Consider the following 57,671-nt stretch of genomic DNA (forward strand, 5'->3'; position numbering starts at 1 on the left):
AGCGCGGGGCGCAACAGCAGGGGACATTTGATCAGGCAGAAGACTTTTGTCCGCCGCCAGCCAAGCGTTCTGGCCGTGAGGAGAAGCCGCGGATCGATGCGCCGCCAGGCGGGTTGCAGTATCAGCAGCATCCACGGCAACACCCACAGCAGATGACTCCAGAGCACGGCGGCGTACTGCCCGTCGATACCCAGCCATAACGCCACCCTGTATTGCCCGGAAACCAGCGGCAGCGCAGGAAGGGCGAGAGGGAGCCAGACCCACAGTGCACCACGCCGCGGCCCCCATTCCAGCCAGAGCAGTATCATGATCAGGGCGATCAGGCTGGCGAGCAGGCCGAACGATAAGCTGGCACGCACGGCGCTAACATCATCCCACTGGGCCAGCATCAGCAGCACGCCGGCGCAAAGCATGCCGCATGCGGGGAGGATTCCGCTGAGCATACGGGCGGGCGGCGCGAGGGGGAACGTGCGTCGCACCCCTGTCAGCGCAGGCAACGTGCGACGCCACGCCTTCCAGATACCGAACCCCAGCGCCGAAAGCGCGGCCAGCAGCGCGAGCATCAGCAGGCAGAGCAGCATTCCTTTCGTTTGCTGCTGCACGTCGCCCTGGGTCAGCCACTGCCAGGCCAGTACCGCCAGGGTAGGCGGATTCCCCGGCCCCAGGATGATGGCGACATCCACAACAGAGAGGGACCAGGCGAGCACCGCCAGCATTGTGGCACCCAGCGCCGGCGCGATCTCCGGGATCACCAGCCAGCACAGTCGCTGGAACCGCCCGTATCCCAGGGTTTGCAACACGACATTCTGGCGGGCCAGTATGGTTTCAGGTAACACCGCGTATATCGCCCACAGCACGAAGGCGCTCTCCTTGACGGCGAGAGTTAGCCCCAGCCCAATCCCGTAGCGATCCAACATCGGGGAGCAGCGTGTACAGAGCTGATAAAACAGACCGCCTTCGGCAAAAGTCAGCAACACGCTGGTGGCGAAAGCAACGTGGGGAACGGCCAGCAGCCACGGCAAACGGGTGCACAGAAGACGCCAGCGCTCACCGGGCCAGAGCGTGGTGACGAAAATCAGGGCGATAAACAGGGCGCCGAGAGTGGCAATCAGCGTGGATACCAGGGTGGCAGCGAGCGCCTGCGGGATCTGCGGGTCGTCAAACAGGCGTTGCCAGTTTTCTGCCGACAGCGCCGGCGTCAACAGCATGGCGGCGGCGGGAACAAGCGGCAGATACACTGCCGCCATCGCCAGCCAGATGAGTGCGCTCAGCGGGTGCCGTAACGACGCAGCCATTCCTGCTCCAGCGCGTTAACCCAGGCTGCGTGTGGCTCCGCAAGCATCTGCGGAAGCCCTTGTGGCGTGTGGGCCTGAAGCTGTTTTGCTTCATCTGCGGGCAGCGTGTTCGCCTGCAGTACGCTCGGATCGCCCCAGATAGCCGGGTCGGCTTTGCGGATCTGCGCCTGAGGTGAGAGCAGGAAATTGGCAACCACCCTGGCCCCCGCACTGGCGCTGGCGTTCGCCGGGATGGCAACAAAATGAACGTTACCGATCATCCCGTTGTGAAAACCAAAGCTGTAGCTGTCGGCAGGCAGTTCACCGCTGGCCACTTTTTGCAGCGCATGTGCCGGGTTAAAGGTCAGCGACAGGCTCAGACTGCCGCGAGCGAGCAGGGTATCCATCCGCGCAGGTGAAGGCGGGAAATCTTTTCCTTCTCGCCACAGCAGCGGGTGGAGTTTGTCGAGGTAGTCCCAGAGCGGCGCGGTAACCTGTGCAAAGGTGTCATCGGGCGCGCGTTTCAGCGCATCGGGTCGGGAGGTGAGCGTGAGAAGCAACTGTTCCAGAAACGCGGTGCCGGTAAAATCAGGCGGACGAGGATAGCTGATTTTACCCGGATGCTGCTGGGCCCAGGCCAGTAATCCCTGCGGGTCTGACGGTGGAGTCGGCATGCTCGCTTTGCGGGCGATAAAGGTGAGCTGCGCGCCACCCCACGGAGATTCTGCACCCTCGGTTGGCAGGGCGAAATCTTCCGTGACCGGTTTGCCCGTGTCGACATAACGCCAGTTAGGCAGCGTCTGTGCCCATCCGGTTTGCAGCAGGTTAGCCTCTTTCAGCGTGCGGAAATTCTCACCGTTAACCCACAAAAGATCCACCGAGCCATGGGTCTTACGCCCGGCGGCAGCTTCTGTCTGGATCCGTTTTACCGCATCCGCCGCATCGGCCAGGTGGACAATGTTGAGGTTGATTGCGTAGTGCGTTTTCATCTCGCCGCTGACCCAGTCGAGGTAGCGGTTAACCGCCTGATCGCCTCCCCAGGCGTTAAACCAGACGGTCTGGCCTTTGGCCTGTTGTTGGATAACGTGCCAGCTGTCGGCGGCACACAGAGGAGTGGTCAGCAGCAGACCGGTCAGAAACGCGCAAAAACGCACACGGCGCATAATGCCTCACTTTTTAAACGAAGAGGGGAGTCGGGAAAACAGCCATCGGCTCATCAGCGGTAATAACCCCAGTAGTGTAAAGGCTAACAGCATGCCCGGCGACAGAATATCGCGCAGCGAGGTGATTTTTCCCAGCTCGCGGCCGGCGTTGAGGAAGATAACCGTTGCGGGCAGCATGGCGAGCTGGCTGACCCACCAGTACCGACGCACCCCAATGCGGGTCAGCCCCATCAGCAGATTGACCAGAAAAAACGGGAACAACGGCATCATGCGCAGGGCGAATAGATACCCTGCGCCGTCACGCGCCATCCCGGCGTTCACCGTTTTCATCTGTTGGGCAAACCGTCGCTGAACCCAGTCGCGCAGCAGATAACGGCTGGCGAGCATCGCGAGCGTGGCGCCGAGCGTGGAGGCAAACGACACCAGCAGCGTCCCCTTCCACAGCGTAAATAGCGCGCCGCCCAGCAGGGTCAGTATCGCGGCACCGGGGATAGACAGGGCGGAAACCACCACATAGAGGGCAAAAAAGATCAGCGCACTTTGCTGCGGGGCGTGTTCGACGCAGGCGAGCAAGGTCTGCTGATGCGTTTTGACGGTTTCAAGAGAGAGCGTGCCCGGAGTAAGAGTGAGCCACGTCAGCATAAAGGCGCCCAGCAGGGCGCACAGTACGACAATTTTTCGAATGTTCACACGGGGTTACAGCTTGAATTTCGCCCACACCGGCGCGTGGTCCGACGGTTTTTCCATGCTGCGGATATCGTAGTCGATCCCGGTTTCAATGCAGCGTTCCGCCAGCGGGGAGCTTGCCAGCAGCAGGTCTATGCGCAGCCCGCGGTTGTCATCAAAGCCTTTTGAGCGGTAATCGAACCATGAGAAGCGATCCTGGGTGTCCGGGTTAGCCGTGCGGAAGGTATCCACCAGACCCCAGCTCAGCAGACGATCCATCCACTCGCGCTCTTCCGGCAGGAATGAACATTTGCCGGTGCGCAACCAGCGTTTGCGGTTCTCTTCACCAATGCCGATATCCAGATCGGTCGGGCTAATATTCATGTCGCCCATGATCAGCACCGGATTCTCTTTTTTCAGTTCGGTGGTCAGATAATCCTGCAGATCCTGATAAAACTTCGCTTTCGCCGGGAATTTGGTCTCATGGTCACGGCTCTCCCCCTGCGGGAAATAGCCGTTGATCACGGTGATATTGCCGAGCGCTGAAGGAATTTCCGCCATGATGATACGGCGCTGCGCTTCTTCGCCATCACCCGGGAAGCCGCGGCGGACGGAAACCGGCGTCTCTTTGGTCAGCAGGGCAACGCCGTAATGCCCTTTCTGTCCGTGATAAAAGACGTTGTAACCCAGTTTCACCACCTCTTCGAGGGGGAACATATCGTCGTGAACTTTTGTCTCCTGCAGGCCGATCACATCAGGCTGATGTTGTTTAACAATCGCTTCAAGCTGGTGAGGGCGGGCACGCAGGCCGTTGATATTAAAAGAGACAAATTTCATAGTCGCTGCCAGTGCAAGGTGAATAGTGCATGGATGGTAGCAGAATTTGCGTCGTCTGTTACGGGGATTGACCAATAACTGCGACAGATAATGCCAACGGTGCAATATTTGCACCATTCTGACGCGCTTCGCCCTTAAAAGGGGCGTAAATGGCCAATAAATTTCGCGAGCGATCACAATTCCAGAATTATATTTGGCCTCTGCATACTCTTTCTGATTTTCATGCGGCAAAGCGCCGCTTGTCGTAAAAATATTCACTTTTTATGCACTAAAAGTGAATAACTCCATATTGTAACTTATTGATATTCTGTTACCCCCACCCGTTTATGCATTTTTATCGCTGGCTGGCACGAAGGCTGCAATCTACATTCACAGTGCAAACACTCAATTATTTAACATTCAAATAACCTTTTATTTACCGGATGAGGTCGCTATGTCTCTGTCAATTACGCGTGAAAATTTCGATGAATGGATGATGCCGGTTTACGCTCCGGCGGCTTTTATTCCGGTTCGTGGGGAAGGCTCGCGCCTGTGGGATCAGCAGGGTAAAGAGTATATTGACTTTGCGGGCGGGATTGCGGTTAACGCGCTGGGCCATGCACACCCGGCGCTACGCCAGGCGTTAAACGACCAGGCGGCGAAGTTCTGGCATACCGGGAACGGCTATACCAACGAACCGGCGCTGCGTCTGGCGAAAAAACTGATCGACGCGACGTTTGCGGAGAAAGTCTTTTTCTGCAACTCGGGCGCGGAGGCGAACGAAGCGGCGCTGAAGCTGGCACGCAAATATGCGCACGATAAATTCGGTGTGCACAAGAGCGGGATTGTGGCCTTTAAGAACGCGTTCCATGGCCGCACGCTCTTTACCGTCAGCGCAGGGGGGCAGCCGTCCTACTCGCAGGACTTTGCGCCGCTGCCGCCGGATATCCGCCACGGGGTGTATAACGATCTGCAGTCAGCCCGCGAGCTGATCGACGACACCACCTGCGCGGTGATCGTTGAGCCAATGCAGGGAGAAGGCGGTGTGCTGCCCGCACAGAAAGCGTTCCTGCAGGGGCTGCGCGAACTGTGCGATCGTCATAACGCGGTACTGATTTTCGACGAAGTGCAGACCGGCGTTGGCCGTACCGGTGAGCTGTATGCGTATATGCACTACGGCGTAACGCCGGACGTTCTCTCAACGGCGAAAGCGCTGGGCGGCGGCTTCCCGATTGGCGCGATGCTGACCACCGATAAATTCGCCAGCGTAATGGTCGTGGGCACGCATGGCACCACCTATGGCGGTAACCCGCTGGCAACGGCCGTGGCCGGACAGGTTCTGGATATCATCAATACCCCGGAAGTGTTGAAGGGGGTTAAACAGCGTCACGACTGGTTTGTGGAGCGTCTGAACGCCATTAACAGCAAGACCGGTCTGTTTAAAGAGATTCGCGGCCTGGGGCTGTTAATTGGCTGCGAACTGACGCCGGAGTTTGCCGGAAAAGCTAAACTTATTTCACAGGAAGCGGCGAAACAGGGCGTGATGGTGCTGATTGCCGGTGCCAACGTGGTGCGTTTTGCCCCTGCGCTGATTGTCAGCGAGGAAGAGGTGAGCACCGGTTTAGACCGTTTTGCGCTGGCCTGTGAACGTGTGAAATCCGGGGTGTCATCATGATGGTCATCCGTCCCGTTGAGCGCGGCGATCTCGCCGGGCTCATGCAGCTTGCCGGTAAGACGGGGGGCGGGCTAACCTCGCTTCCTGCCGATGAAAAAACGCTGTCGGCGCGCATTGAGCGCGCCCTGCTAACCTGGCAGGGGACGTTGCCAAAAAGCGAACAGGGCTATGTGTTCGTGCTGGAAGATACCGACACGGGGACCGTAGCCGGGATCTGCGCCATCGAAGTGGCCGTTGGTCTTAATGATCCGTGGTACAACTACCGCGTGGGCACCATGGTTCATGCCTCAAAAGAGCTGAACGTCTATAACGCGCTGCCGACGCTGTTTCTCTGTAATGACCACACCGGTGCCAGCGAGCTTTGTACGCTGTTCCTTGATCCGGCGTGGCGTAAAGAGGGCAACGGGTATCTGCTCTCCAAATCGCGCTTTATGTTTATGGCCGCTTTCCGCGATCGTTTTAACGAAAAGGTGGTGGCTGAAATGCGCGGTGTGATCGACGATAAAGGCTATTCGCCGTTCTGGGAGAGCCTGGGCGAGCGTTTCTTCTCGATGGAGTTCAGCCGGGCAGACTATCTGTGCGGCACCGGACAGAAAGCGTTTATCGCTGAGCTGATGCCGAAACACCCTATCTATACCCATTTCTTAACCCCGGAAGCACAGGCGGTGATTGGCGAAGTCCATCCGCAAACGGCGCCTGCCCGCGCGGTGCTGGAGAAAGAAGGCTTCCGCTACCGTAACTATGTCGACATCTTTGACGGCGGGCCGACGCTGGAGTGCGACATCGACCGCGTGCGCGCGATCCGTAAAAGCCGACTGGTTGACGTCTCTGAAGGTCAGCCTGCGCCGGGTGACTGGCCGGCGTGCCTGGTGGCGAACGAAAATTACACCAACTTCCGCGCCATGCTGGTGCGTACCAACCCGAAATGTGAACGTCTGGTGCTGACGGCTGCAGAACTGGATGCCCTGAAATGTAATGCCGGCGATACGGTTCGCCTGGTGCGACTCTGCCCTGAGGAGAAAACAGCATGACTTTATGGATCAACGGAGACTGGGTAACGGGCGAAGGCGAACAGCGAGTGAAGACCAATCCGGTCGGCAACGAGGTGCTCTGGAAAGGTAATGATGCCAGCGCCGGGCAGGTTGAACAGGCCTGCCACGCCGCGCGCCGCGCGTTTCCGGCGTGGGCGAAACAGCCGTTCACCGTGCGCCAGGGGATTGTCGAAAAGTTTGCCTCTCTGCTGGAAGCGAATAAAACCGAGCTGACCCGCACGATCGCCCTGGAGACCAGCAAGCCACGCTGGGAAGCGGCGACTGAAGTGACGGCGATGATCAACAAAATCGCTATCTCGGTAAAGGCGTACCATACCCGCACCGGCGAGCAGCATACCGAAATGGCTGACGGCGCGGCCACGCTGCGCCATCGCCCCCACGGCGTACTGGCGGTGTTTGGCCCCTACAACTTCCCGGGGCATCTGCCAAACGGGCATATTGTGCCTGCACTGCTGGCGGGAAATAACGTCATTTTCAAACCGAGTGAATTAACGCCGCTGACCGGTGAGGTGGTGGTGAAGCTCTGGGAGCAGGCGGGTTTGCCGCCGGGCGTGCTGAACCTGGTGCAGGGCGGGCGTGAAACCGGCCAGGCGCTGAGCGCGTTAAGTGATATTGATGGCCTGCTGTTTACCGGCAGCGCCGGGACGGGCTATCAGCTGCATCGCCAGCTGGCCGGGCAGCCGGAAAAAATTCTGGCGCTGGAGATGGGGGGGAACAACCCGCTCATTGTTGAAGATCCTGATGATATTGATGCGGCAGTCCACCTGACCATCCAGTCGGCCTTTATTACTGCCGGCCAGCGCTGCACCTGTGCGCGTCGTCTGCTGGTGAAGCGCGGGGCGCAGGGCGATGCGTTCCTCAGGCGTCTGGTTGAGGTGAGCGCGCGTCTGGTGCCTGCGACGTGGGATGCCGACCCGCAGCCGTTTATCGGCGGGCTCATCTCCGAACAGGCGGCGCTGAACGTTCTGAAAGCCTGGCAGGACCATGTCTCACGCGGCGCGAAAACCTTGCTGGAGCCGAAGCAGGTTCAGCCGGGCACGTCGCTGCTGACGCCGGGCATTGTTGAGATGAGCGGCGCGAGCAACGTGCCGGATGAAGAGGTCTTTGGGCCGCTGCTGTGCGTCTGGCGCTATGACGATTTTGACAGTGCCATTGCGATGGCCAACAACACCCGCTACGGCCTGTCGAGCGGTCTGATTTCACCGCAGCGCGAGAAGTTTGATCAGCTGCTGCTCGAAGCGCGCGCCGGGATTGTTAACTGGAACAAACCGCTGACCGGTGCCGCGAGTACCGCCCCGTTTGGCGGCGTAGGGGCTTCCGGGAACCATCGCGCCAGCGCGTGGTATGCCGCAGATTACTGCGCGTGGCCGATGGCGAGCCTGGAAACACCTGCGCTGACGCTGCCGGAAACGCTGAGTCCGGGTCTGGATTTTAGTCAGGGAGATCGCCATGAAAGCGCGTGAAGTCAATTTTGACGGCCTGGTGGGACTGACGCACCACTATGCCGGGCTCTCCTTTGGTAATGAAGCCTCGACGAAACACCGTTTTCAGGTCTCCAACCCGAAACTGGCGGCAAAGCAGGGGCTGCTGAAAATGAAGGCGCTATCGGACGCGGGTTTTCCGCAGGCGGTGATCCCGCCGCAGGAGCGTCCAAACGTGGCGGTGTTACGTCAGCTTGGTTTTAGCGGCACTGATGAACAGGTGGTGGAGAAAGCGGGAACGCAGACGCCACACCTGCTCTCGGCGGCGAGTTCCGCCTCCTCAATGTGGGTGGCCAATGCGGCGACCGTTGCGCCCTCTGCCGATACGCTGGATGGCAAGGTCCATTTGACGGTGGCGAACCTGAACAACAAATTCCACCGCGCCACCGAAGCGGAGACCACGGAGCGCGTGCTGCGCGCCATTTTCCATAATGACGCCCATTTTGCTGTCCATCCGGCTCTGCCGCAGGTGGCGATGTTTGGTGATGAAGGTGCTGCCAACCATAACCGTCTGGGCGGCGATTACGGCGAACCGGGGTTACAGCTGTTTATTTACGGGCGGGAAGAGGGCGGCCATTCTGCGCCAACCCGCTACCCGGCCCGACAGACGCTGGCGGCAAGCCAGGCCGTGGCGCGTCTGAATCAGGTCAATCCGTCGCAGGTGATTTTTGCCCAGCAGAACCCGCATGTGATCGACCAGGGCGTGTTCCATAACGACGTGATTGCCGTCTCTAACCGCCAGGTTCTGTTCTGCCACGAGCAGGCGTTCGCCCATCAGGAGAAACTCCTCGCCACGCTGCATGAACGCGTGCCCGGGTTTACGCCGATTCAGGTGCCGACGCAGGCGGTGAGCGTGCAGGATGCGGTTGAGACCTACCTCTTCAACAGCCAGCTGTTGAGCCGGGACGATGGCAGCATGATGCTGGTGCTGCCGCAGGAGTCCAGCGATCACCCGGGCGTGTGGCGTTATCTGACTGAACTGGTGAAAGCCGATAACCCGATTGCGGAACTGCGCGTCTTTGATCTGCGCGAGAGCATGGCAAACGGGGGCGGTCCGGCCTGTTTACGCCTGCGCGTGGTCCTGACGCCCAACGAAATGCAGGCCGTTAACCCGGCAGTGATGATGAATGAGACGCTGTTTAACATCCTGAACGACTGGGTGGACCGCTACTATCGTGACCGGTTAACGCAGGCCGATCTGGTTGACCCGCAGCTGCTGCGCGAAGGCCGCGAGGCGCTCGACGCGTTAACCTCAATCCTGCAGCTGGGTTCGGTTTACCCGTTCCAGCGCTAAAGGAGGCGCTATGGAAAATTTACTGGCGCTGACGCTGACTGACGAAACGCCCTCACAACGTGAGGGGGAGGGGCCCTCATTCCACTGGCGGTGGCTGGGGCGCGGTGTGCTTGAACTGACACCGAGCGCCAGGAGTGAACTGTCGCTTCTGCTCTCAACCGGCATTCACGGCAATGAAACGGCGCCCGTCGAGATTGTCGACCTGCTGCTGGGCGCGTTGTATAGCGGGGAGATCGCGCTGCACTGCCGTCTGCTGGTGGTTCTGGGAAACCCGCCTGCGCTGGCGCAAAACAAACGCTATCTGGTGAGCGACATCAACCGCATGTTCGGTGGCCGCTGGTCGCAATTCCCACAAAGTGATGAAACGGCACGGGCGCAGTGGCTGGAGCAGATCGTCACCTCCTTTTTCACCGACGCGGGGCCATTGCGCTGGCATCTCGATCTGCATACGGCGATCCGCGCCTCGTATCACGTACGTTTTGGCGTACTGCCGCAGCGTAATCAGCCCTGGGAGGAAGATTTTCTGAGTTGGCTGGGGGATGCGGGGCTGGAAGCGCTGGTCTTCCATCAGTCGCCGGGGGGGACCTTCACGCACTTTACCTGCGAACGCTTCGGCGCGCTGGCCTGCACGCTGGAGCTGGGAAAAGCGCTGCCGTTTGGGCAAAACGATCTTACGCGCTTTGCCCCGACGCATCTTGCGCTGCATGCGCTGCTGGGGGGGAAGGAGCCGGAGCACACCAGCCAGCCCGTCGAGTGTTATCGGGTTGTGCAGCAGATCACCCGCCGTAGCGAGGCTTTCCAGCTACATATGGCGGCCCACACGCTCAATTTTACGCCGTTTCGCAAGGGGGCATTACTGGCGGAGGACGGCGACGAGCGCTATGAGGTGCAGAAAACAACCGAATATGTGCTGTTCCCCAACCCGTCTGTGGCCTTTGGTCTGCGGGCCGGGCTGATGCTGGAAAAAGTGTCCTGATCGTGTCCCCTCCTGTCTGCGGGAGGGGAATATTAAAACTATATTCTTAGCGATTAAGGCGATCGCATTTTCTTTGCAGAATATTCCTGGATAATTGCTTTATTATTAAACGGCAGTTGGTTATACTTCTTCACAATCTCTTAATAATCAGCTTATTGCATATTTTAGTTGCAACTCTCCACGCTTTATCCTTATTTCCTCCATATTTGGCGAAAATTTGTTTTTTACACTTTCATTGTTTTACCGTTGCTCTGACTAATTGACGATAAACCCCGTAAAGTTAATCTCGTCAACACGGCATAGCGCCGAAGAATAACTGAAAGTAAGGAAATAAATTATGCGTAAGTTTACTGCACTGTTTGTTGCTTCTACCCTGGCTCTGGGCGCTACCAGCATGGCGTTCGCCGCAGATACCGCAACCACCACTGCCGCGCCTGCTGAAGGCAAAATGATGATGCATCACAAAGGCAAGCCGGGTATGCACGAGATGATGATGTTCAAAGATCTGAACCTGACGGATGCGCAGAAACAGCAGATCCGCGACATCATGAAAAGCCAGCGTGACCAGATGAAACGTCCTCCGTTGGAAGAGCGCCGCGCGATGCATGACATTATCGCCAGCGACAGCTTCGATAAGGCAAAAGCCGAAGCGCAGATCGACAAAATGGCTGAGCAGCATAAAGCCCGCATGCTGGCTCATATGGAAACCCAGAACAAGATCTACAACATTCTGACGCCGGAACAGAAAAAACAATTTAATGCCAATTTTGAGAAGCGTCTGACAGAACGTCCGGCAATGGAAGGTAAAATGCCAGCACCAACCGAATAAACGGTTCACTCTCTTAAGACCGCCGGGATCCTGTCTACAAAAGCGCAAATGCTGTGGACAGGACCGGCGGTTTTTTCTTTCTTACCCTCTTGTCTGCCGCAACAGGCGCGGTATTCTCCTGTCATCGCTTCAGAGAATTCATGACGTTAGATTTTTTATCAGCGTCCCGCTAAGGCTTGCCCGCTCTGCTGCCGATACTACGTCTGTAACTATTCAATCATAACAAACAAGACAGCAACGATAGCGATATCCTTGCCCTGGCGCTCGTTGCGCCATTCAGGAGTGGTGATGGAGTTCTTTGATATCCGTAAAATGCCGGTCAGTCTCTGGCGCAATGGTGCTGGTGAGACGCGCGAAATTTGTTGTTTTCCTCCCGCGACGCGCGATTTTTTCTGGCGTGCCAGCATTGCGACGATCGCCAGCAATGGCGAATTCTCCTCCTTTCCCGGTGTTGACCGGGTTATCACCCTGCTGGAAGGGGGGGAAGTGACGCTCGATGCCGGTCAGGCGTTTTGCCATACCCTGAAGCACCATCAGCCCTTTTGTTTTTCCGGCGACCAGCCGGTAAAAGCGCTGTTAAGCGACGGGCAGATGTCGATGGACTTCAACATCATGACCCGGCGGGATTGCTGCCAGGCGAAAGTGCGGGTGGCGGACCGCACCTTCACTACCTTTGGCTCACGCGGGGGTGTGGTCTTCGTCTTAAGCGGTGCGTGGCAGCTGGGGGATAAATTGCTGACAGCCGATCAGGGCGCGAGCTGGGAGGAGGGAACCCACACCCTGCGTTTGCTGGAATCGCACGGCAGGTTATTATTCAGCGAAATCAACTGGCTGCCTGGTCATTAAGCACAATAACGTCAAACTCGCCGGTCAGCACGGGCTTACAGAGAATTTTGTAGCCATCATGGTCGAAGCCGGCGGGTGTGCGTAACAGGGTGGCGGCCTCCTGCAGATTATCGACCGCCCCCAGCCAGAACCAGTTATGAACGATGTGGTACTGCGTCATCGTCTCTCCCACCTCTTTTAGCGCAACGGCCCCTTCCCACGGCCAGCACTTCACGCTGATGGCCGCCAGCCCGCCAAGAAGCCGGGCGTGATGATCCTCGACGCTCTCTTTGCCGCAGCAGGCACCCGCACAGCGTTTGAGCGCAGAGCGGAAACAGGCGCGTCCACGGGTGGTGGCCTCCAGCCCCAGCAGGCTATAGCAAAGCTGCTGCTCGTCCGCCAGCGTTTGCAGCGCCTGTAGCGCCGCACGTTTGTTGGCGAACAGGCCGTACAGATTCGGTGCGTGCGAAAAATCGACGTCGCGCGCATAGACAACCTGCGGTTTGCCCGCGGTTATCTGCAGCGAGCAGAGCTGACGATTGCGGCGCAGACGCTTATTAAACAACGGCTGTTGCTCTTTGATCAGCCGGGCTTCCAGTAAGAGCGCTCCCATTTCCCCTGCCGTCGGATACCAGCTGATGCGTCGCGACTGGCGGAGCATGGCGGCTTCGTCCGGCGTGCGCAGATGGGACAGCACCCGGCTGCGAATATTCACGCTTTTGCCGATATAGAGCGGCAGGGTGTCGCTTTCGCCATGAAAGATGTACACGCCCGGCTGTTTAGGTAATTCCTCAAGCCAGGGGCGGAGATGTTCGGGATATTCATAGATAGCCGCCGCTTCAAACTCCAGACGCGGGGCAGATTGACGCCTGCTCACATACGACTCCATATACTGTTCAGGTATACAGTGTAGCAGGTGTAGGGTGGTTAAAAAAGAGCCGGGTCGCCTTATGCTCTCACCCCAACCCTCTCCCACGGGAGAGGGCGCAAACATTAAAAACGGTAACCTGGGTTACCGTTTTGCTTTTATTTCTTCCAGAAATCGTCAAACACGGTAATGGGTGGGCGGCGTTTGTGCTCGGTTTTCAGATACCAGCCTTCGATAATCTTCGCGATACTCTCGTCCAGTTTCTTGCCTTCCAGATAATCATCGATGTTGTCATAGGTCACACCGAGCGCCGCTTCATCCGGCAGGGAAGGGCGATCGTCTTCCAGATCTGCCGTTGGCGCTTTCTTGTATAAATGCTCCGGGCAGCCCAGCGCAGCCAGTAGTTGTTTACCCTGACGCTTGTTCAAACGGAAGATAGGGTTAATGTCGGTGCCCCCGTCGCCATATTTGGTGAAGAAACCGGTGATGGCTTCTGCCGCGTGATCGGTCCCGACAACCACGCCTTTGGTCATGCCTGCGATGCTGTACTGCGCTTTCATACGTTCGCGCGCTTTTTCATTGCCGCGCACAAAATCGCTCAGCTCAATGCCCGCTTCACGCAGCGCCTGCTCACTCGCCAGCACCGATCCTTTGATATTGACCGTCAGTACGCGGTCTGGCTGGATAAAGGCGATGGCATCCTGACAATCCTGTTCGTCTGTCTGCACGCCATACGGAAGACGCACGGCGATAAACTGCAGCGCTTCATCTCCCGTCTCTTCGCGCAGCTCTGAAATGGCCATCTGGCAGAGTTTGCCGGTCAGCGTCGAGTCCTGTCCGCCGCTGATGCCCAGTACCAGCGTTTTCAGAAACGAGTTCGTTTTTAAATAGGATTTTAAAAAATCAACGCTTCGGCGGATCTCTTCATTTGCATCTACCGCAGGCTTCGCGCCCAGCGCCTGAATAATCTCGTGTTGCAGAGCCATCACGCCCTCCATATGCAGACCATAAACAGAATGTGTTAACTGTTAAAACTAACCCTTCAGGCGTAAAACGACAAGGATCACAGTTTCGAGTGCGCTATTTTGCGGCGTTTTAGCAGCTTATCGTTGTTTTATTAGAATTTTCCGAAATTCGTCTGGCGTAACTCGCAAAGTTGAACAATAGTACTTTTTATCCCATGCTTAGATAACACGCTGATAAACAAGAGGACGGAATATGAACAAGAACGTAGCAGGAATTCTTAGCGCAGCGGCGGTACTGACTATGCTGGCAGGGTGTACGGCTTACGATCGCACCAAAGATCAGTTTACACAGCCGGTAGTGAAAGATGTCAAAAAAGGCATGACCCGTTCGCAGGTGGCTGCGATTGCCGGTAAGCCTTCGTCAGAAGTGACCATGATCCACGCGCGTGGTACCTGCCAGACCTATATCCTGGGTCAACGTGATGGTAAGGCAGAAACCTACTTTGTTGCTCTGGATGACACCGGTCACGTCATCAATTCCGGTTACCAGACCTGTGCAGAATACGATACCGATCCGCAGGCACCTAAGGCGCAGTAACCCTGCTTGCCTGAGGATGTTAACAAGCCGGCCTTTGGGCCGGTTTTTTTATGCATACGTAAATCTTATTTCTTTGCGCGAATTATTTGCCTGAAATGTGAAGGTAGTCAACAAGCCAGGTCAATGAGAGACAATTTAGGCCTGTGCAGAATTATCCCCCCTCTGTACCATTACGTATACTCACTCCAACGATAAACAACAGTCAGCACATTACCTGTCAGCCAGGAGAGCGAGTCGAGTGATAGCGAGACGGCAGGTAGTCATAAAAGAGGGAAATCATGATGGAAAAGAAACATATCTACCTGTTCTGCTCTGCAGGCATGTCAACGTCACTGCTGGTGTCGAAGATGCGTGCACAGGCCGAAAAGTATGAAGTGCCGGTGGTGATCGAAGCGTTCCCGGAAACGCTGGCGGGTGAAAAAGGCCAGACCGCAGATGTTATTTTACTGGGGCCGCAGATCGCTTACATGTTGCCAGAAATTCAACGTCTGTTACCGAATAAACCGGTCGAGGTAATCGATTCAGGGCTGTACGGTAAGATTGATGGTTTAGGTGTACTGAAAGCTGCTGTGGCAGCAATTAAAAAAGCTGCTAATTAATTTTTATTTTTCCCGTCAAAGAGTTATTTCACACACAATACGCCGCGACATACGTTGCGGCATTTAAGGGTATTTTCCTATGAGTAAAGTCATCGCTTCACTTGAAAAGGTACTCCTTCCTTTTGCTGTTAAAATAGGAAAGCAGCCTCATGTTAACGCCATCAAAAACGGCTTTATTAAATTAATGCCGTTGACGCTGGCCGGGGCAATGTTCGTTTTAATTAACAACGTTTTTCTGAGCTTTGGTGAAGGTTCCTTTTTTTATTCATTAGGAATTCGGTTAGACGCTTCAACCATTGAAACCCTTAACGGTTTTAAAGCCATCGGCGGCAATGTATATAACGGTACGTTGGGTATTATGTCGCTGATGGCGCCTTTCTTTATTGGGATGGCATTAGCCGAAGAACGTAAGGTGGATCCACTGGCCGCGGGGTTATTGTCCGTTGCCGCCTTTATGACCGTCACCCCATACAGCGTGGGTGAAGCTTATGCTGTGGGTGCCAACTGGCTGGGTGGGGCAAACATTATTTCCGGTATCGTTATCGGTCTGGTGGTTGCCGAGATGTTCACCTTTATTATCCGCCGTAACTGGGTAATTCGCCTGCCAGATAGCGTACCGGGCTCCGTTTCCCGTTCATTTTCCGCGTTGATTCCAGGCTTCATTATTCTCTCCATCATGGGGATTATTGCCTGGGCGCTCTCTCACTGGGGCACAAACTTCCACCAGATCATCATGGACTCTATCTCTACGCCGCTGGCGTCGATGGGTGGCGTGGTCGGTTGGGCGTACGTGATTTTCACCTCCCTGCTGTGGTTCTTCGGCGTACATGGTTCACTGGCACTGGCCGCGCTGGACAGCGGTATCATGACCCCATGGGCACTGGAAAACGTTGCACTTTATCAGCAGTACGGCTCCGTTGATGCGGCGCTGGCAGCCGGTAAAACCTTCCATGTGTGGGCGAAGCCGATGCTGGACTCTTATATCTTCCTGGGGGGTACCGGGGCGACGCTGGGTCTGATCATCGCGGTCTTTATTGTCTCTCGTCGCGCTGACCATCGTCAGGTTGCGAAGCTGGCGCTGCCGTCAGGCATCTTCCAGATTAACGAGCCGATTCTGTTTGGTCTGCCTATCATCATGAACCCGGTGATGTTCATTCCATTCGTCCTGATTCAGCCGCTGCTGGCGGGGATCACCCTGACGGCCTATTACCTGGGCATTATCCCGCCTGTTACCAACATTGCGCCGTGGACCATGCCGGCGGGGCTGGGAGCGTTCTTCAACACCAACGGTAGCGTCGCGGCCTTCCTGCTGGCGATATTCAACCTCGGGATTGCAACACTGCTCTACATGCCATTCGTGGCGATAGCCAACAAAGCCGCGACCGTGATTGATGAAGAAGAGAGCGAAGAGGATATCGCCCTCGCACTGAAATTCTAAATATTGCCCGGCGCGGGGTAACCCGCGCCAGCGAAAAGGAGCTTAAAGATGTTAGATTTGGATAGTATCGTAGCCGAAGACGCCGTAGAGAACGATCTGGAAGAAGTGGTGATGGGGCTTATCATCAACTCCGGGCAAGCACGTAGCCTGGCGTATGCCGCCCTTAAGCAGGCCAAGCAGGGCGATTTTGCCGCCGCTAAGACCATGATGGATCAATCCCGTATCGCGCTGAATGAAGCGCACCTGGTGCAGACTAAGCTTATCGAAGGCGACCAGGGGGAAGGGAAGATGAAAGTCAGCCTGGTGCTGGTGCATGCACAGGATCACCTGATGACCTCAATGCTGGCACGCGAGCTGGTGGCAGAGTTAATTGAGCTTCACGAGAAGCTGCAGTAAGTCAGACTGAGTAGCAGGAGGTCAGCACGATGGAAATTAAAACCGCACTTGAACAGCAGCTGTTTAATGGCAAGAATTTTCACGTGGTTATTTACAACAAGACGGAGAGCGCCAGTGGTCTGCACCAGCATGACTACTACGAGTTCACGATTGTTCTGACCGGCCGCTACTATCAGGAGATTAACGGCAAGCGTGTCCTGCTGGAGCGCGGTGACTTTGTTTTCCTGCCGATGGGATCTTATCACCAGAGCTTTTACGAATTTGGCGCCACCCGTATTCTGAATGTTGGCGTCAGCAGACGTTTCTTTGAGAAACACTATCTGCCGCTGGTGCCGTTCTGCTTTGTGGCGTCACAGGTCTATCGCGTAAAAAACGAATTTATGACCTGGATCGAAACGGTGATCGCCTCGCTCAACTTCCGCGACAATGAGTTCGATGAATTTATTGAAACCGTGACGTTCTATGTGATGAACCGCCTTCGCCATCACCGTGAAGAGCAGCAGGTGAGCGACGACATTCCGCAATGGCTGCGCAGTACCGTCGAGTTGATGCACGACAAAGGGCAGTTCAGCGAGAATGCTCTGGAAAATATGGTGTCACTGTCCGGAAAATCCCAGGAATACCTGACCCGGGCGACACAGCGTTATTATCGTAAAACGCCCGTGCAAATTATTAATGAAATCCGCATTAATTTTGCCAAAAAACAGCTGGAAATTACCAACTACTCTGTCACCGATATTGCTTATGAGTCCGGTTACAGTAGCCCCAGCCTGTTTATTAAAACCTTTAAGAAATTTACCTCATTCACACCAAACAGTTACCGGAAGAATTTGACGGTAATTAATTAGTGCCTGGCGAGTTTATTCGCCACGAATATTGACTTGATTGCTTGCCCAAATAGCGGGAAGAGTCCGCTATACCTTGCAGGCGATTAACCTGATACGCTAAGGGAGATGTTATGCAAAAGAAATTAAAAGTCGTGACCATTGGCGGCGGCAGCAGCTATACCCCGGAATTACTGGAAGGTTTCCTGAAACGTTATCATGAATTACCGGTCAGTGAATTATGGCTGGTGGATGTTGAAGAAGGGCAGGAAAAGCTGAATATTATTTTTGACCTGTGCCAGCGGATGGTAGAAAAAGCCGGTGTGCCCTTAACCGTGCATAAAACCCTCGATCGTCGCCTGGCGTTGCAGGACGCTGACTTCGTCACCACTCAGCTGCGCGTGGGCCAGCTCAAAGCGCGTGAACTGGACGAACGCATTCCGCTGAGCCACGGCTATCTGGGACAGGAAACCAACGGCGCGGGCGGCCTGTTTAAAGGTTTGCGCACCATCCCGGTCATTTTCGACATCATCAAAGATGTGCAGGCGATCTGCCCGAACGCATGGGTGATTAACTTTACCAACCCGGCCGGGATGGTCACCGAGGCGGTCTATCGCCATACCAACTTCAAGCGTTTTATCGGCGTCTGCAATATTCCGATTGGCATGAAGATGTTCATCCGCGACGTGCTGGAGCTGACCGACAACGACGATCTCTCTATCGATCTGTTTGGCCTTAACCACATGGTGTTCATCAAAGATGTGATAGTCAACGGCCAGTCTCGCTTTGCTGAACTGCTGGACGGCGTGGCTTCCGGCCGCCTGACCGCAGCATCCGTAAAAAATATCTTCGACCTGCCGTTCAGCGAAGGGCTCATCCGTTCCCTGAATCTGCTGCCATGCTCGTATCTGCTTTACTACTTCAAGCAGAAAGAGATGCTGGCCATCGAAATGGGCGAGTACTATAAAGGCGGTGCCCGCGCTCAGGTTGTGCAGAAAGTTGAAAAGCAGCTGTTTGATTTGTATAAAGATCCAAACCTGAACGTGAAGCCGAAAGAGCTTGAACAGCGCGGTGGGGCGTACTATTCCGACGCGGCGTGCGAAGTGATCAACGCCATTTACAATGACAAGCAGGCTGAGCACTACGTCAATGTGCCGCACCACGGCCATATCGACAATATCCCGGCCGACTGGGCCGTAGAGATGACCTGTATCCTGGGCCGTGAGGGGGCAAAACCGCATCCGCGTATTACCCACTTTGATGACAAAGTGATGGGGCTCATCCATACCATCAAAGGGTTTGAAGTGGCGGCCAGCAACGCTGCGCTGAGCGGTGAGTTGAATGATGTGCTGCTGGCGTTGAACCTCAGCCCGCTGGTGCATTCCGACCGCGATGCGGAAGGGCTGGCCAGCGAGATGATACTGGCGCATGAAAAATGGCTGCCAAACTTTGCCGCCACGGTTGAGAAGCTCAAGCATCAACACCGTTAAGAGGACGTGCGATGGAAAACCTGCTGATCGTCAATGCTGATGATTTTGGCCTGTCTAAGGGGCAAAACTACGGCATTGTTGAAGCCTGCCGACGGGGTGTGGTGACCTCGACCACCGCGCTGGTGAATGGAGAGGCGATAGAGCACGCGGCGCAGCTGAGCCGTGAAGCGCCTGAGCTGGGCGTGGGCATGCACTTTGTGTTGACGCTGGGGAGGCCGCTTTCAGCGATGCCGGGCCTGACGCGTGACGGGCAACTCGGGAAATGGATTTGGGAACTGGCGGAGCAGGACGCGCTGCCGCTCGAAGAGATTGCCCGCGAGCTGGACTGTCAGTACAACCGTTTTGTTGACCTCTTTGGTCGCGAACCAACCCATATCGACAGCCATCATCATGTGCATATGATCCCGGCGATTTTTCCGCTCATTGCGGATTTTGCTCAGCGTAAAGGCGTGGCGATGCGTGTGGATCGTGACGTGCGCGGGTTGCCGGACTTTGCCGTGACCACATCGGAGGGGTTCAGCAGCGCATTTTACGGTGAGGAGATCGACGAAGCGCTGTTCCTGAAGGTGCTGGATGATTCCGCAGCCCGGGGGGAACGGTCGCTGGAGGTGATGGCGCATCCTGCGTTTGTCGATAACACCGTCCGTAAGAGCGCCTACTGCTGGCCGCGCCTGGCGGAGCTGGAGGTGCTGACGTCGCCGTCGCTGAAATACGCGATTGCCGAGCGCGGGTATCGGTTGGGGACTTTCGGGGATCTTTAAGACAAAGCCCGGTGGCGGCTTCGCCTTACCGGGCCTACAAAACCAGTCGAAATGTAGGCCGGGTAAGCGCAAGCGCCACCCGGCTTTTTTTACGCCGGTATCTGGTCAATCTTGCTGCTGCGCGACCAGACGCGGTGCGCGGCTAGCAGATCAAACAGCTTCGTCATAAACGCGTCGTCGACGTTATCGCCTTCCACAATCCCGTCTTCACCCTGATCGGCCACGTTCAGGCGTGCTTTAAACTGTCGCGCATCACCGGAAAGGGCGATCGGCTTCAGATGCTTATAGGCTTCAAGCAGATAATAGACCGCGTCACCGTTGCTCAGCAGGCTGGCAATATCGCCGCACGGCACAATCACCGCGTCCACTGTCAGGGATGGCGCACCGGCAAAGGTGGCGGCAACCGGCAGCACTGACCCGTCATCGGCAGTCACTTCACCCATTCGGGAGTAGAGCAATTTGGCGTGTACGCCTTTGGTTTTCAGCGCCTGCATGATCCCCAGCACGTCGCTGGCGCGGGTTTTGTCGTTAAGCAGGATCGCCACCACCCGGCCTTTAATCGAGCCTCCCGGCACCGCGTACAGGCTGAGCGACGGATCTTTTTTCACCCCGTTGACCTCTTTTGGCGGGGCAAGATTGCGTTGCTCATCCGTCAGCGTAATGCCGAGGTTATCGGCCACGCTCTGGGCGAGTTGAATATCAATGTGTGCCAGCTGATCGACAACGCGTTCGCGGATGTAGGTCCGCACAACCTTGCTCAGTTCGAAGCTGAAGCCGCCGATAATATGCTGCTGCTCAATCGGTGTCTGGCTGTTCCAGAACAGGCGAGGGTGGGCGTAATACTCTCCAAATGACGGGCTGCGCTCGCGGATTTTGTTGCCATCCACACGTTCCTGATACGACTCAAATCCACCCCGTTTCGGGCCAGGAGGCGTTTCACGCGGCCAGTTATCGTTGATGGAGTTCGGCTCATAGTTGGCCGGGTTGGTATCGATATCCTGACGATGCATCCCGTCGCGCTGGAAATTGTGGTACGGACAGGTGGGGCGGTTGATCGGAATTTCATGGAAGTTCGGCCCGCCGAGTCGGCTGATCTGCGTATCGGTGTAGGAGAACAGTCGCCCCTGCAGCAGCGGATCGTTGGTGAAATCCAGGCCCGGGACGATATGACCGGGGTGGAAAGCCGCCTGTTCGTTCTCGGCAAAGAAGTTATCCGGGTTGCGGTTAAGCACCATTTTGCCCACCAGCTGAACCGGTACCAGCTCCTCGGGGATCAGTTTGGTCGGATCCAGCAGGTCAAAATCGAATTTGAATTCGTCCTCTTCCGGGATCAGCTGTAACCCCAGCTCATATTCCGGGAAGTCGCCCGCTTCAATGGATTCCCACAGCTCGCGGCGATGGAAGTCCGGATCGCGCCCGGTCAGCTTCTGGGCTTCATCCCATACCAGTGAGGCCTTCCCGGCGACCGGTTTCCAGTGGAAACGGACAAACGTCGCTTTGCCCTCGGCGTTGATCATCCGGAAGGTATGAATGCCAAACCCTTCCATGGTGCGATAGCTGCGCGGGATCCCGCGGTCAGACATCGCCCACATCACGTTGTGTAACGTCTCGGGTTGCAGGGAGACATAGTCCCAGAAGGTGTCATGCGCACTTTGTCCCTGCGGTATGGCCCAGTGGGGCTCCGGTTTTACCGCATGGACAAAGTCAGGGAATTTATGCGCATCCTGAATGAAAAAGACCGGGGTGTTATTGCCGACCAGGTCGAAGATACCCTCTTCGGTATAAAACTTGGTGGCAAAGCCGCGAATATCTCGCACGGTATCAGCCGAACCTGCGCCACCCTGCACGGTGGAAAAGCGCACAAACACGGGGGTGATCTTATCCGGGTCTGAAAGGAAGTCAGCTTTGGTGATTTCCTTCAGGCTCTTGTAGGGCTGGAAATAGCCGTGAGCGGCGGAACCGCGCGCGTGCACGATACGCTCCGGGATACGCTCATGGTCAAAGTGGGTAATTTTTTCCCGCAGGATGAAGTCTTCCAGCAGAGTCGGTCCGCGGGATCCCGCGCGCAGGGAATTCTGATCGTCAGCGATGCGCACCCCCTGATTGGTGGTCAACGCATAGCCTTCTCCGCCTTTGCGGTGTGGCTCGAGTGATTTTAGCTTCTCATTGCCGGTGTCCGGCGATTTCATGCTACCGGGCGCGGTGGGCTGCTCGCCAGGGGCTGAGGGGCCCGGTGAAGGGCGATGAGAGCCATCTTCAGGTGCAAGGGAGTCCATACCCGGCTGTGATTCTTCAGTGCCATGAATGGGTGATTGATGTGTGTTATCTTTGTTCGACATTGCACGCTTCTCCTTTATTCATTCCTAAAAAACCCTGTTAACTATAGAACAATGTACGGAAAGGGCAGGCGAACTCAGCTTTTTCAGACACCGCCTTAGTAAAAGAGGCGGTCCACCACACGCAAGGCGCGACGCGTGGGGGCAGGATCGGCTATCATAGAAATTTCCTGCTTTCAGAATGTGCTTTAATGAACCAGTCGCTTATGAAACCTCTTCGTCAACAAAATCGCCAGGTTATTAGCTACGTGCCCCGTGTCGAACCCGCTCCTCCTGAACATGCGCTGAAGGTGGATGGCTATCGCGATGTCTGGCAGTTACGTGGCAAATATGTGGCCTTTGTGCTGATTGGCGAGCATTTCCGTCGTTCTCCGGTGTTTACTGTGCCGGAAGCGGCCCAGCGGTGGGCCATGCAGGTCCGTCAGGATGAAGAAATTCAGGAATAGTTTTTTATACAGAACATCCCGTTTGTAAAACGGGATATATTGCTCCGATGAATATATGGCTATTATTCATCGGAAAATAAATGTGCATTCCTGTCTGGAATGTATATTTGAAAAAAAATAACACTTCAGGGTTATCTGTTTTTTATGATCCTGGTCACTAATTTTTTTTGACACCTCCTAATGCTATGATTTAATGCTGAAAAAATAATGTAATATTTTAATTCATTAATTCTATCCTTTAAGTGTTGCGTCTGTTAAACACCTACGGGTCAGAAAAATGAATAAATCCTGTGCGTTGCAAAACGATGGTTTTCACTTTTCTCGTCTGGCTATCGCCATTCGAAATGCAATCCCTGTTTTAGTCCTGGCTTCAATGCCGGTTTATGCCGATACCGTAATTGGCAGTCAAACCACCCCCTATACCCTGGCCGGACCTGGTCCGTTTGTGATGCCTTCTCCAAATACTATTACGCTGACCGATCTGGGTGCCGCGATAAGCGGTGACAGCACTGCCGACTGGCAGGTTACCATTGCTGATGGTGCCTCAATACAGGCCATAACATTTGGTCTTGATTTAGGGTCATTGACCGGAGGGACGGTGCTTAATCTCGGTGGCGACGTGGTCACCTCTGGCACAGGTGCATCCGGGAATGTTGCAGGGGTGAAGTTTGACAATGGCGGAACGCTAAACCTTTTATCTACCGGTTCAATCAACAGCGCCAGCGATGGCATCTACATGACGTCAGGGGGAACCGTTAATAATAGCGGTTTTGTACGCGGCGCTGATGGCGGGACATCTGTCTATTTTGGTGGGCCTGGCGTCTATAATGGCGACAGCACTTCATCTGTTGGCGGAGGGTACGGATTCCTGGTCGATGGTGACGGTGTGACAATTAATAATGCTGGTACAATTTCCGAACTTCACAATGGCATACGTTTTCGTAATAACAGCTCAGGTTCGGTTAATAATGAAGCCAGTGGGGTTATTCAGTCTAGCGGCACGTCAGATTATGGCATATGGATTAATACCACGGGTGTAGTTGATGTTAACAATGCGGGTACAATTAGCGCCAATACCGGGATTAATATCGATAGAGATGGTCATACCTTATTAAATAGCGGCACTATTACTGGAACCGGAGGAACGGCTATTCTCGTCTCAGGGAATAATAATGCCATTACCCTGACGACTGGCAGCACTGTTAACGGCAATATCACCTCAACGGCAAGCAATAATAGTTTAACGTTCACAGGTGAAGGTACCTTGAATAGTGACTTTTCAGGTTTCAATAGTGTCGTGGGCGCGGCGGATGCAGACAAATCCTGGGTGCTAAGTGGAGCAACAATCGGGAGTACGGGTACAACGGCACAAGCATTGCTGGTACAAAGCGGTACATTGATACTGGAGAGCGATTTCGTCAACAGTGGGGTCGGCGGAGGGACGACAATCAACGGCGATGCGGTCCTCCAGCTCGGTAATAATTCCGCCAGCGGCAGCGTAACGGGGAATATTGTTGATAACGGCACGCTACGCTTCTCCCGCAGCGATGACATTAGCTTTGCCAATTTCATCAGCGGCAGCGGGCGCGTCAACCAGGCCGGAAGCGGCCAGACCACGCTGACCAGCGCCAATACCTACACCGGCGGCACCGTTGTAGATGCGGGAACCCTGAACGCGTCTGATGTCGACGCTCTCGGAACCGGAAATGTCACCATCAATAATGCAGGAACGCTGGACCTCTCTTTCACCGGTGATGTTTTCACCAACACCATCACCAATAACGGTGTGCTGGATGTGATTGCCGCGGATAACTCACTCGACGGAAACATCTCCGGGACGGGGGAGAACCGCGTCAGCGCACTCAATACGACCTTCAATGGCGATAACAGCGGCTTCTCCGGTCTCTGGAATATCCTCAGCAGTGGCTCGATGTTTGCCAAAACGACGCAAAATCTGGGTGATGGTGCGGTTCAACTGGCCGGGATATTGAACGTGGTCCCGGTGACAGGCGGTTTTCTTTTTAGCAATGCCCTCACCGGAGCCGGGATACTCAAAGTCGAATTGACGAGCGGCAACGCCTTTAATTTTGCCAGCAGTGTGGGAAACCTTTTTACAGGCACGCTGGAAATGGGCTCCGGCACCTTCAGCCTTGATGGCGATAACACCCTGGCGCTAACCAACGCCACGCTGCAGCTGGATTTGGGCGGGACCACCACCGTGGGGGCAGTCCAGCAAAATGTAGGTAACCTGACGCTAAACGGCGGCATTTTACGCTTCCCGAACCTGCCTGCGGGCACAATCAATACCGGACAGCTGAACATGCTTTCCGGCACCATCCGGGTTGATCCTGACGCCATTGTCGATACCAGTAATTTGTTGAAGGCAGACGATGGCGCGGGCGTGCAGCTGGTGACATCAACCAGCAACACCGGTGCGGCGTCAGCGCTGTCGCTTCAGGATTTAACCGGAAATACCTTAACCACCTCTCAGGCGAACGTCACGCAGGGGGGCAATACCGTGGCGGTGGCGACCTACGGTGATTTCGGCCTGACCGAGAGCGGTGGGCTGGCCGTCGGGTACACCTTAAGCCAGCTGGATATCCAGGCAGGGCAAACCTTAACCCTCTCTGGCGATGCGGCCACCCCTTCCGGAGCGGCAGATATGAAAGCGTTGCTGAGCGGCAGCGGTAATCTGGCGGTCAATGCGACAGACGCCATTACCCTGACAAACGCGGGCAATACCTATACCGGCACCACGACCGTGACCGGTGGCACCCTGCGCGCGGGTGCGTTAAATGTGATTGACGACAGCAGCCAGGTCACCTTAAACAGCGGAACTACGTTCGATCTGAACGGTTTCGATCAGAGCGTTAATAACCTCAGCGGTGCCGGGAACGTGACCCTGGGGGCAACTACTCTGACGGAGAATACTGCAGGCACCGTGACCTACGGCGGCGTAATCAGCGGCACCGGGGCAGTGACGGCCGCCGGAACAGGAACCTGGATCCTGACGGGGGATAATAACTGGACCGGCGGTACAACCATTGATTCTGGCGTGTTACAGCTGGGGGCTGGCGGTACCACGGGGGGGATTACCGGCGATATCACCAACAACGGTGCACTGGTGGTCAACCGTTCCAGCGCCCTGACGCTGGGCGGAGCCATTGACGGGACGGGGACGCTAACCCAAAGCGGAACGGGAGAGACCACGCTGAGCGGGGCAAACAGCTACAGCGGCGGGACAACGGTCAGCGCCGGCACCCTGAATGCCGCCAGCGCGACGGCGCTGGGCACAGGCGACGCGACGGTCAGCAGCGGTGCGACGCTGGATCTCTCCTTCACCGGTGGAACCCTGACGAACAACATCGCCAACGCAGGTCTGCTGGCGGTCACCGGCGCGAATGCGACGCTTAGCGGCAGCATCACCGGGGCGGGCGAGAACCGCATCAGCGCCCTGAACACCACGCTGAGCGGCGATAACACCCTCTTTACCGGCAACTGGAATATCACTAACGGCGCTTCGGCAAACGTGACCGGCGGGCAAAACCTGGGGGATGCCGCCGTTAATCTGGACGGCACGCTGAATATTGCTCCGGCTAGCGGGGGATATACCTTTACCAACGCCCTGACCGGCGGGGGCCTGATGACCGCCACCGTGACAGGCGGCAACGCCTTTGCATTTGATGGCACCGTCGGCAGCGCCTTTACCGGTACGCTGCAGCTCGGGCAAGGTACGTTTGCTCTCTCGGGCGTTAACACCACCACTCTGACCAACGCTACCCTTCAGCTTGATGGCGGCAACACCACAACGGTGGGGAGCGGCACGCAAACACCCGGCAACCTGACGCTGAACGGCGGAACCCTGCGCTTTGCGAATCTCGCCTCCGGGGTGATCGCTACTGACCAGCTGGGGCTGACGTCCGGGACGGTGCAAATCGATCCCACTCAGGTCGCCAGCAGCGGGGGCTCGCTGTTAACCGAGGATGATGGTTCCGGGCTGCAGTTGATTACCGCCACCAGCACCAGCGGTGCCGCATCGAACCTGACCCTGACAGATCTCTCCGGGGCCGCGCTGAGCAGTTCGCTGGTCAATATTGATCAGAACGGCGCGACGGTTGCCATTGGTACCTACGGCTACAGCCTGAACAATACCAATGGGCTGGGCGTCGGTTACACCCTTAACCAGCTCGATCTGCAGTCCGGCCAGACGCTTACGCTTTCTGGTGACACCGCCACCCCGGCCGGCGCGTCGGATATGAAGGCGTTAATCAGCGGCAGTGGCAATCTGGCGATCGACGCCACCAACGCGCTCACCCTCACCAATGCCGGTAACACCTATACCGGAACCACCACGGTAACGGGCGGTACGCTGCGCGCAGGCGCGCTTAATGTGATTGATGACAGCAGTCAGGTCACGCTGAACAACGGCACCACTTTCGATCTGAACGGCTTCAATCAGAGCGTGAATAATCTGACCGGCACGGGCAACGTCACGCTGGGTGCCAGCACCCTGACGGAGAACACCACCGGCAGCGTCACCTACGGGGGCGCGATCGGCGGCACCGGCTCGGTCACCACCGCAGGCACCGGGACGTGGATCCTCACCGGGAATAACGCCTGGACCGGCGGTACGACGCTGGGCGGTGGGGTATTACAGCTGGGCGCGGGCGGCACCAGCGGGTCGATTGTCGGCAACGTGGTGAACAATGCGGAACTGGTTATTAACCGTTCAGATGATGTCACCCTGGCGGGGGCAATAAGCGGTTCAGGGACACTGACCCAGAACAGCTCTGCGACCGGGACGACGACGTTAACCGGAACGAATAGCTACACCGGGGCGACCACCGTGCAGCAGGGCACCCTGCAGTTGGGCAACGGCGGGACCACCGGCTCGCTTGCCGGCACCAGCGCGATTACGCTCGACAGCGGGGCGGCGCTAGCCTTTAACCGCAGCAACGCCATGACGGTCGCCAACGCGATTACCGGCGATGGTCGGGTCTCGCAGGTCGGCAGCGGAACGACCGTGATGAGCGGCACCAGTGCCTACACCGGCGGGACCACGGTGGCGGCAGGAACGTTAAACGCCGCGAACAGCAGCGCTCTGGGTAGCGGGGCAGCAACCGTTGACAGCGGTGCCAGCCTGCTGCTCTCGTTCAGTAACGGTACGTTTGCGAATGCTGTTGCCAATGGCGGATTACTGAACGTTACAGGCGCGGGGAATACGCTCAACAGCACCTTCACTGGGGCGGGCGAGAACCGCATCAGTGCGCTCAATACTACGCTTGGCGGGGATAACACCCTCTTTACCGGCAACTGGAACATTATCAGCGGCGGTGAGGCGAACGTGTCGGGCGGACAAAATCTCGGGGACGCCGCCGTTAATCTGGACGGTACCCTGAACATTGCCCCGGCCAGCGGGAATTATACCTTCACCAATACCCTGACCGGCTCAGGGCTGATGACCGCCGCGCTTGCCAGCGGCAGTAGCTTTGCCTTTGATAATACCGTCGGCAGCGCCTATACCGGCACGCTCCGCCTGGGGCAGAGCCTTTTCAACCTGGCGGGTGACAATACCGCGGCGCTGACCAACGCGACCTTGCAGCTGGATAACAACAGCGAAACCACGGTGGGCGCGGGAACGCAAACCATCGGCAACCTGACGATGAACGGCGGGGCACTGGTCTTTAACGGCGAGGTTCCGCCCGGACAGCCGGATGGCACGGTGGCGGTGGGCGACCTGATGCTAAACAGCGGTGAAATTCGCACCGAAGCGCCGACCGCCGGTATTCCTAACCCGGCGCCAACGGGGCAGAACCTGATGGAAGAGGACGATCGGGCGATCCTGTCCCGGCTGGTCTCCGCTTCTGGCACCGTGACCGGTACGGCGAATAACCTGACCCTGACTGACCATGATGGCAACGCTATCAGCGATCCGCAGCAGTTTGCGATAACGGAAGGGGGGACGGCGGTGGCCAATGCCACCTACAACTATGCCCTCAGTACCGGCACCAGTAACGACGGCCTGTATATCCAGTACGGTTTAACCACACTCGATCTGCTGAGTGCGCAGACGTTACACCTGACGTCGGATGCCGGAGCAACTGGGGCCGCGGCAACGCTGTCGGCGCAGGTGACCGGCGTCGGTAATCTTGACGTTGATGCCAGTGCGGCTGGCGGCCAGACCGTTACCCTCAATAACAGCAGCAACAACTACACCGGGGCCACCAGCGTATCCGGCGGAACGCTGCGTCTGGGCAGCAATCAGGCGCTCGGTAACACCAGCCTGCTTACCATCAACACCGGCGCAAACGCCAATATTAACGGCATGACCCAGACCATTGGCGCGCTGGCGGGCGATGGCGGTCTGGCGATGAATGGCGGTAACCTGACCATCAGCAACGGAGGAACGTTTGGCGGGGTGACCAGCGGCGCGCTCGGTAATCTGACGCTTACCGGCGGCACGCTGACCCTGACGGGGGCAAATATCTTTACCGGCCTCACCACGATTAACAGCGGCGCGGTCATACAGGTTGGCGCGGGCGGGACAACCGGAAGCGTTGCCGGGCCGATCGCGGATAATGGCACCCTGAGCTTTAATCGCAGTGATAACGTGGCCCTGACGGGGGCGGTGTCCGGTAGCGGTGAACTGCACCAGGACGGTGCCGGTACGCTGTTTATCAACAGCAGCGTCGGAGTGACCGGGCCGGTGGTCATTAATAGCGGAACCGTAAGCATCGGCGATGGCACCACGGACGGCAGCGTGGCCGGAAATATCGTCAACAACAGCGCCCTGCAGTTCAACCGCAGCGACTGGCGCTACGGCGGCGTGATTAGCGGGGCGGGGGCGGTGGAACAGGTCAGCGGCAGTCAGACGACACTGACCGCAGCCAACACCTACAGCGGCGCCACTACCGTCAGCGCAGGAACGTTAAACGCGGCGAACGTTGCCGCCCTGGGAACCAGCGCCGCGACGGTTAACAGCGGCGCAACGCTGGCGCTCTCGTTCGCGAACGGCACCTTTGGCAACGCGGTGGACAATAACGGTGTGCTGAACATCAGCGGTGCCGGAAACACCCTCACCACCGACATCACCGGTACGGGAACCAACCGCATCAGCGCCCTGCAAACCACAATAGCAGGGGATAACAGCGGCTTTAACGGCAGCTGGGATATTACCGGCAGCGGTGGGGTGACCGTAACCGCTCAGGAAAACCTCGGCGGCTCACCGGTGCAGTTGAACGGCATTCTCAACGTCAGCCCGGCCAGCGGCGGCTTTACGTTTATCAACGCGCTGACCGGCAACGGCCTGCTGGCCGCGACATTGGGGAGTATCAGCGATGCCTTTAACTTTGCGGCCACGGCGGGGAACGCGTTTAACGGCATTGTGGCGCTGCGTCGCGGCACGATGGCGCTGGAAGGTGATAACACCAGCGCGTTAGCCAACGCAACGCTGTCGCTGGGGATCGGGGCAATCGCCACGCTCAACAGCGACCAGACTATCGGAAACCTGACGTTCAACGGTGGGCTGCTGGACGTGGCGATGAGCACGCCTTCCTCGGCAAATATCCTGACGGTGAATAACCTGAACGTCGATTCTGCCGTTACGCCGCCAGACGTGGGCGTCGTTAATCTGCAGACTACCTCCCTGCCACCGGGGACTAAACCAGACGGCAACTTCCTCGATCAGGATAACGAGGTGGATAACGGTATTCAGGTGGTGAAAGCGACAACCGTCAGTTCGGAAGGAACGCATCTGACCCTGCTGCTGGATGGCGCAGCCCCGGCTGACGAGACGGATCAGGTCTCTGACGGCTTTGGTCATGACGACGTGCTGGCCACCTACGGCTATACCGCCGTCATGACCGCGGGTGCGAACGCCCCTGGCGGCCCAGGGCTGTATGCGGGGTATATGCTTAAGGTGCTGAACAGCCAGTCAACGGCGGTGATCGATACCACCGGAGCCACCGACAGCACGCTGGGTGCACAGCTGACCGGCGTTGGGGATTTCGAATTCCGCGCCAACGACGGCACCCTCACGCTGGCGAATACCGCGAATGATTATCAGGGGAATACGCAGGTAACCAGCGGCACCTTGCTGCTCGTTGGGAATAACACCCTCGGCCAGACCCGCGCCCTGAACATAGCTGACGGTGCGACGACCAACCTCAACGGATTCAGCCAGAGCATTGGCGCGCTCAACGGCGCGGCGGGGAGTACGCTCGCGCTGAACGGCGGCGCGCTGACCGTAACCAATGGCGGGCAGAGCGACGGGGCATTAACCGGGGGCGGTAACCTCAACCTGACCGGCGGCGAGTTGATCGTTACAAACGCTAACGATGCGCTGACCGCGACCGTGGATATCGACAGCGGGGCAACGGCGCGCCTCAAAAACGCGGCCGGGCTGGGCAGCGGCGCGGTCACACTGGACGGCACGCTGGTGCTGGATACCGTAAAAGGATCCCTGGCTAATGCCGTCCAGGGGGCAGGGGCCATGAACCTGGTCAACAGCAGCGACGTGATCCTCACCGGCAATAACGCGGACTTTAGCGGCGACATCAACATTGGTACTGCGAATCGCCTGACGGCGCAGCAGCCTGCCAGCCTCGGTACGTCCACTCTCATCAATAACGGCGAACTGGTGCTGAACGCCAGCGACAACTGGGCGTTTGCCAACACGATGAGCGGCAGCGGCCTGTTGACCAAAGCGGGCGCCGGGAGGGTTACGCTCGCCAGTGACTATGCCCATACGGGGGGCACGCACGTTGAATCAGGTACGCTGGCGCTGGATAACCGCGCGGCGGCTCTCTCCGGCGGTGGGGCCGTCACGGTGGATGAGGGGGCCACGCTCGGCGGCTACGGTAAGATCGTCGGGAATGTCACCAGCAGAGGGACGGTTTCCGCCGGTGATGCCATTACCTCGCTGACCGGTGGTGCAGGGAATCTGACCATCCAGGGGGATCTCGATAACTACAATACCGTTAACCTGGCGGGGAATAGCGTGGGCAACACGCTCACCGTCACCGGGAACTATACCGCCCACAGTACGCTGGTGCTCAATACGGTGCTGGGCGGGGATAATTCGAAAACCGATAAGCTGGTGGTACAAGGCGATACCAGCGGTCATACCGACGTTTATGTCAATAACAAAGGCGGAACCGGCGCGCAGACCGTCAATGGTATTCGCGTCATTGAGGTGGATGGGGCGTCAAACGGGGACTTTACCCTTGCGAACCGCGTGGTCGCCGGTGCTTATGATTATCAGCTGTTAAAAGGCACGCCAACCAGCAATGACGGCGACTGGTATCTGCGGGTTCCCGTTGAGCAACCGGTCGTGCCGATTCGCCCGGAAGCGGGGGCCTATCTGGGTAACCAGAGCGCGGCGATGGACATGTTCACCCACAGCCTGCACGACCGTCTGGGGGAAAGCCTGTTTGTCACCGGCAACGGTCAGCAGCTGAACGCGCCGTCCGCCTGGATCCGCACCTTCGGCAGCCGTACCGACAGCCGAAGCGCGGGACAGATTGGGCAGGATACCTGGAGTAATGGCCTGCAGCTTGGTTTCGATCTTGCCAGTAACCTGCAGGTCCAGAACCGCTGGCAGATGGGTGTCATGGCGGGCTACGGCTCCGCGCGGACCCGTAACCAGAGCGACGGCCAGAGCACCGTCGCCCGCAGCAAAGTGGATGGCTACAGCGTCGGTCTGTATGGGACCTGGTTTGCGGATGGACGCCCGGAAGGGACGGGACCGTACATTGATACCTGGACGCAGTATGGCTGGTACAACAACAAGGTGAACGGGGACGATCTGCCAGAACAGAAATACGACAGCACGACCCAGGCCGTTTCGGTGGAGGGGGGCTGGGCCTTCAACGTCTATAACACCTCGCTGATGAGCTTCTTCGTGCAGCCTCAGGAGCAGGTTATCTACACGCATTACGATGCGGACGATGTGAAAGAGGACAACGGTACAAAAGTGAAGATGAACGACGGTGGTTTCAGCAACCGTCTGGGCGTAAGGGTCTACGGCTATTCTGCAGACAAGAAGGGACGTCAGTGGCAGCCGTTTATCGAGGCGAACTGGCTCTATAACGGCTATACCGACGCCGTGAAAATGGACAGCACGCGTCTGGAATCCGATACGCCGAAGCATCGCTATGAGGTAAAAGCTGGGGTAGAAGCGAAACTGAGTAACCAGTGGAGCCTGTGGGGCAACATCGGTACCCAGCAGGGCGCCAGCGAGTACCGTAACGTAGAGGGCGGTCTCGGGGTGAAATACACCTGGTAAAATTAGCGGACATAAAAAAGCCCATCACGTCGCGGATGGGCTTTTTTTATTCTCACAGGAACGTGATTAACGGTGCGCCAGCTCGGCGTCGTCTTCACTATCCAGGATGGCTTTGTCGGTCTGCTTCAGCCACTGGCTGGTCAGCGTACCGGCCGTCATTGAGCCGCTCACGTTCAGTGCGGTACGCCCCATGTCGATCAGCGGTTCAACGGAGATCAGCAGGGCCACCAGCGTTACCGGCAGGCCCAGCGCAGGCAGAACAATCAGTGCGGCGAAGGTAGCACCGCCGCCCACGCCCGCAACGCCTGCGGAGCTAATGGTGACAATACCGACCAGCGTAGCAATCCAGACCGGATCCAGCGGATTGATCCCAACCGTTGGCGCAACCATCACGGCCAGCATCGCCGGGTAGAGACCCGCACACCCGTTCTGACCAATCGTGGCACCAAAGGAGGCCGAGAAGCTGGCGATAGACTCAGGTACACCCAGGCGACGAGTCTGCGCTTCGACGTTCAGCGGAATAGATGCGGCGCTGGAACGGCTGGTGAAGGCAAAGGTCAGCACCGGCCAGACTTTACGGAAGTATTTCAGCGGGCTTACGCCGTTCACACCCAGCAGGATGCCGTGTACGACAAACATAATGCCCAGACCCAGATAAGAGGCGACAACGAAGCTGCCCAGCTTAATGATGTCCTGCAGGTTAGAGCCAGCAACCACTTTGGTCATCAGCGCCAGAACACCGTAAGGGGTCAGCTGCATCACCAGACGAACCAGCTTCATCACCCAGCTTTGCAGGGTATCGATAGCGGTCAGCACGCGCTCGCCTTTCGGCGCATCGTCTTTCAGCAGCTTCAGTGCCGCCACGCCCAGGAAGGCAGCAAAAATCACCACGCTGATGATGGAAGTTGGGCTGGCGCCTGTCAGGTCAGCAAACGGGTTCTTCGGAATGAAGGAGAGCACCATCTGCGGCACCGTCAGGTCAGCGACTTTACCCACGTAGTTGGTCTGAATTGCGGTCAGACGCGCGGTTTCAGCTGTACCCTGAACCAGACCCTCGGCGGTCAGGCCGAACAGGTTGGTCACCAGCACACCCACCAGCGCAGCAATCAGCGTGGTAAACAGCAGCGTACCAATGGTCAGGAAACTGATTTTACCCAACTGCGTAGCGTTATGCAGGCGAGCAACAGCGCTCAGAATAGAGGCAAATACCAGCGGCATGACGATCATCTGCAGCAACTGGACATAGCCGTTACCGACAATATTGAACCACTGAATGGAGTCTTTCAGTATCGGGCTATCGGAGCCGTAGACGGCATGTAAGGCCAGGCCAAACACGACACCCATGACCAGACCCACCAGCACTTTCTTCGCCAGGCTCCACTGTTTGTGGCGCGCCTGGGCGAGAATCAATAGCAATATAACGAACACGACAATGTTCGCGATGAGTGGAAAATTCATCCCCGTTCTCCTGATTTATTATGTGGCCGGTTTTTACCGGTCCTGTTGGCGCAAGGTTAGCAGAAGTGTGATGTCGCGCTTATATCCAAATGGAATGGGTTATGACAAATGCGATAATTTTGCTGGTTTACTGTTCAATCTGGTGATGAATAAAGCGATTGAACTGAAATTGCAGCGAATTGATCATCTGAGATGACCAGCGCACTGCACTGTTTTCGGGCAATGTCTGCGGCATCCAGACGGCATAGGCGAACAGAGCCATGCACAACACGCGCTCAAGCTGATTCCCTTTCTGAGGAACGAGAACAGGCAGGCGGAAACGCCAGCGGCAGGGCCACAGCAGCGGCACGCCAGCAGGCGTCAGCATATCGGCGAGAATATGACTCAAATAGCCCAGCACCATGCCCTGAATGGCATCGGCGGGCACTATCCAGCTTTCAGGTACTTTTAAATAGAACAGCGTCAGCAGGGCAAACACGGCCAGCAGGCTGTGCGTAAACCCGCGATGGCCAAACGCACGGGCGATAGGTTTTGAGATCCACTTCAGGCGTTGCCCAAGAAAAGATTTAGGATGGTCGATGTCGGGCAACAGGCAGGTCAGCACGGCAGAAGGAACAATATGCCACCAGTCCCCCTGTGCAAGCACGGGGGTAAGCTCAGCGTTTTTGGCAAATACTGCGCACGCAATGGAAAAAAGCAGGTGGCCTTCCGCCGTCATGATAAAACCCAGGAAACTGTCAATTCATACAGTATAGGGTTTTTATACAGTAGGCGAAAGAGGTGACGGTGTAACTCTTTGTCACAAAGCGGGTCAACGCGCCAGCCAGCCCCCGTCGACGGCCAGGGTATGGCCGTTCACGTAGTCTGAGGCGGCGGAGGCCAAAAACACCACCGGGCCCTGCAGATCTTCCGGTACGCCCCAACGCCCGGCAGGAATGCGGTCAAGGATTTCCTGGCTACGCTGCTCGTCATCACGCAGCTGCTGCGTATTATTGGTCGCCATGTAACCCGGTGCGATAGCGTTGACGTTAATGCCATGCGCCGCCCACTCGTTCGCCAGCAGACGGGTGATCCCCAGCACGCCACTTTTTGAGGCGGTATAAGAGGGCACGCGGATGCCGCCCTGGAAGGAGAGCATTGAGGCGATGTTGATGATTTTCCCACCCTGACCCTGGGCGATAAACTGCTTTGCCACGGCCTGTGAGAGGAAGAAGACGGATTTCAGATTGAGGTCGATCACCTCATCCCAGTCCTTTTCCGTGAACGCCAGCGCATCTTCCCGGCGAATCGTCCCGGCGTTATTCACCAGAATATCGACGCGCCCCATCTCAGCGACGGCATGCTCCACAACGCCCTGAAGACTCGCCTGCTGGCCGAGGTCGGCCCGAATGGCCGTAAACCGTCTGCCGAGCCCCGTCACGCTGGCCGCTGTTTGCTCAGGCGCTTTACGGTTGACGCCCACGATATCGCAGCCCGCCTGTGCCAGCGCGATGGCCATGCCTTGCCCCAGACCGGTATCGCATCCGGTGACGATGGCCACTTTTCCTGAAAGAGTAAAGGTATCCAGTATCATTCGCGCCTCAGAAGCAGGTGATTGTCGTTCTGAAACTTAGAATAGGAGTCGGGCGTGAGAAATGCAACCGAAATGGAACGGTGTTTTATTTTATTTTCAGGCAGCACGAGGCTGCCTGAAACAGAGCGTTTATTCGCCTCGCAGGTGTTGCACCGTCAGGTCAGCCAGGGAGTTTAGCTTCACGTCGGCAAGCGCAAAACGGGGATCGTGTCGGCCCTCTTCAGCAGGAACGACAATGGAACGCATCCGCGCAGCTTTTGAGGCCACCATGCCGTTAACAGAATCTTCCAGCGCCACGCAGGTTAGCGGATCAAGACCGAGCTTAGCGGCACAGTCCATATACACCTGGGGATGGGGCTTACTGTAGGGGAGCTTTTCCGCAGAGGCCAGCGCATCGAAACTGTCACGCAGCTCGAACATGGTGAGCACTTTTTCCAGCATGTGCAGCGGGGAGGCGGAGGCCAGTCCCACCTTCAGCCCCTGCGCCTTGCACAGGGCGACAGCTTCACGGACGCCCGGCAGCAGCGGCCTGGACTCTTCCACCAGCGCAATGGCGCGGCTGATAATGCGGGCGGTGACCTCATCGCGATCCGGGCCCACCCATGGCTGATGGGCATACCACAGGTCAACCACCATATCGATACGCAAGCCCAGCGTATCCGGAAGTTCATGGCGGCGGCTGATATCGACGCCGAGGCTGGCCATGACGTCCAGTTCAGCACGATCCCAGAGCGGTTCGGAATCGATCAGTAATCCATCCATGTCAAAAATAGCGGCAAGAATTTGGCGCGGTGTCGACATCACAACGTCTCCTTATTAAGGGTGTACGACAGACGATACGTGCTAAGTACAATCTGCAATTTAGCATATTGCCTTTAAAGATCGGGCGAAAATGACGGTCAGGAGGTAGACTTAGCCACAAATAACGCGTCTTTATGAAGAGGAACTGATGACGTATCAACAAGCTGGACGCATAGCTGTCTTAAAACGGGTTGCTGGCTGGGTGATTTTTATTCCTGCCGTTATTTCTACGCTGATTTCTGTGCTCAAGTTTATGTACGATCACAGCGAAAAACAGCCGGGTATCAATGCGGTCATGCTTGATTTTGCGCATGTCATGATTGAGATGATGCGTTTTAACACGCCATTTTTGAATATCTTCTGGTTCAACTCGCCCACGCCGGACTTTCACCAGCAGCTGAATATCGGGTTTTGGGTGATTTATGCGCTGATCTTTATCGCCATGGCGTTACAGGCGTCAGGGGCACGCATGAGCCGTCAGACCCGTTTTTTACGTGAAGGGGTGGAAGACCAGATGATTCTGGAACAGGCCAAAGGCCCGGAAGGGATGACGCGTGAACAGATCGAGTCCCGCATCGTGGTGCCACGTCACTCTATTTTCCTGCAAATCTTTCCGCTCTATGTCCTGCCGGTGATCATTATTGTGGCGGGCTACTTCTTTTTCTCACTGCTCGGCTTTTTATAATCACAGGGTGGCCTGAGGCCACCCGTCCTGCCTTCACGCGGCCAGCACGCGCTCAAGCGCCCGCTGTGCGTTCACCAGATGCTCACCCCCAAACAGGATTGCACGGTTCATCAGGGTATAAAGCTGATACACCGGCTGACGGTCGAGGAAGCCCTGCGGTAAGGGGGAGATTGACTGATAGCCGTCATAAATTTGTGGCGGCTGCTCGGGGTGGAGGGGCAACATGGCGAGGTCGCACTCTCTGTCGCCCCAGTAGCAGGCCGGATCGTATATATAAGGCCCATTGGGGCCCAGCGCGCAGTTATCGGACCACAAATCGCCATGCAGCAAAGAAGGCTGAGGCTGATGAGAGGCCAGGCGCTGCTGTATATGCTCGACGATAGCATCAATGTTGCCAAATTCGAGACCTTTCTCGGCGGCGAGCTCAAGCTGCCAGCCGATACGCTGCTCGGCAAAAAAGGTCGACCAGCGGCGTTGCCAGGCATTCGGTTGTGGTGTGGTGGAGAGATCGTTATCAAAGTCGAGACCAAACTGCGGCTGGTCGCTCCATTGATGCAGGCGCGCTATCTGCTGTCCCAGAATAAACGCATTGTGGGCATCCAGCGGACGGGCAGGGAGATATTCCATCACCAGAAAACTGTAGTCGCGGTCGCTGCCCACGGCCAGCACCTCCGGGACGGTGACCGTTTTGCTGCGCGACAACAGTTCCAGTTGATCGGCTTCGGCGGTGAAAATCGGGAGCAACTCTCGCTCGTCGCATTTTACGAAGAGATCGCGCCCTGAGTAGCGTATATGCCATGCGGCGTGGATCTCTCCGCCTGGCAGTTCGTTACGCAGTTCAATTTCACCTTCGCCCAGTTGTTCACGTAAAAGATGACTGATAGCCTGCCACATGATCTCTCTCCCATGTTGTCTGCCAGATCATAAAGTTAGCGCATAACTGCGGTAAAAAAATACGAACTAACGCACACCTGAGCGGTTTACCTTCATGCAGGGCACTTATTGTTCTTTTTTCTGCCAGGTTTCCCAGGTATCCACATCAATTTCGGCAGGTTTATCGGTCACGCTCTCAGCCAGGCTTTCAGCCAGCGCGCGAACCTCCTCTTCGCTGAGGGCGCTTATCAGGCCGAATGCCAGCGTGCCTAAATCATGAATATTGCCTTCTTCATCCGTCAGCGTGAGCAGGAAATTGGCCCGGGTAAAGGCGTTGTTAAGCTCATTCAGCTCGGTCAGCGACGCTTCATGAATGTTGACGGTAACGACGTAGCGGGTGATGTCACCACTGCTCATAATTCACCTCGTTGTTATCATGAAAGTTTTCTTAGCATAGTCGATAGTGTGTGTTTGGCGACTTTGCACTGCATTTCCCCTTCAGGGCGAAGGGGAAAGCGGGTTAATTTCGGGACAGGTAATCGACAATTTTTTGCGTATCGGCCAGCGAACACAGCCGCGTTCCCTGGTTGATGGTTGCCGCGCTACCTGCCGCCACGCCGTAGCGTGTCATCTCTAACAGCGTCGCGCCCTGCGCCAGTTTTAGCGTCATTGCTCCAACCATGCTGTCGCCTGCGCCTACGGTGCTCTGGCTTTTCATCGGCGGCGGGACAACCTGCACTGACCCCGTTTCATCCACGGCCAGCGCCCCCTGCGGGCCAAGAGAGACCACTACGCGCCGCGCTTTACCCGTGCGCACCAGCTCCTGGGCCGCGCTGCGCACATCATCCGGCTGAGTAAGATCGCGGTTAACCAGCGCGCTCAGCTCTTTCTGGTTTGGTTTGACCAGCTCAAGATTGCCCGGCTCTAACGCTGCCTGCAACGCCTCGCCACTGCTGTCTACAATACAGCGGATGCCGCGCTGCTGTGCAGCCCGAATGAGCGCCGTCAGCTTTTCCGTACTGACACCGGGTGGCAGACTGCCGCTGATGACCAGCAGTGAACCGCTTTCAATCGTCAGCACTTTCTCTTCAAGCTGACGGAACTCGTCGTCGCTCAGTCTGGCGCCTGGCATCACAAAGCGATATTGCTCTCCGCTGGACTCCACGTGCACGTGCAGATTTTGACGTGTCCAGTCTTTGGCCTCGACCGTCTCCACGGCGACCTGTTCATCAGCCAGCAGAGAGACAAGATGTTCGCCGGTGGCTCCGCCTGCGGGGAATATCGCCGTGGCTTTCCCACCGAGATGGGTGATGGCGCGTGCCACGTTGATCCCCCCGCCGCCGGGCTCAAACACCGGGGCACTGCAGCGAAGTTTACCTTCCGGGTAAATCTGCGGCGTGAGGGTGGCGGAATCGAGGGAAGGGGAGAGCGTCAGAGTGTAGATAGAAACCATCATTACCTCCTTTTAGCGTGGGTTCCTTTTAGTCTGGCACCATTTGGCAGGAAGGCAATGTAAATAACAGTATGATTTTCAATATGAATAATGACAAAGCGAAGGCTAAGCGATATATAAAATAAAACGCATTTTGGGATCGTTCTTATTCAAAAAATGAAATAAGAAAACATTGCTATGTTATTTGCGGCTTTTTATAATTTGTTACCTTTCTCTGGACGCCTTGTCATTGATCCTCAAGAAAGTTTCCGGGACCGTGTGGTCTCTTTTTTTGTTGTACGGACTCCTTAATAAAATGAAGCTTTTGAAGACAGTGCCCGCTGCACTGATGCTGGCGGGTGGCGTGTTTGCGGCTATGAGCGCAACCGCTGATGATTCCGTTTTTACTGTCATGGACGATCCCACCGCGGCGAAAAAACCTTTTGAAGGTAATTTGAACGCCGGGTACCTGGCGCAATCCGGTAACACGAAAAGCTCCTCTCTGACGGCGGATAGCACGTTGACCTGGTACGGTAACACCACCGCCTGGTCTCTGTGGGGAAACGCCAGCAACACCTCCGCTAACGATGAACGCTCCTCCGAGAAATACGCGGTAGGTGGACGTAGCCGTTACAACATGACTGACTATGACTACCTGTTTGGCCAGGCAAGCTGGCTGACTGACCGCTACAACGGCTATCGTCAACGCGATGTGTTCACCGCAGGTTATGGTCGTCAGTTCCTGAACGGTCCGGTTCATAGCTTCCGCTTCGAATTCGGTCCGGGTGTCCGTTATGACGAGTTCACCGACGGCGATACCAAAACGCAACCGCTCGGCTATGCGTCTGGTACCTACGCCTGGCAGATGACCGACAACACGAAGTTCACCCAGGGTGTTTCTGTGTTTGGCGCCGAGGACACAACGCTGAATTCTGAGACAGCGCTGAATGTGGACATCAACGAACACTTTGGCCTGAAAGTGGCCTATAACGTGACCTGGAACTCTTCGCCTCCAGAGACTGCGCCGGATCATACCGACCGCAGAACCACCGTTTCACTGGGCTATAAGATGTAATGCAGACGGGCCGATTATTTCGGCCCGTTTTTTATTTTCAGAAACTGTGCTGTTTTATATTAAACGCCGTTTTAAAATAATTGGTCCTCAAAAATCTTCTTAATTTCTTCATAATTCATCCTGGCCAGACCGCATTCTGTTTATTTGACACAAATTGATAATAACCAGGCGAGGCAAAAGGATGAACCAGCGTTATACTCATTACACAGGCATTTATTTGCCTTGAGAAGTATTGCATGTCTTCAGAAAGAGAATAATAGTATGAAAAAAATCAAAAATACTGCTGCAGCCATGGTGCTTTCTGCACTTTCGTTTGGTGTATTCGCTGCAGATGATGCCAGTCAGGTTGGAATGACTCACGCTTCTGACGTTGAAGCCGGGTCAAACATCGCGCCGGGCGCGCCGTCTACCGGTCAATCAATGAATGACGCGTTTGATGTACATAAACTGGTAGCAGGTGAATGGTCCTGACAGGTAATTGTGTACGCCATTATTCCACCTGTATTTCGCCTTGACGAAAAACAGGTGGAATATCGATAACGTGTTTTATTCTGTACGCCGTTGCGTCAAATTCCCGCTTAGCCCCAAATCATCGCCGCCCAACGCAATAGCAGCATTGCACCGCAGATGGCAATTAAGACCAGCACCATTTTCCAGTGTTTGACGGCAAATCGTTTTGTTGGCATAACCTAATCCTTGTCTGTTGATACCTTCAGTCTATCAAAATACGCGCTGTCGGGGGACAGAAGGTTATGCCACATCACCGGTTGGGCTAGAACCAATGAAATCTCTCGGCAAGGATCAACGCTAAACCGGCAGCAGAAAGTATATTCAATATCACTACGGTTCTACTGGATACATTCATGTGATGCCTCATGGCTGTGTCAGGACCTGTTCAAGAATAGCTCAACAATCGGGTATTGCGAGCTCTGGCAGGCGATCGTGCCCTCATACGTTCAAACTGGTCGCAGAGGGTGCATACGCCCTGTCATTAGTGTTACCATTAGAAAGCCTGCCGTAAACCGGCATTATTCTGATTTTGGCAGGTGCAGGATGACGAGCCAATTTGACGATTGTTGGTCAGATGGTGTCGTAATCTCTTGTTAAACTATGATTATTTTCTTTGTATATGCTCTTATGTGTGGGGCATCACTGCAAATAAGGATATAAAATGCCTGTAATTACTCTTCCTGATGGCAGCCAACGCCATTTCGACCACGCCGTTAGCCCAATGGATGTTGCCCTGGACATCGGTCCTGGACTCGCGAAAGCGACCATCGCGGGCCGTGTGAACGGTGAGCTGGTTGATGCATCCGATCTGATCGAAAACGACGCGCAACTCTCTATCATCACCGCAAAAGATGAAGAAGGTCTGGAGATCATTCGTCACTCCTGTGCGCACCTGTTAGGTCATGCCATCAAACAGCTGTGGCCAAACACCAAAATGGCGATCGGCCCGGTTATCGACAACGGCTTCTACTACGACGTTGACCTTGACCACACACTGACCCAGGAAGATATCGACGCGCTCGAGAAACGTATGCACGAGCTCGCCGAAACCAACTATGACGTCATTAAGAAGAAAGTCAGCTGGCACGAAGCGCGTGAAACCTTCGTGAAGCGTGGCGAGAGCTATAAAGTCTCTATTCTTGATGAGAACATTGCTCATGATGACAAGCCTGGCTTGTATCATCACCAGGAATACATCGACATGTGCCGCGGGCCGCACGTGCCGAACATGCGCTTCTGCCATCACTTCAAACTGATGAAAATTGCTGGCGCCTACTGGCGTGGCGATAGCAACAACAAGATGTTGCAGCGTATTTATGGTACCGCGTGGGCAGATAAAAAAGCCCTGAACGCCTACCTGCAGCGCCTGGAAGAGGCGGCGAAGCGTGACCACCGTAAAATCGGTAAACAGCTTGACCTGTACCACATGCAGGAAGAAGCACCGGGTATGGTCTTCTGGCATAACGACGGCTGGACTATTTTCCGTGAACTGGAAACCTTCGTGCGTTCCAAGCTGAAAGAGTACCAGTATCAGGAAGTGAAAGGTCCGTTCATGATGGACCGTGTGCTGTGGGAAAAAACCGGCCACTGGGACAACTACAAAGATGCGATGTTCACCACCTCTTCTGAGAACCGTGAATACTGCATCAAGCCAATGAACTGCCCGGGCCACGTTCAGATCTTTAACCAGGGTCTGAAATCTTACCGCGATCTGCCGCTGCGTATGGCAGAGTTCGGTAGCTGCCACCGTAACGAGCCATCAGGTGCGCTGCACGGTCTGATGCGTGTTCGTGGCTTTACGCAGGATGATGCGCATATCTTCTGTACTGAAGATCAGGTACGTGATGAAGTTAACGCCTGTATTCGTATGGTCTACGATATGTACAGTACCTTTGGCTTCGAGAAGATCGTGGTCAAACTCTCAACGCGTCCGGAAAAACGTATCGGTAGCGATGAGACTTGGGATCGTGCAGAAGCGGATCTCGCCGTGGCGCTGGAAGAGAACGGAATTCCGTTTGAATACCAGCTGGGTGAGGGCGCCTTCTACGGTCCGAAAATTGAATTTACCCTGTATGACTGTCTCGACAGAGCTTGGCAGTGCGGCACAGTACAGCTGGACTTCTCCCTGCCTCAGCGTTTAAGCGCCTCTTACGTTGGCGAAGACAACGAGCGTCAGGTCCCTGTAATGATTCACCGTGCTATTCTTGGTTCTCTGGAGCGCTTCATTGGCATCCTGACCGAAGAGTTCGCGGGCTTCTTCCCAACCTGGCTTGCGCCGGTGCAGGTAGTGGTCATGAACATTACCGATTCTCAGGCGGATTACGTTAAAGAATTGACGCAGAAACTACAAAATGCGGGCATTCGCGTAAAAGCAGACTTGAGAAATGAGAAGATTGGCTTTAAAATCCGCGAGCACACTTTACGTCGTGTCCCGTATATGTTGGTCTGTGGTGATAAAGAGGTGGAAGCAGGCAAAGTTGCCGTTCGCACCCGCCGTGGTAAAGACCTGGGCAGCCTGGACGTAAGTGAAGTGATTGAGAAGCTGCAACAAGAGATTCGCAGCCGCAGTCTTCAACAACTGGAGGAATAAGGTATTAAAGGCGGAAAACGAGTTCAAACGGCACGTCCGAATCGTATCAATGGCGAGATTCGCGCCCAGGAAGTTCGCTTAACAGGTCTGGAAGGCGAGCAGCTGGGGATTGTGAGTCTGAGAGAAGCAATCGAAAAAGCTGAAGAAGCTGGAGTAGATTTAGTTGAAATCAGCCCTAACGCCGAACCGCCAGTTTGTCGTATCATGGACTACGGCAAGTTCCTTTATGAAAAAAGTAAGTCTTCTAAGGAACAGAAGAAGAAGCAAAAAGTTATCCAGGTTAAGGAAATTAAATTCCGTCCTGGTACCGACGATGGCGATTATCAGGTAAAACTCCGCAGCCTGATTCGCTTTCTGGAAGATGGCGATAAGGCCAAGATCACACTGCGTTTCCGCGGTCGTGAAATGGCCCACCAACAGATTGGTATGGAAGTGCTTAACCGCGTCCGTGACGATCTGAGTGAACTGGCAGTAGTCGAATCCTTCCCTACGAAGATCGAAGGCCGCCAGATGATCATGGTGCTCGCTCCTAAGAAGAAACAGTAAGGCCTTCAAGCAGCAAAATCTGTGGAGCCTTCGGGCCTCATAGGTTTTGCTCGCCTATGTTTCGTTTATTTAACAATGCGAAGTGGAAGTTATTAAAATGCCAAAAATTAAGACCGTACGCGGTGCTGCTAAGCGCTTCAAAAAAACCGGTAAAGGTGGTTTTAAGCACAAGCACGCTAACCTGCGTCACATTCTGACTAAGAAAGCTACCAAGCGTAAACGTCACCTGCGTCCAAAAGCCATGGTTTCTAAAGGCGATCTGGGCCTGGTTATCGCGTGCCTGCCGTACGCATAAGTCGTTAACGTTTAACTTTTTTAACTTAGAATAGATACAGGAGAGCACACATGGCTCGCGTAAAACGTGGTGTAATTGCACGTGCACGTCACAAGAAAATTTTGAAACAAGCTAAAGGCTACTACGGTGCGCGTTCACGCGTATACCGCGTTGCCTTCCAGGCTGTTATCAAAGCAGGTCAGTACGCTTACCGTGACCGTCGTCAGCGTAAGCGTCAGTTCCGTCAACTGTGGATTGCGCGTATCAACGCAGCAGCACGTCAGAACGGTATTTCTTACAGCAAATTCATCAACGGCCTGAAAAAAGCCTCTGTTGAAATCGACCGTAAGATCCTGGCTGACATCGCAGTATTCGATAAAGTCGCGTTCACCGCGCTGGTCGAAAAAGCGAAAGCAGCACTGGCATAAGCCAGTTGAGAGAGGGGGCCTGGCTCCCTCTTTTCATATACCCGCCATACTTCAAGCTGTACCTGCGTTGGCTGCGTTCGTTCCGAATTATTTAGGGTATAACCTTATCAGAAGATTGACTTTTATCCGTGCAGGCTTTTCAATAAGGTCTTAACGGTTTTTACCACACAAGGTAACGCAAGCATGAATGCTGCTATTTTCCGCTTCTTCTTTTACTTTAGCACCTGACTTCAGGAGGCTAGCGCGTAAAAGATGAAACGAAAAACAGCGCCAGATAAGCCTCCCGATGGAGGCTTTTTTTGTGCCTGAATTTGAGAGAATACGTCCACCAAATCGGTGTCTGTACCGACATAATGAGGAAAATCATGTCACATCTCGCAGAGCTGGTTGCCAGTGCAACAGCCGCCATTAATCAGGCCTCAGATGTTGCCGCGTTAGACAATGTCCGCGTCGAATATCTGGGTAAGAAAGGGCATCTGACCCTTCAAATGACTACCCTGCGTGAGTTGCCGCCGGAAGAGCGCCCGGCAGCCGGTGCGGTGATAAACGAAGCCAAAGAGCAGGTTCAACAGGCTCTGAACGCGCGTAAAGCGGCGCTGGAAAGTGCCGTGCTGAATGCGCGTCTGGCGGCAGAGACGATCGATGTTTCTCTGCCTGGGCGCCGTATCGAAAACGGTGGCCTGCATCCGGTGACTCGTACCATCGATCGTATTGAAAGTTTCTTCGGTGAGCTCGGCTTTACCGTGGCGACTGGCCCGGAAATCGAAGATGATTACCATAACTTCGACGCTCTGAACATTCCAGGCCATCATCCGGCACGTGCTGACCACGACACTTTCTGGTTCGACGCCACCCGTCTGCTGCGTACTCAGACCTCCGGCGTACAGATCCGTACCATGAAGGAGCAGGAACCCCCGATCCGTATCATTGCACCGGGCCGCGTGTACCGTAACGATTACGATCAGACCCACACCCCAATGTTCCACCAGATGGAAGGGCTGATCGTTGATAAAAACATCAGCTTCACCAACCTGAAAGGCACGCTGCACGACTTCCTGAACAATTTCTTTGAGGAAGATCTGCAGGTTCGTTTCCGTCCGTCCTATTTCCCGTTCACCGAACCGTCTGCGGAAGTGGACGTGATGGGCAAAAACGGCAAATGGCTGGAAGTGCTGGGCTGCGGCATGGTGCATCCGAACGTACTGCGCAACGTGGGTATCGACCCGGAAGTTTACTCCGGCTTTGCGTTCGGGATGGGCATGGAGCGTCTGACCATGCTGCGTTATGGCGTGACCGATTTGCGTGCATTCTTCGAAAACGATCTGCGTTTCCTCAAACAGTTTAAATAAGGGCAGGACAGAACAATGAAATTCAGTGAACTGTGGTTACGCGAATGGGTGAACACCACGCTGGACAGCGAAGCGCTTTCCAACCAGATCACCATGGCGGGTCTGGAAGTTGACGGTGTAGAGCCGGTTTCTGGCGCCTTCACCGGCGTGGTCGTGGGCGAAGTGGTTGAATGTGGTCAGCATCCTAACGCTGACAAATTGCGCGTCACCAAAGTTAATGTGGGTGGCGATCGTCTGCTGGATATCGTCTGCGGCGCGCCAAACTGCCGTCAGGGCCTGAAAGTGGCCGTGGCGACTGTCGGCGCTGTGCTGCCGGGCGATTTCAAAATTAAAGCGGCCAAACTGCGCGGCGAGCCGTCTGAAGGCATGCTGTGCTCGTTCTCCGAGCTGGGTATTTCCGACGATCACAACGGCATTATTGAACTGCCGCTGGATGCGCCAATCGGCACCGATATCCGCGAATACCTGAAGCTCGATGACAACACCATCGAAATTAGCGTGACGCCAAACCGAGCGGACTGCTTAGGGATTATCGGCGTGGCTCGCGATGTTGCGGTGCTGAACCAGACCGAACTGAACGCGCCGGAGATTGTCCCGGTTGCTGCTACCATCAGCGACGTCCTGCCTATTCAGGTAGACGCGCCTGAAGCCTGCCCACGCTACCTCGGTCGTGTGGTGAAAGGTATCAACGTCAAAGCGCCAACCCCGCTGTGGATGAAAGAAAAACTGCGTCGCTGCGGTATCCGTTCTATCGATGCGGTTGTTGACGTGACCAACTATGTTCTGCTGGAACTGGGCCAGCCAATGCACGCGTTCGATAAAGATCGTATCGACGGCGGGATTATCGTGCGTATGGCAAAAGAGGGTGAAACCCTGGTTCTGCTGGACGGCAGCGAAGCAAAACTGAATGCCGACACGCTGGTGATTGCCGATCACGGTAAGGCGCTGGCGATGGGCGGCATCTTCGGTGGCGAACACTCTGGCGTTAACGATGAAACGCAAAACGTTCTGCTGGAATGTGCCTTCTTCAGCCCGCTCTCTATTACCGGTCGTGCGCGTCGTCATGGTCTGCACACCGATGCCTCTCACCGCTACGAGCGCGGCGTTGACCCGGCGCTGCAGTACAAAGCGATGGAACGTGCGACCCGTCTGCTGATCGACATCTGCGGCGGCGAAGCGGGCCCGGTTATTGATGTAACCAACGAAGACACGCTGCCGAAGCGCGCGACCATTACCCTGCGTCGCAGCAAGCTGGATCGCCTGATTGGCCACCACGTTGCCGATGCACAGGTCACCGATATTCTGAAGCGTCTGGGTTGCGACGTGACGAAAGGGCAGGACGAGTGGAAAGCCGTTGCGCCATCATGGCGTTTCGACATGGAGATTGAAGAAGATCTGGTGGAAGAAGTTGCCCGCGTCTACGGCTACAACAACATCCCTGACGAGCCGGTACAGGCCGGTCTGGTGATGGGCTCCCACCGTGAAGCCGATCTCTCCCTGAAGCGTGTGAAAACCATGCTGAACGACAAAGGTTATCAGGAAGTGATCACCTACAGCTTTGTCGATCCTAAGCTGCAGCAGCTGATCCATCCAGGCCAGGAAGCGCTGATCCTGCCAAGCCCGATTTCCAGCGAGATGTCGGCAATGCGCCTGTCTCTGTGGACCGGCCTGCTGGGCACGATTGTCTACAACCAGAATCGTCAGCAAAACCGTGTGCGAATTTTCGAAAGCGGTTTGCGCTTTGTGCCGGATAATCAGGCAAATTTAGGCATCCGTCAGGATCTCATGCTGGCTGGCGCCATCAGCGGTAATCGCTATGAAGAGCACTGGGACCTGGCAAAAGGCACGGTTGATTTCTACGATATGAAGGGCGATCTGGAAGCGATTTTCGATCTGACCGGTAAATTATCTGAAATTGAATTCCGTGCAGAAGCCATTCCGGCACTCCATCCGGGCCAAAGTGCGGCTATCTATTTAGCGGGCAAACGCATTGGTTTTATTGGCGTTGTTCATCCTGAGCTGGAACGTAAACTGGACCTGAACGGCCGTACCATCGTGTTTGAGCTGGAATGGAGTCCGGTTGCAGACCGCGTGATTCCACAGGCGCAGGACGTCTCTCGCTTCCCGGCAAACCGCCGTGATATCGCGGTTGTGGTCGCTGAAAACGTGCCTGCAGCAGATATTTTGGCCGAGTGTAAGAAAGTTGGCGTAAATCAGGTAGTTGGCGTAAACTTATTTGACGTGTACCGCGGCAAGGGAGTAGCAGAAGGTTTCAAGAGCCTCGCTATCAGCCTAATCCTTCAGGATACCAGCCGTACACTCGAAGAAGAGGAGATTGCCGCTACCGTCGCCAAATGTGTAGAGGCATTAAAAGAGCGATTCCAGGCATCATTGAGGGATTGAACCTATGGCGCTTACAAAAGCTGAAATGTCAGAATATCTGTTTGATAAGCTTGGGCTTAGCAAACGGGATGCCAAAGAGCTGGTAGAGCTGTTTTTCGAAGAGATCCGTCGTGCTCTGGAAAATGGTGAGCAGGTAAAACTCTCCGGCTTTGGCAATTTTGATTTGCGAGACAAAAACCAACGTCCGGGCCGTAACCCGAAGACGGGGGAAGATATTCCCATTACAGCCCGCCGCGTGGTGACCTTCAGACCCGGACAGAAGTTAAAAAGCCGTGTCGAAAACGCAACGCCCAAAACAGAGTAATATGAACTAACTAAAAAGGCCGCTCTCGCGGCCTTTTTTCTTTGCTCTCGCTGGCAAACCCGCCGTAAAATCAATTACATCTCACGCTAATAAAACCGTACACATGCTTGATTTTGCCCATCGCCAACAGCGTTCCGATCGACGCCGCCTGCTTTTGCTGGTGCTGCTGCTTTTTGTTGCCGCCGGTTTCAGCCTGTGTGCCGGCGACCAGTGGCTAAGCCCGGCACGCTGGTTTGGTCCTGAAGGGCAGCTTTTCGTCTGGCAAATTCGTCTGCCGCGCACGCTGGCGGTGATCCTGGTCGGTGCCGCGCTGGCGCTCTCAGGCACCATTATGCAGGCGTTGTTTGAAAACCCTCTGGCAGAGCCGGGGCTGCTCGGTGTCTCAAATGGCGCCGGTGTAGGGCTGATTGCCGCGGTGATGCTCGGCGGTGAGGCGCTTTCCCCCTGGGGTGTTAGCCTCAGCGCCATTCTCGGGGCATTGCTGATCACCCTCATTCTCCTGCGTTTCGCACGACGTCATTTATCAACCAGTCGGCTGCTGCTTGCCGGGGTTGCGTTGGGGATTATCTGCAGCGCGTTGATGACCTGGGCGGTCTACTTCTCCACCTCGTTCGATCTGCGTCAGCTGATGTACTGGATGATGGGCGGGTTTGGCGGCGTAGACTGGCGGCAGGGCTGGCTGATGGTGCTGCTGGTCCCGGTCATACTGTGGGCGGGCGTGCAGTCGCAGCCGCTGAATATTCTCGCTCTTGGTGAAACCTCAGCCCGCCAGCTTGGGATGCCGATTGGCGTCTGGCGCAATGCGCTGGTGATTGCAATCGGCTGGCTGGTGGGAGTGAGCGTGGCGCTGGCGGGGGCGATTGGCTTTATCGGGCTGGTTATCCCGCACATGCTGCGTCTGTGTGGCATCACCGACCATCGAATCTTACTTCCCGCCTCGGCAGTGGCCGGTGCGGCAACGCTGCTGGTGGCGGATATCATCGCCAGGCTCGCCCTGAACGCCGCTGAGTTGCCCATCGGTGTGGTCACCGCCACGCTGGGCGCGCCGGTGTTTATCTGGCTACTATTAAAAGCTGGACGTTAAATCGATAACCTGAGGAAATGCTATGCAGTCTGATATTCTGAATACCGAAGTGACCACCATCGACGGGGACAAAACCACCCTGGAACGCTACAAAGGCAACGTGTTGCTCATTGTGAACGTAGCCTCCAAATGTGGTCTGACGCCGCAGTATGAGCAGTTGGAAAACATTCAGAAAGCCTGGGAGAAAGACGGCTTTACCGTACTGGGCTTCCCGTGCAATCAGTTCCTGGGTCAGGAGCCGGGCAGCGAAGAGGAGATCAAAACGTTTTGCAGCACCACCTATGGCGTGACGTTCCCGATGTTCAGCAAAATTGATGTGAATGGCGAAAATCGTCACCCGCTGTATGCCAAACTGGTGGCTGCCGCGCCGACCGCCGTGGCACCGGAAGGCAGTGGCTTTTACGAGCGTATGGCCAGCAAAGGGCGAGCACCGCTCTATCCGGACGACATCCTGTGGAATTTCGAAAAATTCCTGATTGGTCGTGACGGCCAGGTCGTTCAGCGTTTTTCTCCGGATATGACGCCTGAAGATCCTATCGTCATGGAGTCAATCAAGCTGGCGCTGGCGAAATAATGACGCAGCTGATGCAGCTCACGGACGTTGCCGAGACGGGGCGTCTGGAGCCGGTGACGGCGGCCATCCGTGCAGGTGAAATCCTGCATCTGGTGGGGCCGAACGGGGCAGGGAAGAGTACGCTGCTGGCGCGCATGGCGGGACTGACAGTCGGGCCAGGCTCGATCACCTTGCTCGATAGCCCCCTTGGTGACTGGTCGGCGGTCGCGCTGGCGCACCGGCGGAGCTACCTTGTTCAGCAGCAGGTCCCGCCGTTTGCGATGCCGGTCTGGCACTATCTGATGCTGCATCTGCACGATAAACAGCAGACCGCGCTGCTCACCGAAGTGGCGGCGGCGTTGGGGTTAGAGGACAAACTTTCCCGGCATGCCAGCCAGCTTTCCGGTGGCGAGTGGCAGCGCGTCCGTCTGGCGGCGGTGATCCTTCAGATCCATCCGGCGGGCAACCCTCACGGGCGACTGTTGTTGCTGGACGAGCCGATGAGCGGTCTGGACGTGGCGCAACAGGCGGCGCTGGACACGCTCCTCAGTGCACTGTGTCGACAAGGCATTGCCGTGGTGATGAGCAGCCATGACCTTAACCATACGCTGCGCCATGCGCACAGCGTCTGGCTTCTGGCGCGCGGGAAGATGATCGCCAGCGGCACGCGCGATAGCGTCCTTACGCCGCCAAATCTCGCTCGTGCTTACCATATGCCGTTCCGCAGGCTGGATATCGAAGGGCATAAGATGCTGATTTCTACCGCACACGAGTAACCGTTTCTTGCCTGTTAGCGCCATTGCACGCTAAATTACGAAAAGAATAAAAAAAGCAGAGGATTCGTCTGGACATGCGATTCTGGTTTCTCATGGTGGCAGCGTTATTTCTTGCGGGATGCAGTAGCCATCGCGCACCGCCGCCTAACCCACGACTTTCAGATTCAATCACCGTGATTGCCAGCCTGAACGATCAGCTGAGCAACTGGCGCGGGACACCGTATCGCTACGGTGGCATGAGTCGTGGTGGGGTGGATTGCTCCGGCTTTGTGCTGATGACGTTCCGGGATAAGTTTGATTTGCAGCTTCCGCGCGAAACGCGCAAACAGGCTGAAATCGGTACCGAAATTGATAAAGATGAGTTGTTACCCGGCGACCTGGTTTTTTTCAAAACCGGCTCGGGTGAAAGTGGTCTGCATGTTGGCATTTATGATACGGATAACCAGTTTATTCATGCCTCGACCAGTCGTGGGGTGATGCGTTCTTCGCTCGATAATGTTTACTGGCGTAAAAATTTCTGGCAGGCACGACGTATTTAGTCCGCCACCGACCACGCATTTCTGACGGCATGGCACAATTAAACCATGCCGTTTTTTTGCAAATAAGATGATTAAAGTTAAATTTACAACAAATTACTTATGTCCTTATGTGTCTGTTTTATCTAAAACTGGCTATTACGCAGCAACCAGGATAAGATTATTTTAGATTCAGGGATAAATCTGAAAATTAATACGGATCTAATGAAATTAAACTTATTAAAATCAAGACAGTGGAATTGTGTCAGCAATTGCTCCAGGATGTCCTCTCTCATCTTTAATGCGGGGCGAGTGCAATGATTATTACGTTAGATAATGCCTACCAGTCTGAGCTGTTGCTCCAGCCTGCCCGCAATAATGCCGGTGAGCTTAAAGGATTAGAGGTGACGGTTAACTTTACTGGCGTCGGCAGCGATGTACGGATTCCCACTGAACTCGTTATCCCGCGTCTGACTCCGGCAGAAGAGTTAGCGTTGTTTCAAGAAAAACTGCAATTGCTTGATACCTGCAAACTGTTTTTTATTCAGCATCAGTTAATTGCATGGATCAATATTACACCTGTAATAGTTGAGTTTTTATTAAGTAATGGGAACGCTGTTTCAATACTTGAGCGTTATCCGTTTCTTGAGTTTACTGTTAATGAGAATTATCCAGGTTTAAATAACGGAAAGGACGATCCCGAACTGGCGAGAATGGCGATTCATTTTCCGCTGGTGCTGGCAAACTTTGGTGCCGGTGAAGCCTCGCTTAAAGCCGTTTATGATGGTTTGTTTAAACGTGTCATTCTGGACAAAGGGTTTATCCAGCAGCACGCGGCAGCGCTTTCTTTTGAGCCCTTTATGCGCGCTATTCTGTGGCAAATAACGTCACATTGTCAGTCTGTGCTCGTCGCCGGTATTGACGATCATGCCCTGTTGCAGCGCGTTTTATCCTTCAACTTTGGTGCCATGCAGGGGGCGCTGTGGCCTGCCGTAACTGCAGAGCGCGTCACCACGCTGGTTCAGTGATAACCCTTTCTTTCGCCCGTGTTTAAGTCCGGGTAAACCCTCTACACTAAAAGCAGGAGGACTTATGACCCTGTCTTTTACTGCGCACTGGCATGACGAGTTGCCGGGTTTTTATACCGCACTCAAACCAACACCATTACATCATTCCCGTCTTGTCTGGCATAACGATTCGCTGGCGAACGACCTGGCTATCCCACCGGAAATGTTCCAGCCTTCAGACGGCGCGGGCGTCTGGGGAGGGGAAACGCTGCTCGATGGCATGCAGCCCCTCGCTCAGGTCTATAGCGGACACCAGTTTGGCGTCTGGGCGGGACAGCTGGGGGACGGCCGTGGGATCCTGCTCGGCGAACAACAGCTCCCCGGCGGAGAGACGGTCGACTGGCACCTGAAAGGGGCGGGTCTCACACCCTATTCACGCATGGGCGACGGGCGCGCGGTACTGCGCTCAACCATTCGTGAAAGTCTGGCGTCGGAAGCGATGCATGCGCTGGGTATTCCCACCACGCGCGCGCTGACGATAGTGACCAGTGACACCCCGGTGGTCCGCGAAACGGTAGAAAAAGGCGCGATGCTGATGCGCATTGCGCAAAGCCATCTGCGTTTCGGCCATTTTGAACACTTTTATTATCGCCGCGAGCCGGAAAAAGTACGCCAGCTTGCCGATTACGCCATCCGACGGCACTGGCCGCAATTACAGGACGAGGCCGACAAATACCACCTCTGGTTCCGGGATGTGGTTGCCCGCACGGCAATCATGATTGCCCGCTGGCAGTCCGTAGGCTTTGCTCATGGCGTGATGAACACCGACAACATGTCAATTCTGGGGCTGACCTTTGATTACGGTCCGTTTGGTTTTCTCGATGACTATCAGCCGGGGTATATCTGCAACCACTCGGACTATCAGGGGCGCTACAGCTTTGACAATCAGCCGGCGGTGGGGCTGTGGAATCTGCAGCGTCTGGCGCAATCCCTGTCGCCGTTTATCGACGTTGATGCCCTGAATGATGCGCTCGACGACTATCAGGAGATATTGCTGCGCGAATACGGCACGCTGATGCGCAACAAGCTGGGGCTGATGACGCAGGAGAAGGGCGATAACACTATTCTGAATGGCTTGTTTGCGCTCATGGCGCGTGAGGGCAGCGACTATACCCGTACCTTCCGTATGCTCGGCCAGACAGAGCAGCATAGCGCCGCCTCACCGCTGCGCGATGAGTTTATCGACCGACAGGCGTTTGACGACTGGTTTGCCACTTACCGGGCGCGCCTGCAACAAGAGCAGGTGGATGACGCGACCCGGCAGGCGCAGATGAACGCGGCGAACCCGGCGATGGTCTTGCGCAACTGGCTGGCGCAGCGGGCGATTGAGCAGGCGGAGCAAGGTGAGTATGCGGAATTACACCGGCTGCACATAGCGTTGCGCACGCCGTTTGCCGACCGGGACGACGATTATGTCAGCCGCCCGCCTGACTGGGGCAAGCGGCTGGAGGTCAGCTGCTCAAGCTAATGTTATGGCCGGGAAGCACAGGTTTGCCCGGCCGATACGTCACTGGGCGACCCACCCGCCGTCCATATTCCACGCAGCGCCCCGCACGTGCACGGCGCTGTCACTACATAAAAACAGCGCCAGTTCACCCAGCTGTTCTGGCGTAACAAACTCTCCTGATGGCTGTTTCTCCGCAAGCAACTGCTCGCGCGCCCGATCCGCAGGCACCCCTTCTGCGATACGTTTGTCGATCTGCTGCTGAACCAGCGGCGTAAGCACCCATCCCGGGCAGATGGCGTTAGCGGTAATACCGGTGCGGGCAGTCTCCAGCGCCAGGGATTTTGTAAAACCGACCACCCCGTGCTTGGCGGCGACATAGGCTGACTTCTCTTTTGACGCCACCAGCCCATGCACGGAGGCGATATTAATGATGCGTCCCCAGTTTTTCTCGCGCATTGCAGGCAGCGCCAGTCGGCTGGTGTGAAACACCGACGACAGGTTAATGGCAATAATGTCGTTCCATTTCTCCACCGGGAACGCCTCAACCGGGGCGACATGCTGTATCCCGGCATTATTGATAAGAATATCCACCCCGCCGAACTGCGTGTCGGCGTAGCGCATCATCGCATCGATTTGCAGGGCGTCACGCAGATCTGCATCGTGATAGCCCGGTTTTTTCCCCAGCCGGGCGATCTCTTCTCTTGCTGCGTCACTGTCGCCAAAACCGTTGAGGATCAGCTGCGCTCCGGCCTTTGCCAGTACGCGGGCGATGCCCAGACCAATACCGCTGGTCGAGCCGGTCACCAGCGCCGTTTTACCGTTCAGATTCATTTTATTCTCCTTACACAATGCCGGTGAGATAGAACACGGCAATGACAAAAAGCACCGCCAGACTTTTGATGATCGTGATGGCGAAGATACCGCCATAGGCCTGACGATGGCTAAGACCGGTGATGGCCAGCAGCGTAATCACCGCGCCGTTATGGGGGAGTGTATCCATGCCACCGCTGGCCATAGAGGCCACCCGGTGCAGGACCTCCAGCGGAATATTCGCGGCATGGGCGGCGGCGACAAAGCTGTCTGCCATGGCCGCCAGCGCAATGCTCATCCCACCTGAAGCCGAACCGGTGATCCCGGCGAGAACGGTCACGCTGATCGCTTCATTCAGTAACGGGTTCGGAATAGCCGCCAGCGCGTGGGATAAGACCAGAAAGCCGGGCAGGGCGGCGATAACTGCACCGAAACCATATTCCGAGGCGGTATTCATCGCCGCCAGGATCGCGCCGCTCACTGCCGTCCGGCTGCCTTCCGCCAGACGTCCCCGGATGTTGCGAAAGCCAAAGATCAGCACCAGCACGATACCGGAAATCAGCGCGGCTTCCACGGCCCAGATGGCGGTGATCTTGCTGACCTCGGTCACAATCGGCTTTGCCAGTCCGGGCAGGGTCAGCTCGTGGCTGGTGCCATACCAGCCGGGGATCCAGCGGGTAAACAGCAGGTTGAGGATCCCCACCACCAGCAGGGGGGAAATCGCAATCAGCGGATGGGGAAGGTTAATGTTGTCCGGCGTTTCCGGTTCGTTTTTCAGATCCGTGCCGTAACCTTCATTGTTATTTAGCGCTTTCCGCCGCTGGCGCTCCAGCCAGAGCAAGCCAAAGCAGATAATAAACAGCGAGCCAATCAGCCCCAGCCAGGGGGCAGCCCAGGCATTAGTGCCGAAGAAGCTGGTGGGGATAATATTCTGGATCTGCGGCGTGCCGGGCAGGGCGTCCATGGTGAACGAGAACGCCCCCAGCGCCACGGTCGCCGGGATCAGCCGTTTGGGGATCCCGCTCTGACGAAACAGTTCGGCGGCGAAAGGATAAACGGCAAACGCCACCACAAAGAGCGACACGCCGCCGTAGGTTAACAGCGCACAGACCAGCACAATCACCGGAATGGCGTGACGGCGTCCAAGGATTTGAATCGCTGCGGCAACAATGGAGCGTGAGAAGCCGGAGAGTTCAATCAGCTTGCCAAACACGGCGCCCAGCAGGAACACCGGGAAGTAGAGCTTGACGAAGCCCACCATCTTTTCCATAAACAGGCCGGTAAACGTCGGGCCGACAGCGCCCGGGTCGGTTAACAGCACGGCACCCAGCGCCGCAATGGGCGCAAAAAGAATAACGCTATATCCGCGATAGGCCGCCAGCATCAGCAGCGCCAGCGCCGCCAGGGCAATTAACACACTCATTGCGACTCCTTACTGTTGTTATATTCGGGTACTCACGAGAGGTTTAACGCTCGACGGTCAGCGCAATGCCTTGCCCGCCGCCTATGCACAGAGTGACCAGCCCTTTTTTGGCGTCACGGCGCTGCATTTCATGCAGCAGCGTCACAAGGATCCGACAGCCGGATGCACCAATCGGATGGCCCAGCGCGATAGCGCCACCGTTAACGTTCACCTTGCGCGCATCCCAGCCAAGCAGGTTACCAACCGCCAGCGCCTGCGCGGCAAAAGCTTCGTTGGCTTCGATGAGATCCACCTCATCCAGCGTCCAGCCTGCCCGCGCCAGCGCGGTCTGGCAGGCGCTGACGGGGCCGATGCCCATTACGGACGGGTCGACCCCGGTAACGGCGTAGCTCACGATCCGGCCCAGCACCGGTAGTCCGCTCGCCTGTGCTTTTTCTTCGCTCATCAGCAACACCGCGGCGGCGCCATCGTTCAGGGTGGAGGCATTCCCCGCCGTGACCGTGCCGTCCTCCTGGCGAAACGCGGGGCGCAGTTGCGCAAGCTGCTCTGCGGTGGTTCCTGGCCGGGGTTGTTCGTCATGACGAATCACCAATGGCGGCTTCTTGCCCTGTTTCACCGTTACAGGGGTAATCTCGGCC

The 57,671-nt window shown here is 55.9% G+C and carries 52 protein-coding genes and 1 other annotated feature (2 of these 53 only partly in view); of the genes, 33 read left to right on the plus strand and 19 right to left on the minus strand.

The window, feature by feature from the left end; all coding sequences use genetic code 11:
- The 4 genes in view from ACMWKA_RS12760 to xthA are tightly spaced (at most 15 nt apart) and all read right to left on the minus strand, a layout consistent with a single transcriptional unit that may run on beyond the window.
- On the minus strand, positions 1-1,295 hold the 5' portion of the coding sequence (locus ACMWKA_RS12760; RefSeq protein WP_222168290.1) for a thiamine ABC transporter permease. It extends 235 nt beyond the left edge of the window; 1,295 of the gene's 1,530 nt are visible here — the first part of the coding sequence; it begins with the start codon at positions 1,293-1,295; its stop codon lies beyond the left edge, outside the window.
- Positions 1,268-2,428: an ABC transporter substrate-binding protein gene (locus tag ACMWKA_RS12765; RefSeq protein ID WP_369706136.1), complete on the minus strand. Its 1,161-nt coding sequence runs from the start codon at positions 2,426-2,428 to the stop codon at positions 1,268-1,270. Before ACMWKA_RS12765 ends, ACMWKA_RS12760 begins: the two co-directional genes overlap by 28 nt.
- A 15-nt stretch (positions 2,429-2,443) precedes the next feature.
- A complete protein-coding gene (locus tag ACMWKA_RS12770; protein ID WP_058651482.1) occupies positions 2,444-3,127 on the minus strand; it encodes a TVP38/TMEM64 family protein in 684 nt (227 codons plus the stop codon).
- A gap of 6 nt (positions 3,128-3,133) precedes the next feature.
- The gene (gene xthA, locus ACMWKA_RS12775) at positions 3,134-3,940 is read right to left on the minus strand and encodes an exodeoxyribonuclease III (protein WP_222168291.1); all 807 of its coding nucleotides are present in this window, start codon (positions 3,938-3,940) and stop codon (positions 3,134-3,136) included.
- Positions 3,941-4,373: 433 nt separating this feature from the next.
- Here xthA and ACMWKA_RS12780 point away from each other — a divergent pair, with 433 nt between their 5' ends.
- The 7 genes from ACMWKA_RS12780 to ves all read left to right on the plus strand — a co-directional run bounded on the left by ACMWKA_RS12780 (position 4,374) and on the right by ves (position 12,072).
- Positions 4,374-5,594 carry an aspartate aminotransferase family protein gene (locus ACMWKA_RS12780; protein WP_029882003.1) on the plus strand — a complete coding sequence of 407 codons (1,221 nt, stop codon included), beginning with the start codon at positions 4,374-4,376 and terminating at the stop codon, positions 5,592-5,594.
- Complete coding sequence (gene astA / locus ACMWKA_RS12785) at positions 5,591-6,625, plus strand: arginine N-succinyltransferase (RefSeq protein ID WP_040019660.1); 1,035 nt, start codon at positions 5,591-5,593, stop codon at positions 6,623-6,625. Before ACMWKA_RS12780 ends, astA begins: the two co-directional genes overlap by 4 nt.
- Positions 6,622-8,109 (plus strand): succinylglutamate-semialdehyde dehydrogenase, encoded by a 1,488-nt coding sequence (astD, locus tag ACMWKA_RS12790; protein ID WP_058651483.1) that lies wholly within the window; start codon positions 6,622-6,624, stop codon positions 8,107-8,109. Before astA ends, astD begins: the two co-directional genes overlap by 4 nt.
- Positions 8,096-9,421, plus strand: a complete 1,326-nt coding sequence (gene astB / locus ACMWKA_RS12795) for an N-succinylarginine dihydrolase (RefSeq protein ID WP_058651484.1) — start codon at positions 8,096-8,098, stop codon at positions 9,419-9,421. The genes astD and astB overlap by 14 nt, the downstream gene beginning before the upstream one ends.
- Positions 9,422-9,431: 10 nt before the next feature.
- Positions 9,432-10,397, plus strand: coding sequence for a succinylglutamate desuccinylase (astE, locus tag ACMWKA_RS12800; RefSeq protein ID WP_058651485.1), 966 nt, complete (start codon positions 9,432-9,434; stop codon positions 10,395-10,397).
- A 337-nt stretch (positions 10,398-10,734) separates the two neighbouring features.
- Positions 10,735-11,226, plus strand: a complete 492-nt coding sequence (gene spy, locus ACMWKA_RS12805; protein ID WP_014831529.1) for an ATP-independent periplasmic protein-refolding chaperone Spy — start codon at positions 10,735-10,737, stop codon at positions 11,224-11,226.
- A gap of 288 nt (positions 11,227-11,514) precedes the next feature.
- Positions 11,515-12,072: an environmental stress-induced protein Ves gene (ves, locus tag ACMWKA_RS12810; protein ID WP_013097026.1), complete on the plus strand. Its 558-nt coding sequence runs from the start codon at positions 11,515-11,517 to the stop codon at positions 12,070-12,072.
- On the opposite strand, the gene cho is transcribed toward ves, so the two are convergent.
- Positions 12,050-12,928, minus strand: a complete 879-nt coding sequence (gene cho / locus ACMWKA_RS12815) for an excinuclease Cho (protein WP_013097025.1) — start codon at positions 12,926-12,928, stop codon at positions 12,050-12,052. The genes ves and cho overlap by 23 nt on opposite strands.
- Before the next feature lie 149 nt (positions 12,929-13,077).
- The gene (nadE, locus tag ACMWKA_RS12820; protein ID WP_414760305.1) at positions 13,078-13,905 is read right to left on the minus strand and encodes an ammonia-dependent NAD(+) synthetase; all 828 of its coding nucleotides are present in this window, start codon (positions 13,903-13,905) and stop codon (positions 13,078-13,080) included.
- 232 nt (positions 13,906-14,137) lie between these two features.
- Here nadE and osmE point away from each other — a divergent pair, with 232 nt between their 5' ends.
- From osmE to chbG, 7 genes are all read left to right on the plus strand, one after another.
- Positions 14,138-14,482, plus strand: a complete 345-nt coding sequence (gene osmE, locus ACMWKA_RS12825) for an osmotically-inducible lipoprotein OsmE (protein ID WP_003857836.1) — start codon at positions 14,138-14,140, stop codon at positions 14,480-14,482.
- Positions 14,483-14,763: 281 nt separating this feature from the next.
- Complete coding sequence (gene chbB, locus ACMWKA_RS12830) at positions 14,764-15,081, plus strand: PTS N,N'-diacetylchitobiose transporter subunit IIB (protein ID WP_013097023.1); 318 nt, start codon at positions 14,764-14,766, stop codon at positions 15,079-15,081.
- Positions 15,082-15,160: 79 nt separating this feature from the next.
- Positions 15,161-16,519, plus strand: coding sequence for a PTS N,N'-diacetylchitobiose transporter subunit IIC (gene chbC, locus ACMWKA_RS12835; RefSeq protein WP_013097022.1), 1,359 nt, complete (start codon positions 15,161-15,163; stop codon positions 16,517-16,519).
- Between the two features lie 48 nt (positions 16,520-16,567).
- Positions 16,568-16,915 (plus strand): PTS N,N'-diacetylchitobiose transporter subunit IIA, encoded by a 348-nt coding sequence (gene chbA / locus ACMWKA_RS12840; RefSeq protein WP_013097021.1) that lies wholly within the window; start codon positions 16,568-16,570, stop codon positions 16,913-16,915.
- 29 nt (positions 16,916-16,944) lie between these two features.
- Complete coding sequence (chbR, locus tag ACMWKA_RS12845) at positions 16,945-17,763, plus strand: transcriptional regulator ChbR (RefSeq protein ID WP_013097020.1); 819 nt, start codon at positions 16,945-16,947, stop codon at positions 17,761-17,763.
- A 110-nt stretch (positions 17,764-17,873) separates the two neighbouring features.
- Positions 17,874-19,229: a 6-phospho-beta-glucosidase gene (locus tag ACMWKA_RS12850; RefSeq protein ID WP_057071558.1), complete on the plus strand. Its 1,356-nt coding sequence runs from the start codon at positions 17,874-17,876 to the stop codon at positions 19,227-19,229.
- 11 nt (positions 19,230-19,240) lie between these two features.
- Positions 19,241-19,990, plus strand: a complete 750-nt coding sequence (gene chbG, locus ACMWKA_RS12855; RefSeq protein ID WP_187170925.1) for a chitin disaccharide deacetylase — start codon at positions 19,241-19,243, stop codon at positions 19,988-19,990.
- Positions 19,991-20,079: 89 nt separating this feature from the next.
- Here the strand turns inward: chbG and katE are convergent, their stop codons facing one another.
- Entirely contained in the window at positions 20,080-22,329 is a 2,250-nt protein-coding gene (gene katE / locus ACMWKA_RS12860) for a catalase HPII (RefSeq protein WP_038979915.1), read from the minus strand.
- Between the two features lie 188 nt (positions 22,330-22,517).
- On the opposite strand from katE, the gene cedA reads away from it, so the two are divergent.
- Positions 22,518-22,772, plus strand: coding sequence for a cell division activator CedA (gene cedA, locus ACMWKA_RS12865; protein WP_072203699.1), 255 nt, complete (start codon positions 22,518-22,520; stop codon positions 22,770-22,772).
- 277 nt (positions 22,773-23,049) lie between these two features.
- Positions 23,050-33,057, plus strand: a complete 10,008-nt coding sequence (locus ACMWKA_RS12870; protein ID WP_414760306.1) for an autotransporter outer membrane beta-barrel domain-containing protein — start codon at positions 23,050-23,052, stop codon at positions 33,055-33,057.
- 66 nt (positions 33,058-33,123) lie between these two features.
- On the opposite strand, the gene tcyP is transcribed toward ACMWKA_RS12870, so the two are convergent.
- From tcyP to hxpB, 4 genes are all read right to left on the minus strand, one after another.
- On the minus strand, positions 33,124-34,515 hold the full coding sequence (gene tcyP, locus ACMWKA_RS12875; protein ID WP_349392264.1) for a cystine/sulfocysteine:cation symporter: 1,392 nt from the start codon (positions 34,513-34,515) through the stop codon (positions 33,124-33,126).
- Between the two features lie 127 nt (positions 34,516-34,642).
- Entirely contained in the window at positions 34,643-35,233 is a 591-nt protein-coding gene (locus ACMWKA_RS12880; protein WP_013097014.1) for a metal-dependent hydrolase, read from the minus strand.
- A gap of 93 nt (positions 35,234-35,326) precedes the next feature.
- A complete protein-coding gene (gene kduD, locus ACMWKA_RS12885; protein ID WP_013097013.1) occupies positions 35,327-36,088 on the minus strand; it encodes a 2-dehydro-3-deoxy-D-gluconate 5-dehydrogenase KduD in 762 nt (253 codons plus the stop codon).
- Between the two features lie 129 nt (positions 36,089-36,217).
- Positions 36,218-36,889: a hexitol phosphatase HxpB gene (gene hxpB, locus ACMWKA_RS12890; RefSeq protein ID WP_013097012.1), complete on the minus strand. Its 672-nt coding sequence runs from the start codon at positions 36,887-36,889 to the stop codon at positions 36,218-36,220.
- A gap of 148 nt (positions 36,890-37,037) precedes the next feature.
- Between hxpB and ACMWKA_RS12895 the strand changes: the two genes are divergently transcribed.
- Positions 37,038-37,574, plus strand: a complete 537-nt coding sequence (locus tag ACMWKA_RS12895; RefSeq protein ID WP_013097011.1) for a YniB family protein — start codon at positions 37,038-37,040, stop codon at positions 37,572-37,574.
- Between the two features lie 33 nt (positions 37,575-37,607).
- Here the strand turns inward: ACMWKA_RS12895 and ACMWKA_RS12900 are convergent, their stop codons facing one another.
- The 3 genes from ACMWKA_RS12900 to pfkB all read right to left on the minus strand — a co-directional run bounded on the left by ACMWKA_RS12900 (position 37,608) and on the right by pfkB (position 39,900).
- A complete protein-coding gene (locus ACMWKA_RS12900; RefSeq protein WP_013097010.1) occupies positions 37,608-38,468 on the minus strand; it encodes a fructosamine kinase family protein in 861 nt (286 codons plus the stop codon).
- Between the two features lie 105 nt (positions 38,469-38,573).
- Positions 38,574-38,864, minus strand: coding sequence for a type V toxin-antitoxin system endoribonuclease antitoxin GhoS (ghoS, locus tag ACMWKA_RS12905; RefSeq protein WP_013097009.1), 291 nt, complete (start codon positions 38,862-38,864; stop codon positions 38,574-38,576).
- A gap of 103 nt (positions 38,865-38,967) precedes the next feature.
- Positions 38,968-39,900 carry a 6-phosphofructokinase II gene (gene pfkB / locus ACMWKA_RS12910; RefSeq protein ID WP_414760341.1) on the minus strand — a complete coding sequence of 311 codons (933 nt, stop codon included), beginning with the start codon at positions 39,898-39,900 and terminating at the stop codon, positions 38,968-38,970.
- A 295-nt stretch (positions 39,901-40,195) separates the two neighbouring features.
- Between pfkB and ACMWKA_RS12915 the strand changes: the two genes are divergently transcribed.
- Both ACMWKA_RS12915 and ACMWKA_RS12920 read left to right on the plus strand, forming a co-directional pair.
- Positions 40,196-40,954 carry a YdiY family protein gene (locus ACMWKA_RS12915; protein WP_013097007.1) on the plus strand — a complete coding sequence of 253 codons (759 nt, stop codon included), beginning with the start codon at positions 40,196-40,198 and terminating at the stop codon, positions 40,952-40,954.
- A 261-nt stretch (positions 40,955-41,215) separates the two neighbouring features.
- On the plus strand, positions 41,216-41,425 hold the full coding sequence (locus ACMWKA_RS12920) for a hypothetical protein (RefSeq protein ID WP_023620708.1): 210 nt from the start codon (positions 41,216-41,218) through the stop codon (positions 41,423-41,425).
- A 107-nt stretch (positions 41,426-41,532) separates the two neighbouring features.
- Here ACMWKA_RS12920 and yniD read toward each other — a convergent pair whose 3' ends face one another.
- Both yniD and yncL read right to left on the minus strand, forming a co-directional pair.
- Positions 41,533-41,640: a small membrane protein YniD gene (yniD, locus tag ACMWKA_RS12925; protein WP_008500658.1), complete on the minus strand. Its 108-nt coding sequence runs from the start codon at positions 41,638-41,640 to the stop codon at positions 41,533-41,535.
- Positions 41,641-41,726: 86 nt separating this feature from the next.
- On the minus strand, positions 41,727-41,831 hold the full coding sequence (yncL, locus tag ACMWKA_RS12930) for a stress response membrane protein YncL (protein ID WP_071829997.1): 105 nt from the start codon (positions 41,829-41,831) through the stop codon (positions 41,727-41,729).
- 294 nt (positions 41,832-42,125) lie between these two features.
- Between yncL and thrS the strand changes: the two genes are divergently transcribed.
- From thrS to selO, 14 genes are all read left to right on the plus strand, one after another.
- On the plus strand, positions 42,126-44,054 hold the full coding sequence (thrS, locus tag ACMWKA_RS12935) for a threonine--tRNA ligase (protein ID WP_013097005.1): 1,929 nt from the start codon (positions 42,126-42,128) through the stop codon (positions 44,052-44,054).
- A gap of 3 nt (positions 44,055-44,057) precedes the next feature.
- Positions 44,058-44,600: a translation initiation factor IF-3 gene (gene infC, locus ACMWKA_RS12940; RefSeq protein WP_023616141.1), complete on the plus strand. Its 543-nt coding sequence runs from the start codon at positions 44,058-44,060 to the stop codon at positions 44,598-44,600.
- A gap of 97 nt (positions 44,601-44,697) precedes the next feature.
- Positions 44,698-44,895, plus strand: a complete 198-nt coding sequence (gene rpmI, locus ACMWKA_RS12945; protein ID WP_001124225.1) for a 50S ribosomal protein L35 — start codon at positions 44,698-44,700, stop codon at positions 44,893-44,895.
- 50 nt (positions 44,896-44,945) lie between these two features.
- Positions 44,946-45,302, plus strand: a complete 357-nt coding sequence (gene rplT / locus ACMWKA_RS12950; protein WP_000124850.1) for a 50S ribosomal protein L20 — start codon at positions 44,946-44,948, stop codon at positions 45,300-45,302.
- A 178-nt stretch (positions 45,303-45,480) separates the two neighbouring features.
- Positions 45,481-45,605 (plus strand) — a sequence feature (Phe leader region).
- On the plus strand, positions 45,486-45,530 hold the full coding sequence (gene pheM / locus ACMWKA_RS12955; protein ID WP_001386830.1) for a pheST operon leader peptide PheM: 45 nt from the start codon (positions 45,486-45,488) through the stop codon (positions 45,528-45,530). (Overlaps the previous feature by 45 nt.)
- A gap of 62 nt (positions 45,606-45,667) precedes the next feature.
- Positions 45,668-46,651, plus strand: a complete 984-nt coding sequence (gene pheS, locus ACMWKA_RS12960) for a phenylalanine--tRNA ligase subunit alpha (RefSeq protein ID WP_013097003.1) — start codon at positions 45,668-45,670, stop codon at positions 46,649-46,651.
- A 15-nt stretch (positions 46,652-46,666) separates the two neighbouring features.
- On the plus strand, positions 46,667-49,054 hold the full coding sequence (pheT, locus tag ACMWKA_RS12965; RefSeq protein ID WP_414760307.1) for a phenylalanine--tRNA ligase subunit beta: 2,388 nt from the start codon (positions 46,667-46,669) through the stop codon (positions 49,052-49,054).
- Positions 49,055-49,058: 4 nt separating this feature from the next.
- The gene (gene ihfA, locus ACMWKA_RS12970) at positions 49,059-49,358 is read left to right on the plus strand and encodes an integration host factor subunit alpha (RefSeq protein ID WP_013097001.1); all 300 of its coding nucleotides are present in this window, start codon (positions 49,059-49,061) and stop codon (positions 49,356-49,358) included.
- Positions 49,359-49,461: 103 nt separating this feature from the next.
- Positions 49,462-50,442, plus strand: coding sequence for a vitamin B12 ABC transporter permease BtuC (gene btuC, locus ACMWKA_RS12975; RefSeq protein ID WP_048971561.1), 981 nt, complete (start codon positions 49,462-49,464; stop codon positions 50,440-50,442).
- A 22-nt stretch (positions 50,443-50,464) separates the two neighbouring features.
- Positions 50,465-51,016 (plus strand): glutathione peroxidase, encoded by a 552-nt coding sequence (locus ACMWKA_RS12980; protein WP_020688363.1) that lies wholly within the window; start codon positions 50,465-50,467, stop codon positions 51,014-51,016.
- Complete coding sequence (btuD, locus tag ACMWKA_RS12985; protein WP_038419165.1) at positions 51,016-51,771, plus strand: vitamin B12 ABC transporter ATP-binding protein BtuD; 756 nt, start codon at positions 51,016-51,018, stop codon at positions 51,769-51,771. Before ACMWKA_RS12980 ends, btuD begins: the two co-directional genes overlap by 1 nt.
- A gap of 74 nt (positions 51,772-51,845) precedes the next feature.
- Entirely contained in the window at positions 51,846-52,310 is a 465-nt protein-coding gene (locus tag ACMWKA_RS12990) for a C40 family peptidase (RefSeq protein WP_023620702.1), read from the plus strand.
- A gap of 293 nt (positions 52,311-52,603) precedes the next feature.
- Positions 52,604-53,314, plus strand: a complete 711-nt coding sequence (locus ACMWKA_RS12995) for an EAL domain-containing protein (RefSeq protein ID WP_020688361.1) — start codon at positions 52,604-52,606, stop codon at positions 53,312-53,314.
- A gap of 64 nt (positions 53,315-53,378) precedes the next feature.
- Entirely contained in the window at positions 53,379-54,821 is a 1,443-nt protein-coding gene (gene selO, locus ACMWKA_RS13000; protein WP_414760308.1) for a protein adenylyltransferase SelO, read from the plus strand.
- A gap of 39 nt (positions 54,822-54,860) precedes the next feature.
- Here selO and ACMWKA_RS13005 read toward each other — a convergent pair whose 3' ends face one another.
- The 3 genes in view from ACMWKA_RS13005 to ACMWKA_RS13015 are tightly spaced (at most 43 nt apart) and all read right to left on the minus strand, a layout consistent with a single transcriptional unit that may run on beyond the window.
- Positions 54,861-55,631: a 3-hydroxybutyrate dehydrogenase gene (locus ACMWKA_RS13005; RefSeq protein ID WP_013096993.1), complete on the minus strand. Its 771-nt coding sequence runs from the start codon at positions 55,629-55,631 to the stop codon at positions 54,861-54,863.
- A 10-nt stretch (positions 55,632-55,641) separates the two neighbouring features.
- On the minus strand, positions 55,642-57,033 hold the full coding sequence (locus tag ACMWKA_RS13010) for a GntP family permease (protein WP_013096992.1): 1,392 nt from the start codon (positions 57,031-57,033) through the stop codon (positions 55,642-55,644).
- A gap of 43 nt (positions 57,034-57,076) precedes the next feature.
- Positions 57,077-57,671, minus strand: partial view of an acetyl-CoA C-acetyltransferase gene (locus ACMWKA_RS13015; RefSeq protein WP_100168544.1) — the 3' portion only. It continues 587 nt past the right edge of the window; only the last 595 of its 1,182 coding nucleotides appear in the window; the start codon falls outside the window, past its right edge — the gene reads right to left on this strand; its stop codon occupies positions 57,077-57,079.

Origin of the sequence: Enterobacter sp. 03-F-07-AD-ECC (assembly GCF_047530935.1) — a bacterium.
Lineage (GTDB): Bacteria > Pseudomonadota > Gammaproteobacteria > Enterobacterales > Enterobacteriaceae > Enterobacter > Enterobacter cloacae.

What these genes read in the sequence shown, in the direction of transcription:
- xthA (WP_222168291.1), bottom strand. Translation starts at nt 3,940, where the DNA reads ATGAAATTTGTCTCTTTTAATATCAACGGCCTGCGTGCCCGCCCTCAC.
- ACMWKA_RS12780 (WP_029882003.1), top strand. Translation starts at nt 4,374, where the DNA reads ATGTCTCTGTCAATTACGCGTGAAAATTTCGATGAATGGATGATGCCG.
- astA (WP_040019660.1), top strand. Translation starts at nt 5,591, where the DNA reads ATGATGGTCATCCGTCCCGTTGAGCGCGGCGATCTCGCCGGGCTCATG.
- astD (WP_058651483.1), top strand. Translation starts at nt 6,622, where the DNA reads ATGACTTTATGGATCAACGGAGACTGGGTAACGGGCGAAGGCGAACAG.
- astB (WP_058651484.1), top strand. Translation starts at nt 8,096, where the DNA reads ATGAAAGCGCGTGAAGTCAATTTTGACGGCCTGGTGGGACTGACGCAC.
- astE (WP_058651485.1), top strand. Translation starts at nt 9,432, where the DNA reads ATGGAAAATTTACTGGCGCTGACGCTGACTGACGAAACGCCCTCACAA.
- spy (WP_014831529.1), top strand. Translation starts at nt 10,735, where the DNA reads ATGCGTAAGTTTACTGCACTGTTTGTTGCTTCTACCCTGGCTCTGGGC.
- ves (WP_013097026.1), top strand. Translation starts at nt 11,515, where the DNA reads ATGGAGTTCTTTGATATCCGTAAAATGCCGGTCAGTCTCTGGCGCAAT.
- nadE (WP_414760305.1), bottom strand. Translation starts at nt 13,905, where the DNA reads ATGGCTCTGCAACACGAGATTATTCAGGCGCTGGGCGCGAAGCCTGCG.
- osmE (WP_003857836.1), top strand. Translation starts at nt 14,138, where the DNA reads ATGAACAAGAACGTAGCAGGAATTCTTAGCGCAGCGGCGGTACTGACT.
- chbB (WP_013097023.1), top strand. Translation starts at nt 14,764, where the DNA reads ATGGAAAAGAAACATATCTACCTGTTCTGCTCTGCAGGCATGTCAACG.
- chbC (WP_013097022.1), top strand. Translation starts at nt 15,161, where the DNA reads ATGAGTAAAGTCATCGCTTCACTTGAAAAGGTACTCCTTCCTTTTGCT.
- chbA (WP_013097021.1), top strand. Translation starts at nt 16,568, where the DNA reads ATGTTAGATTTGGATAGTATCGTAGCCGAAGACGCCGTAGAGAACGAT.
- chbR (WP_013097020.1), top strand. Translation starts at nt 16,945, where the DNA reads ATGGAAATTAAAACCGCACTTGAACAGCAGCTGTTTAATGGCAAGAAT.
- ACMWKA_RS12850 (WP_057071558.1), top strand. Translation starts at nt 17,874, where the DNA reads ATGCAAAAGAAATTAAAAGTCGTGACCATTGGCGGCGGCAGCAGCTAT.
- chbG (WP_187170925.1), top strand. Translation starts at nt 19,241, where the DNA reads ATGGAAAACCTGCTGATCGTCAATGCTGATGATTTTGGCCTGTCTAAG.
- katE (WP_038979915.1), bottom strand. Translation starts at nt 22,329, where the DNA reads ATGTCGAACAAAGATAACACACATCAATCACCCATTCATGGCACTGAA.
- cedA (WP_072203699.1), top strand. Translation starts at nt 22,518, where the DNA reads ATGAACCAGTCGCTTATGAAACCTCTTCGTCAACAAAATCGCCAGGTT.
- ACMWKA_RS12870 (WP_414760306.1), top strand. Translation starts at nt 23,050, where the DNA reads ATGAATAAATCCTGTGCGTTGCAAAACGATGGTTTTCACTTTTCTCGT.
- tcyP (WP_349392264.1), bottom strand. Translation starts at nt 34,515, where the DNA reads ATGAATTTTCCACTCATCGCGAACATTGTCGTGTTCGTTATATTGCTA.
- ACMWKA_RS12880 (WP_013097014.1), bottom strand. Translation starts at nt 35,233, where the DNA reads ATGACGGCGGAAGGCCACCTGCTTTTTTCCATTGCGTGCGCAGTATTT.
- kduD (WP_013097013.1), bottom strand. Translation starts at nt 36,088, where the DNA reads ATGATACTGGATACCTTTACTCTTTCAGGAAAAGTGGCCATCGTCACC.
- hxpB (WP_013097012.1), bottom strand. Translation starts at nt 36,889, where the DNA reads ATGTCGACACCGCGCCAAATTCTTGCCGCTATTTTTGACATGGATGGA.
- ACMWKA_RS12895 (WP_013097011.1), top strand. Translation starts at nt 37,038, where the DNA reads ATGACGTATCAACAAGCTGGACGCATAGCTGTCTTAAAACGGGTTGCT.
- ACMWKA_RS12900 (WP_013097010.1), bottom strand. Translation starts at nt 38,468, where the DNA reads ATGTGGCAGGCTATCAGTCATCTTTTACGTGAACAACTGGGCGAAGGT.
- ghoS (WP_013097009.1), bottom strand. Translation starts at nt 38,864, where the DNA reads ATGAGCAGTGGTGACATCACCCGCTACGTCGTTACCGTCAACATTCAT.
- pfkB (WP_414760341.1), bottom strand. Translation starts at nt 39,900, where the DNA reads ATGGTTTCTATCTACACTCTGACGCTCTCCCCTTCCCTCGATTCCGCC.
- ACMWKA_RS12915 (WP_013097007.1), top strand. Translation starts at nt 40,196, where the DNA reads ATGAAGCTTTTGAAGACAGTGCCCGCTGCACTGATGCTGGCGGGTGGC.
- ACMWKA_RS12920 (WP_023620708.1), top strand. Translation starts at nt 41,216, where the DNA reads ATGAAAAAAATCAAAAATACTGCTGCAGCCATGGTGCTTTCTGCACTT.
- yniD (WP_008500658.1), bottom strand. Translation starts at nt 41,640, where the DNA reads ATGCCAACAAAACGATTTGCCGTCAAACACTGGAAAATGGTGCTGGTC.
- yncL (WP_071829997.1), bottom strand. Translation starts at nt 41,831, where the DNA reads ATGAGGCATCACATGAATGTATCCAGTAGAACCGTAGTGATATTGAAT.
- thrS (WP_013097005.1), top strand. Translation starts at nt 42,126, where the DNA reads ATGCCTGTAATTACTCTTCCTGATGGCAGCCAACGCCATTTCGACCAC.
- rpmI (WP_001124225.1), top strand. Translation starts at nt 44,698, where the DNA reads ATGCCAAAAATTAAGACCGTACGCGGTGCTGCTAAGCGCTTCAAAAAA.
- rplT (WP_000124850.1), top strand. Translation starts at nt 44,946, where the DNA reads ATGGCTCGCGTAAAACGTGGTGTAATTGCACGTGCACGTCACAAGAAA.
- pheS (WP_013097003.1), top strand. Translation starts at nt 45,668, where the DNA reads ATGTCACATCTCGCAGAGCTGGTTGCCAGTGCAACAGCCGCCATTAAT.
- pheT (WP_414760307.1), top strand. Translation starts at nt 46,667, where the DNA reads ATGAAATTCAGTGAACTGTGGTTACGCGAATGGGTGAACACCACGCTG.
- ihfA (WP_013097001.1), top strand. Translation starts at nt 49,059, where the DNA reads ATGGCGCTTACAAAAGCTGAAATGTCAGAATATCTGTTTGATAAGCTT.
- btuC (WP_048971561.1), top strand. Translation starts at nt 49,462, where the DNA reads ATGCTTGATTTTGCCCATCGCCAACAGCGTTCCGATCGACGCCGCCTG.
- ACMWKA_RS12980 (WP_020688363.1), top strand. Translation starts at nt 50,465, where the DNA reads ATGCAGTCTGATATTCTGAATACCGAAGTGACCACCATCGACGGGGAC.
- btuD (WP_038419165.1), top strand. Translation starts at nt 51,016, where the DNA reads ATGACGCAGCTGATGCAGCTCACGGACGTTGCCGAGACGGGGCGTCTG.
- ACMWKA_RS12990 (WP_023620702.1), top strand. Translation starts at nt 51,846, where the DNA reads ATGCGATTCTGGTTTCTCATGGTGGCAGCGTTATTTCTTGCGGGATGC.
- ACMWKA_RS12995 (WP_020688361.1), top strand. Translation starts at nt 52,604, where the DNA reads ATGATTATTACGTTAGATAATGCCTACCAGTCTGAGCTGTTGCTCCAG.
- selO (WP_414760308.1), top strand. Translation starts at nt 53,379, where the DNA reads ATGACCCTGTCTTTTACTGCGCACTGGCATGACGAGTTGCCGGGTTTT.
- ACMWKA_RS13005 (WP_013096993.1), bottom strand. Translation starts at nt 55,631, where the DNA reads ATGAATCTGAACGGTAAAACGGCGCTGGTGACCGGCTCGACCAGCGGT.
- ACMWKA_RS13010 (WP_013096992.1), bottom strand. Translation starts at nt 57,033, where the DNA reads ATGAGTGTGTTAATTGCCCTGGCGGCGCTGGCGCTGCTGATGCTGGCG.